55 protein-coding genes and 1 tRNA gene (2 of these 56 only partly in view) are annotated in these 57114 nt (G+C 62.2%); 30 read left to right on the top strand and 26 right to left on the bottom strand.

From position 1 onward, the window contains the following. On the bottom strand, positions 1-1117 hold the 5' portion of the coding sequence (locus RG2_RS26210; protein WP_230590330.1) for an MFS transporter. The gene continues 128 nt to the left of window position 1, outside the view; 1117 of the gene's 1245 nt are visible here — the first part of the coding sequence; the start codon lies at positions 1115-1117; its stop codon lies off the left edge, out of view. A 133-nt stretch (positions 1118-1250) separates the two neighbouring features. Then, the gene (locus RG2_RS26215) at positions 1251-1526 is read right to left on the bottom strand and encodes a GNAT family N-acetyltransferase (protein ID WP_033236036.1); all 276 of its coding nucleotides are present in this window, start codon (positions 1524-1526) and stop codon (positions 1251-1253) included. A 557-nt stretch (positions 1527-2083) separates the two neighbouring features. On the opposite strand from RG2_RS26215, the gene RG2_RS26220 reads away from it, so the two are divergent. Further along, a complete protein-coding gene (locus tag RG2_RS26220) occupies positions 2084-2413 on the top strand; it encodes a hypothetical protein (RefSeq protein ID WP_033236037.1) in 330 nt (109 codons plus the stop codon). A gap of 23 nt (positions 2414-2436) precedes the next feature. Here RG2_RS26220 and RG2_RS26225 read toward each other — a convergent pair whose 3' ends face one another. Then, positions 2437-3078 carry a Type 1 glutamine amidotransferase-like domain-containing protein gene (locus RG2_RS26225; protein WP_033236038.1) on the bottom strand — a complete coding sequence of 214 codons (642 nt, stop codon included), beginning with the start codon at positions 3076-3078 and terminating at the stop codon, positions 2437-2439. A 13-nt stretch (positions 3079-3091) separates the two neighbouring features. Then, positions 3092-3910: a maleylpyruvate isomerase family mycothiol-dependent enzyme gene (locus RG2_RS26230; protein ID WP_033236039.1), complete on the bottom strand. Its 819-nt coding sequence runs from the start codon at positions 3908-3910 to the stop codon at positions 3092-3094. 162 nt (positions 3911-4072) lie between these two features. Between RG2_RS26230 and RG2_RS26235 the strand changes: the two genes are divergently transcribed. Continuing rightward, positions 4073-5611 carry an AMP-binding protein gene (locus RG2_RS26235; protein ID WP_033236131.1) on the top strand — a complete coding sequence of 513 codons (1539 nt, stop codon included), beginning with the start codon at positions 4073-4075 and terminating at the stop codon, positions 5609-5611. A 7-nt stretch (positions 5612-5618) separates the two neighbouring features. On the opposite strand, the gene RG2_RS26240 is transcribed toward RG2_RS26235, so the two are convergent. After that, positions 5619-5984 (bottom strand): DUF488 domain-containing protein, encoded by a 366-nt coding sequence (locus tag RG2_RS26240; RefSeq protein WP_106939802.1) that lies wholly within the window; start codon positions 5982-5984, stop codon positions 5619-5621. Positions 5985-6260: 276 nt separating this feature from the next. Here RG2_RS26240 and RG2_RS26245 point away from each other — a divergent pair, with 276 nt between their 5' ends. Genes RG2_RS26245 through RG2_RS26255 form a run of 3 tightly spaced genes read left to right on the top strand, consistent with a single transcriptional unit; the run spans position 6261 to position 9123 of the window. Then, complete coding sequence (locus RG2_RS26245) at positions 6261-7370, top strand: Re/Si-specific NAD(P)(+) transhydrogenase subunit alpha (RefSeq protein ID WP_033236041.1); 1110 nt, start codon at positions 6261-6263, stop codon at positions 7368-7370. Continuing rightward, positions 7370-7693 (top strand): NAD(P) transhydrogenase subunit alpha part 2, encoded by a 324-nt coding sequence (locus RG2_RS26250; protein ID WP_033236042.1) that lies wholly within the window; start codon positions 7370-7372, stop codon positions 7691-7693. The genes RG2_RS26245 and RG2_RS26250 overlap by 1 nt, the downstream gene beginning before the upstream one ends. Then, positions 7693-9123, top strand: a complete 1431-nt coding sequence (locus RG2_RS26255; protein ID WP_033236043.1) for an NAD(P)(+) transhydrogenase (Re/Si-specific) subunit beta — start codon at positions 7693-7695, stop codon at positions 9121-9123. The genes RG2_RS26250 and RG2_RS26255 overlap by 1 nt, the downstream gene beginning before the upstream one ends. Before the next feature lie 58 nt (positions 9124-9181). Here RG2_RS26255 and RG2_RS26260 read toward each other — a convergent pair whose 3' ends face one another. The 5 genes from RG2_RS26260 to pdhA form a co-directional block, all read right to left on the bottom strand. After that, positions 9182-9820 carry a hypothetical protein gene (locus RG2_RS26260; RefSeq protein ID WP_033236044.1) on the bottom strand — a complete coding sequence of 213 codons (639 nt, stop codon included), beginning with the start codon at positions 9818-9820 and terminating at the stop codon, positions 9182-9184. Between the two features lie 40 nt (positions 9821-9860). Further along, positions 9861-10964, bottom strand: a complete 1104-nt coding sequence (locus RG2_RS26265) for an MFS transporter (RefSeq protein ID WP_230590334.1) — start codon at positions 10962-10964, stop codon at positions 9861-9863. A gap of 113 nt (positions 10965-11077) precedes the next feature. Then, positions 11078-12091 (bottom strand): dihydrolipoamide acetyltransferase family protein, encoded by a 1014-nt coding sequence (locus RG2_RS26270; RefSeq protein WP_033236045.1) that lies wholly within the window; start codon positions 12089-12091, stop codon positions 11078-11080. Next, complete coding sequence (locus tag RG2_RS26275) at positions 12088-13065, bottom strand: alpha-ketoacid dehydrogenase subunit beta (protein WP_033236046.1); 978 nt, start codon at positions 13063-13065, stop codon at positions 12088-12090. Before RG2_RS26275 ends, RG2_RS26270 begins: the two co-directional genes overlap by 4 nt. Further along, positions 13062-14156, bottom strand: a complete 1095-nt coding sequence (pdhA, locus tag RG2_RS26280) for a pyruvate dehydrogenase (acetyl-transferring) E1 component subunit alpha (protein WP_033236047.1) — start codon at positions 14154-14156, stop codon at positions 13062-13064. The genes RG2_RS26275 and pdhA overlap by 4 nt, the downstream gene beginning before the upstream one ends. Before the next feature lie 233 nt (positions 14157-14389). On the opposite strand from pdhA, the gene RG2_RS26290 reads away from it, so the two are divergent. Continuing rightward, a complete protein-coding gene (locus RG2_RS26290) occupies positions 14390-15418 on the top strand; it encodes a phosphotransferase family protein (protein WP_033236049.1) in 1029 nt (342 codons plus the stop codon). On the opposite strand, the gene RG2_RS26295 is transcribed toward RG2_RS26290, so the two are convergent. From RG2_RS26295 to RG2_RS26305, 3 genes are read right to left on the bottom strand one after another with little or no spacing between them, the layout of a single operon-like run. Continuing rightward, positions 15415-15879, bottom strand: coding sequence for an acyl-CoA thioesterase (locus RG2_RS26295; RefSeq protein ID WP_033236050.1), 465 nt, complete (start codon positions 15877-15879; stop codon positions 15415-15417). The two genes, RG2_RS26290 and RG2_RS26295, sit on opposite strands and share 4 nt — an antisense overlap. Continuing rightward, on the bottom strand, positions 15876-17099 hold the full coding sequence (locus tag RG2_RS26300; RefSeq protein ID WP_033236051.1) for a benzoate/H(+) symporter BenE family transporter: 1224 nt from the start codon (positions 17097-17099) through the stop codon (positions 15876-15878). Before RG2_RS26300 ends, RG2_RS26295 begins: the two co-directional genes overlap by 4 nt. 36 nt (positions 17100-17135) lie before the next feature. Then, the gene (locus tag RG2_RS26305; protein ID WP_033236052.1) at positions 17136-17609 is read right to left on the bottom strand and encodes an Lrp/AsnC family transcriptional regulator; all 474 of its coding nucleotides are present in this window, start codon (positions 17607-17609) and stop codon (positions 17136-17138) included. A 125-nt stretch (positions 17610-17734) separates the two neighbouring features. Between RG2_RS26305 and RG2_RS26310 the strand changes: the two genes are divergently transcribed. Then, positions 17735-18358 carry a LysE family translocator gene (locus RG2_RS26310; protein WP_033236053.1) on the top strand — a complete coding sequence of 208 codons (624 nt, stop codon included), beginning with the start codon at positions 17735-17737 and terminating at the stop codon, positions 18356-18358. Between the two features lie 24 nt (positions 18359-18382). After that, positions 18383-19219, top strand: a complete 837-nt coding sequence (locus tag RG2_RS26315; protein ID WP_033236133.1) for a sulfurtransferase — start codon at positions 18383-18385, stop codon at positions 19217-19219. A 3-nt stretch (positions 19220-19222) separates the two neighbouring features. Here the strand turns inward: RG2_RS26315 and RG2_RS26320 are convergent, their stop codons facing one another. Together RG2_RS26320 and RG2_RS26325 are read right to left on the bottom strand one after the other, a co-directional pair. Beyond that, positions 19223-19684, bottom strand: coding sequence for a DUF6328 family protein (locus tag RG2_RS26320; protein WP_033236054.1), 462 nt, complete (start codon positions 19682-19684; stop codon positions 19223-19225). Between the two features lie 13 nt (positions 19685-19697). Next, a complete protein-coding gene (locus RG2_RS26325) occupies positions 19698-20516 on the bottom strand; it encodes a shikimate 5-dehydrogenase (protein ID WP_033236134.1) in 819 nt (272 codons plus the stop codon). Positions 20517-20645: 129 nt separating this feature from the next. Between RG2_RS26325 and RG2_RS26330 the strand changes: the two genes are divergently transcribed. Beyond that, positions 20646-22217 (top strand): molybdopterin-dependent oxidoreductase, encoded by a 1572-nt coding sequence (locus RG2_RS26330; RefSeq protein ID WP_033236055.1) that lies wholly within the window; start codon positions 20646-20648, stop codon positions 22215-22217. A 1-nt stretch (position 22218) separates the two neighbouring features. Here the strand turns inward: RG2_RS26330 and RG2_RS26335 are convergent, their stop codons facing one another. Together RG2_RS26335 and RG2_RS26340 are read right to left on the bottom strand one after the other, a co-directional pair. Next, positions 22219-22917: an HNH endonuclease family protein gene (locus RG2_RS26335; protein WP_033236056.1), complete on the bottom strand. Its 699-nt coding sequence runs from the start codon at positions 22915-22917 to the stop codon at positions 22219-22221. A 38-nt stretch (positions 22918-22955) separates the two neighbouring features. Next, positions 22956-23912: an NADP-dependent oxidoreductase gene (locus RG2_RS26340; RefSeq protein ID WP_033236057.1), complete on the bottom strand. Its 957-nt coding sequence runs from the start codon at positions 23910-23912 to the stop codon at positions 22956-22958. Positions 23913-23952: 40 nt separating this feature from the next. On the opposite strand from RG2_RS26340, the gene RG2_RS26345 reads away from it, so the two are divergent. The 3 genes from RG2_RS26345 to RG2_RS26355 all read left to right on the top strand — a co-directional run bounded on the left by RG2_RS26345 (position 23953) and on the right by RG2_RS26355 (position 28390). Next, the gene (locus tag RG2_RS26345) at positions 23953-26769 is read left to right on the top strand and encodes a DEAD/DEAH box helicase (protein WP_033236058.1); all 2817 of its coding nucleotides are present in this window, start codon (positions 23953-23955) and stop codon (positions 26767-26769) included. After that, positions 26766-27536: an SWIM zinc finger family protein gene (locus RG2_RS26350; RefSeq protein WP_033236059.1), complete on the top strand. Its 771-nt coding sequence runs from the start codon at positions 26766-26768 to the stop codon at positions 27534-27536. Before RG2_RS26345 ends, RG2_RS26350 begins: the two co-directional genes overlap by 4 nt. A 107-nt stretch (positions 27537-27643) precedes the next feature. Continuing rightward, entirely contained in the window at positions 27644-28390 is a 747-nt protein-coding gene (locus RG2_RS26355) for a GntR family transcriptional regulator (RefSeq protein WP_033236060.1), read from the top strand. 61 nt (positions 28391-28451) lie between these two features. On the opposite strand, the gene RG2_RS26360 is transcribed toward RG2_RS26355, so the two are convergent. Next, positions 28452-28697, bottom strand: coding sequence for a PTS glucose transporter subunit IIA (locus tag RG2_RS26360; protein ID WP_243411119.1), 246 nt, complete (start codon positions 28695-28697; stop codon positions 28452-28454). A gap of 2 nt (positions 28698-28699) precedes the next feature. On the opposite strand from RG2_RS26360, the gene RG2_RS26365 reads away from it, so the two are divergent. From RG2_RS26365 to RG2_RS26410, 10 genes are read left to right on the top strand one after another with little or no spacing between them, the layout of a single operon-like run. Continuing rightward, a complete protein-coding gene (locus RG2_RS26365; protein ID WP_033236061.1) occupies positions 28700-30043 on the top strand; it encodes a PTS transporter subunit EIIC in 1344 nt (447 codons plus the stop codon). Positions 30044-30046: 3 nt separating this feature from the next. Next, entirely contained in the window at positions 30047-31729 is a 1683-nt protein-coding gene (gene ptsP / locus RG2_RS26370) for a phosphoenolpyruvate--protein phosphotransferase (RefSeq protein WP_033236062.1), read from the top strand. Beyond that, complete coding sequence (locus RG2_RS26375; protein ID WP_033236063.1) at positions 31726-32928, top strand: N-acetylglucosamine-6-phosphate deacetylase; 1203 nt, start codon at positions 31726-31728, stop codon at positions 32926-32928. Before ptsP ends, RG2_RS26375 begins: the two co-directional genes overlap by 4 nt. Continuing rightward, entirely contained in the window at positions 32928-33707 is a 780-nt protein-coding gene (nagB, locus tag RG2_RS26380) for a glucosamine-6-phosphate deaminase (RefSeq protein ID WP_033236064.1), read from the top strand. The genes RG2_RS26375 and nagB overlap by 1 nt, the downstream gene beginning before the upstream one ends. Position 33708: 1 nt before the next feature. Further along, positions 33709-34443 (top strand): copper homeostasis protein CutC, encoded by a 735-nt coding sequence (locus tag RG2_RS26385; protein WP_033236065.1) that lies wholly within the window; start codon positions 33709-33711, stop codon positions 34441-34443. A 57-nt stretch (positions 34444-34500) separates the two neighbouring features. Continuing rightward, positions 34501-36018 (top strand): CoA-acylating methylmalonate-semialdehyde dehydrogenase, encoded by a 1518-nt coding sequence (locus RG2_RS26390; RefSeq protein WP_033236066.1) that lies wholly within the window; start codon positions 34501-34503, stop codon positions 36016-36018. Positions 36019-36032: 14 nt separating this feature from the next. Next, positions 36033-37190, top strand: a complete 1158-nt coding sequence (locus tag RG2_RS26395) for an isobutyryl-CoA dehydrogenase (RefSeq protein ID WP_033236067.1) — start codon at positions 36033-36035, stop codon at positions 37188-37190. Beyond that, positions 37187-38245: an enoyl-CoA hydratase/isomerase family protein gene (locus tag RG2_RS26400; RefSeq protein WP_033236068.1), complete on the top strand. Its 1059-nt coding sequence runs from the start codon at positions 37187-37189 to the stop codon at positions 38243-38245. The genes RG2_RS26395 and RG2_RS26400 overlap by 4 nt, the downstream gene beginning before the upstream one ends. Positions 38246-38268: 23 nt before the next feature. Then, positions 38269-39165, top strand: a complete 897-nt coding sequence (gene mmsB / locus RG2_RS26405) for a 3-hydroxyisobutyrate dehydrogenase (protein WP_033236069.1) — start codon at positions 38269-38271, stop codon at positions 39163-39165. Beyond that, positions 39162-39938 (top strand): enoyl-CoA hydratase, encoded by a 777-nt coding sequence (locus tag RG2_RS26410; RefSeq protein ID WP_033236070.1) that lies wholly within the window; start codon positions 39162-39164, stop codon positions 39936-39938. Before mmsB ends, RG2_RS26410 begins: the two co-directional genes overlap by 4 nt. 67 nt (positions 39939-40005) lie before the next feature. Here the strand turns inward: RG2_RS26410 and RG2_RS26415 are convergent, their stop codons facing one another. Further along, entirely contained in the window at positions 40006-40518 is a 513-nt protein-coding gene (locus tag RG2_RS26415; protein ID WP_033236071.1) for a MarR family winged helix-turn-helix transcriptional regulator, read from the bottom strand. A gap of 85 nt (positions 40519-40603) precedes the next feature. Here RG2_RS26415 and mraY point away from each other — a divergent pair, with 85 nt between their 5' ends. Then, complete coding sequence (mraY, locus tag RG2_RS26420; protein ID WP_033236072.1) at positions 40604-41680, top strand: phospho-N-acetylmuramoyl-pentapeptide-transferase; 1077 nt, start codon at positions 40604-40606, stop codon at positions 41678-41680. Here mraY and RG2_RS26425 read toward each other — a convergent pair. Together RG2_RS26425 and RG2_RS26430 are read right to left on the bottom strand one after the other, a co-directional pair. Then, a complete protein-coding gene (locus RG2_RS26425) occupies positions 41677-42888 on the bottom strand; it encodes a multidrug effflux MFS transporter (protein ID WP_051730677.1) in 1212 nt (403 codons plus the stop codon). The two genes, mraY and RG2_RS26425, sit on opposite strands and share 4 nt — an antisense overlap. 75 nt (positions 42889-42963) lie before the next feature. Continuing rightward, a complete protein-coding gene (locus RG2_RS26430; RefSeq protein WP_033236074.1) occupies positions 42964-44238 on the bottom strand; it encodes an alpha/beta hydrolase family protein in 1275 nt (424 codons plus the stop codon). Positions 44239-44506: 268 nt separating this feature from the next. Between RG2_RS26430 and RG2_RS26435 the strand changes: the two genes are divergently transcribed. Together RG2_RS26435 and RG2_RS26440 are read left to right on the top strand one after the other, a co-directional pair. After that, positions 44507-44577, top strand: a tRNA-Cys gene (locus RG2_RS26435). Between the two features lie 575 nt (positions 44578-45152). Beyond that, positions 45153-45992 carry an alpha/beta fold hydrolase gene (locus RG2_RS26440; protein WP_033236075.1) on the top strand — a complete coding sequence of 280 codons (840 nt, stop codon included), beginning with the start codon at positions 45153-45155 and terminating at the stop codon, positions 45990-45992. A 3-nt stretch (positions 45993-45995) separates the two neighbouring features. Here the strand turns inward: RG2_RS26440 and RG2_RS26445 are convergent, their stop codons facing one another. From RG2_RS26445 to RG2_RS26460, 4 genes are all read right to left on the bottom strand, one after another. Further along, a complete protein-coding gene (locus RG2_RS26445) occupies positions 45996-47372 on the bottom strand; it encodes an alpha/beta hydrolase domain-containing protein (protein ID WP_051730673.1) in 1377 nt (458 codons plus the stop codon). A 108-nt stretch (positions 47373-47480) separates the two neighbouring features. Further along, a complete protein-coding gene (locus tag RG2_RS26450) occupies positions 47481-48620 on the bottom strand; it encodes a sulfotransferase family protein (RefSeq protein WP_033236076.1) in 1140 nt (379 codons plus the stop codon). Positions 48621-48627: 7 nt separating this feature from the next. Continuing rightward, complete coding sequence (locus RG2_RS26455) at positions 48628-49410, bottom strand: SDR family oxidoreductase (RefSeq protein WP_033236077.1); 783 nt, start codon at positions 49408-49410, stop codon at positions 48628-48630. A 3-nt stretch (positions 49411-49413) separates the two neighbouring features. Beyond that, positions 49414-50580, bottom strand: coding sequence for a hypothetical protein (locus RG2_RS26460; protein WP_033236078.1), 1167 nt, complete (start codon positions 50578-50580; stop codon positions 49414-49416). 115 nt (positions 50581-50695) lie between these two features. Here RG2_RS26460 and RG2_RS26465 point away from each other — a divergent pair, with 115 nt between their 5' ends. The 5 genes from RG2_RS26465 (at position 50696) to RG2_RS26485 (ending at position 55993) form a co-directional block, all read left to right on the top strand. Beyond that, the gene (locus RG2_RS26465; RefSeq protein WP_033236079.1) at positions 50696-51619 is read left to right on the top strand and encodes an IclR family transcriptional regulator; all 924 of its coding nucleotides are present in this window, start codon (positions 50696-50698) and stop codon (positions 51617-51619) included. A gap of 93 nt (positions 51620-51712) precedes the next feature. Continuing rightward, entirely contained in the window at positions 51713-52639 is a 927-nt protein-coding gene (gene cysD, locus RG2_RS26470) for a sulfate adenylyltransferase subunit CysD (RefSeq protein ID WP_033236080.1), read from the top strand. Further along, complete coding sequence (cysC, locus tag RG2_RS26475; protein ID WP_033236081.1) at positions 52639-54483, top strand: adenylyl-sulfate kinase; 1845 nt, start codon at positions 52639-52641, stop codon at positions 54481-54483. The genes cysD and cysC overlap by 1 nt, the downstream gene beginning before the upstream one ends. Next, positions 54480-55625, top strand: a complete 1146-nt coding sequence (locus RG2_RS26480; protein ID WP_033236082.1) for a 3'(2'),5'-bisphosphate nucleotidase CysQ — start codon at positions 54480-54482, stop codon at positions 55623-55625. The genes cysC and RG2_RS26480 overlap by 4 nt, the downstream gene beginning before the upstream one ends. Next, a complete protein-coding gene (locus RG2_RS26485; protein ID WP_033236083.1) occupies positions 55622-55993 on the top strand; it encodes a limonene-1,2-epoxide hydrolase family protein in 372 nt (123 codons plus the stop codon). The genes RG2_RS26480 and RG2_RS26485 overlap by 4 nt, the downstream gene beginning before the upstream one ends. Before the next feature lie 7 nt (positions 55994-56000). On the opposite strand, the gene RG2_RS26490 is transcribed toward RG2_RS26485, so the two are convergent. Then, positions 56001-57114 carry the 3' portion of a N(5)-(carboxyethyl)ornithine synthase gene (locus RG2_RS26490; RefSeq protein WP_033236084.1) on the bottom strand. 35 nt of this gene lie beyond the right edge of the window, so the window shows 1114 of its 1149 coding nt (coding positions 36-1149); the start codon falls outside the window, past its right edge; the stop codon is at positions 56001-56003.

Consider the following 57114-nt stretch of genomic DNA (forward strand, 5'->3'; position numbering starts at 1 on the left):
GGTATCCGAGTGGACCGGCGGCGTAGGCCGTCGACGTCATCACACCGACAACCCGGCCTCGCATGTGCTCGGGGCTGCGAGTCTGCATGGCGTAGTTGGCTATCGGCCCCACCGGGCCGTACACAAGACCTTGCAGGCCCGCCAGGACCAGAATCACCCACAACGGCGGGAGCAGGGCCATCGCGAGCATGGCAACGCCGAGCACGCCGACTGCACAGATCATGATCAGTCGCCGAGACATCAGGGGAGCTAGCGGCGCGTACGCCAAGGCGCCCACGATTCCACCGATCGCCAACGCCATCAACACGGACCCGAGCTGTGCGGGTTGATCGAGCTCGGTGAAATACACGGGGAAAACAACACTCTCCACCGGCATGTACAGAGCCACGACGGCCATGTCGACCAGTGCCAGAGTTCGGAGAAGCTTGTTGTTCCACACGAACTTCAAGCCCTCGAGTGTGCCGTGCCAGATGGACGCCGGACGTAGGCCGGGGTCTGGTGTTCCGGCGTCGGCCAGACGGATGAAGGCAACGACGATGATCGAAAGCACGAACCCCGCCGCAGTCACCCAGAGGGTGCTGACCGCGCCGATCGTGGCGATCAGGACGCCGCCGACTCCGGGACCGATCAGATACGCGACGTTGTAGTTCGCCTCGTACAGGCTGTTGGTCCGATCGAGCTTCCACCCCGCGGCGCGCGTCGCCGCCGGCAGCATCGATTCTCGCGCCGCCATGCCGGCCGGATCGAATGTTGCACCGAGCGCAGCGAGAGCGGCAATCACCGGAATGCTCAGACCTGAGGTGACCGCGAAGATGGGAATGGCCGAAGCCGACACAGCGGACAACGCGTCGGACACCAGCGAGGTGCGCCGACGACCGAATCGATCGACGAGAGTCCCGGAGAACAAACTTGCGATCAGCAGTGGCACGGCAGCGGCGCCGGCAACAATTGCCGCGTCGGTGGCGCGCCCGGTGCGCTCGAGAACGAGCCAGGGGATGACCACCATGGAGATGCCGTTTCCGATTGCGGAGAACAGCGTCGCGAGGTTGATCAGAACCAACGGAAGGTAGTGGATCTGTTCGGACGTGCCCGCGCCCAGTCGGGGTGTGACAGTCACGGACATTCCTTCCGGGCGGCGGGGCAGCAAAAGTGCTGTTTCCACCAACACTGCCCGACGCGCGTCATGTCCGCGACTGATTTTTGACGGCTCGCTCGGCCTCGGGGTCAGTTATCCCCGAGGCAACAAGCGGTTACACGAGGATCTGAAACTCCGGATTCTGCGCGACGAACTTTTCGACGTACGAGCAGGACGGGACAATCTTCTTACCGTCCGACTGCGTTTGTGTGAGGGCTTCGCGCACGACGACGGCAGCGAGCCCGCGGCCACGGAACTGCGGGTAGGTGACGGTGTGGTGGAAGTCGCGCACACCATCCGATTCGGAATACTCGGCAAAACCTGCGAGTTCGTTGTCCGCGTAGATATCGAAGCGGCTCTCGTCGACGTTGTGCACGACTGTGTCGGTCATTGTTGGTGGCTCCGTATCGGTGAGGGATGTCTCCTCGACGGTACCCGGGTCTGTGGGCGGTGCGGGAGGCGCTTCGAGTCAGCGCTCTTCGATTGCTGCTCGCTTAATTGGACAGCCGTTCAAAGTTGATCGTGTAGGGCGCTGTGGTGTCAGAAATAGGCTGTGTACTAGGGATTCTCGGTGTGAAGATGCGTGGGAAAACAGCGATACACATGATTTGCTACCGTAATGATCCCACCTGGTGAGATAGTTGAAAAAGATTTTTTCGCAACCGGGCGTGTTGCTCCCTTGGGGGCCGAAAAAACGGGCAAATCGCAGGTCAGGGCGACTGGCTCCAGATATGGACCAATGTCGTGAAGGCGATAGCCTTAGGTCTCGAATAGGCACTAACACGGCATCGTTTTCCAGAGCGCAACCCAAACGAAGCTTTGGGGGGTTAGCGTGTGCATCGTCGGGGATAAACGAAGCGTTACAGGGTCACCGGAAAAAGTCTCGGGTGCATCCAGGCAACGGGTAGTCGTCACATCGTCGTCGAACACTTCGAGGAAGGAACGCACATGATTTTCGGACAGCGTGAGTCGAACAGTTACCTGGCTGCAATATTCTCGTACGACTTCCTCGATGAGCACATCGGATACGAGACGATTGCGCGCATTCACCGTGGCGAGATCGATGATTGGATCCGCGACCTTGCCGCATCCGGACTCTTTTCCGCGGCCGAGGTTCGGGCGGCAGAACTCGCATGGCACAAGAACCCGCGACTCCTTCTCGACGCGCTCCTCGAAGACGCGGACGAAGTGTCGGTCAAGCGGTGGGAAATCGCGTGGGCGCGACTCGATCGCCAGTCACATAGCGTTCACCCCGCACCCGTCGCTGAGCACGGTTGAAGGGCAACTGACGACTGAGGTGGTCAGATGATGCTTGCCTCGCCGCCATCGACCACAACAACCTGCTGATCACTCAGCACCCGGAACGGAAGCTGCGCTGCCGTAAGTACGGCGATGGTCCGTGCCGTGGCAGCAGGGTCCTCGAGTACAGAACCGTCGCCGTGCGGAACAATCGAGAACTCGACAAATGCAAGCCCAGCCCATATCGGCTCGATTCCGCACGTAGGCAGTACATCCGACGGATCATCGGTGACGTCCAACCCGGTCAAGGTCGGTGTGGCCACTGCAGCGCCGGCGCTGTATCCCGCATAGGCAAGATCTCCGTCGCGGACAAGGCGTTCGAGGACTTCGTCCGCTCCCGTCCGCGCTAATTGCGCTCGCAGGACAAAGGTGTTTCCGCCGCGGACCCAGACACAGTCGAACGTCCGCAGTGCCTGCTCCAGCGCGTCAGGTGAGTGTGAGTAGTCGCGGATGTCGAGTTCCTCGGCGTCGTATCCCGCTCGGCGTAGTGGCATCAGTTCACTGGTGACCGCGGACGCTCGGGCGGTGACCGGCCACGCGTCGGCGGCCGCTGCGATGACGGCGATCCGAGCACCAGGGCCGACCAGTTCCGCGAACCGTGTGTGGTGGTCGCCGAACCGGTACGACGCCAGGAACAACTTCATCGGACGGCGTGGTTCAGATCGTGAACGCAAGGTTGTCGAGTATCCGTTTGCCGAGCGCGTGATCGCCTATGATCGCGATCTCGTCAAGATGATCGGCCGCGCGGACCCGTCCGCAGGCAAGTCTCGTGAAGAGGGGGGAATTCATCCGAACGGTCACGGTGGGCGGCCCATCGAGCGTGGGAACCAGAGCGGCGCGACCGTCGACGGCGATGTGTAGTTCGCGGGCCAGGGGGCCGCCGAGATCGAAGGTGATGCTGGAGCCGTCCGGTGCCTTGCCCCGTTTGCCGACAACAAATCCGAGCGAACTCGAGATTTCCTTGAACGCCAACTCGGCGCGCGGACCGCCCTCGTCTCCGGGAGCGCTGACAGCGTCGCGGATGTCGAGCTCGTGTAGCCAGCAGTCGAACAATCGAATTCGCATGAAGCGGCCGTACGGTGCCGGGCCGACGGGCGTGGAAGACTCGGCATTCCAGTCGGATTCGCTCAAAGCGCGAAGGGTGGCAGTACGAGCCGACGTGATCTCGCGATACTGCTCGAGGAGTTGCGGCGACGGGACCCGTCGAAGTCCCTCGACCCAGCGTTCGTTGAATGCGCCGATCTCGTTGTGCACGTGGGGGAGCGCGTGAACGTTGACGTCGGTGGTCGGCGGTTCGATTCCCGAGAGAAGCGATTCGGTTCCGATCAGGTGCGCGGTGATGTCGTGCACCGTCCACCCCGGCAAATTGGTGGGGGAGAACCAGCCGTCGCCGTCGAGGGCAGAGAGAAGCGAGTCGATGACCTGCCATTGCTCGATCAACAAGTCGGTGACGGATTCCTGGGGCCAGTCGCTCATATGACTTTTCTCCGTAGGTATCGAAGGTTCACTGACCTCTCACTGTAGGGCGAGGAAGTTCGGCCGCCGAGCCCATGGCGCCGTTCCGCCGAAACCGAATCGAACCGCGCCGCCTTGTGATAGACCGGGGTGGACGGACGAGAAGCTGATTGAGGAGTGCGCGTGTTTCCTGGAAATTTTGTTGCTTCCACACCGGACAAGCCGGCGATCATCCGGCCGTCGACTGGTGAGTCGATCACGTATCGGGAGCTCGACGAGCGATCGATCGCACTGGCCAGGTACTTGCGCGGACTGGGAATGAAGCCTGGCGACCACGTTGCACTTATATCGAACAACGACCTGCGCGCGTTCGAAGTGTATTGGGCTGCACTGCGGTCCGGCTTCTACATCACCGCGGTCAACTGTCATCTGACGGCGCAGGAGGCGGCGTACATCGTCGACGATTGCGAGGCGAAAGTACTGATCGCGTCCGCTGCAGCAGCACACGCTGTTCCGACAGATCCGGCGCTGACTCCGCGAGTTCTCCACAGATTGGTGTACGGGGGTGAGCTCGCGGGATTCGAAGACTACGACGCGGCTGTCTCGGCGCAATCGACGGAGCCTTTGGATTTGCAACCCCGCGGCACGGACATGCTGTACTCCTCGGGAACAACCGGTCGCCCCAAAGGGATCAAGGGAGATCTGCCGGAAGGTGAAGTCGACGTCACGATGGATCCGTTTACCGCCGTGTTCGCGCCGATGTACGGATTCGATTCCAGCACAGTCTATTTGTGCCCGGCGCCGATCTATCATGCTGCGCCGCTGCGGTTCTGCGGGGTCATCAACTCGGTGGGCGGCACAGTGATCTTGATGGACAGCTTCGATGCCGAGACGGCGCTGTCTCTGATCGGCGAGTACGGCGTCACGCACAGTCAGTGGGTGCCGACGATGTTTGTGCGGATGCTCAAACTTCCCGAGGAGACACGACTCGGATACGACGTGTCGAGCATGAAGGTGGCCATTCATGCCGCGGCACCGTGCCCGCCGGAGGTCAAAGCATCGATGATCGACTGGTGGGGTCCGGTGATCAACGAGTACTACGCGTCAACGGAGGGTGCGGGCGCGACATTCATCAACAGCGAGCAGTCGCTGTCGCATCCAGGTTCGGTCGGTCGTGACGGAGTAATGGGGATTGTCCATATCTGTGACGATTCCGGCGCGGACCTTCCCGTCGGTGAGGTCGGCACAGTCTTCTGGGAACGTGAGAAGTTGCCGTTCCGCTATCACAACGATCCGGAGAAAACTGCGTCCGCGCAGCATCCCGATCATCCGAACTGGACCACGAGCGGCGACATCGGGTACATCGACGACGAGAGGTTCCTCTATCTCACCGATCGGGCGGCATTCACCATTATTTCGGGCGGCGTCAATATCTATCCGCAGGAGTCGGAGAATGTTCTGACTCTCCACCCGAAGGTTTTCGACGTCGCGGTAATCGGAATTCCCGACGACGAGATGGGTGAACAAGTCAAGGCGGTCGTCCAGTTAGTGGACGGAATCGAGCCTTCGGCAGATGTCGCCGAAGAATTGCTGAAGTACGTGCGTGATCGCGTTTCGCATTTCAAGGCGCCGCGGTCCATCGATTTCGCCGACGAATTACCTCGAACTGCCACGGGAAAACTCGTCAAGCACAAGTTGCGATCCCAGTATGTGAATAGTTGATCAATCGTTACACCATTGTTCGGAGATAGTCGGCCAGCACCGACGCGTGGCTGTGGGTGAGGTCCTTGCTCGCGGTGAGCAGCACGATGGGGTGCGGGTCCGCTGCGGGTGTGACGCGCGCCAGGTACTCGCGGACGGGACGTGCGTCGAGTTCTGCGCGATATCTCGCGGAAAACGTGTCGAAGCGAGTCGTGTCGTGGCCGTACCACTTTCGTAGTTCGGAAGATGGGGCCAATTCCTTGGCCCAGTCGTCGAACGACAACTCGTCGCGTCGTATCCCGCGCGGCCAAAGCCGATCCACTAACAACCGCACCGCGTTTTCCGAACCGGACTGTTCGTAGATCCGTTCTACGACAATTTTTCGACGCTTCACGATCGACACCTCATGCATCGATTGTGGTTCACATCGTGGAATAGGTCGACACCCCGATGTGATGGGGCTCACATTATACTGACTTGTGCATAGGTAAAGATACTGTTCGGACTCGATTCAGATGAAGAAAGTAGTTCTCCGTGTTCACTTTGCACGGAGAAGTCTGGCTAGTATCAGTCACCATTCACCCAAAAGCGGGTCATCTTCCGCTCATCCCATGTTGGCCGCCGCTCATCGCAGCAGGCGAACCACCAACCGCAGAAGGTAATGGAACAAATGGAAACATCGAAGAGCGCACAAGTGCGTCCGTCGGTCGGCGTCCCTCGGGAGTCGAGTGACGGTGAGCGTCGGGTCGCGTTGGTGCCGAAGATCGTGGCGGCTCTGATCGGGAAGGGCGTCGACGTTGTGGTCGAGTCCGGTGCCGGTCTGGGTGCGTTGATCCCGGACGAGCTGTACACCGCTGCCGGCGCGAAGATCGGCGATCCGTGGACCGCTGATGTTGTTGTCAAGGTCGCGCCGCCGTCGTCGGACGAGATCGGCAAGATCAGTTCCGGAGCGAAGTTGATCGGGTTCCTGAACCCGCGCAACGCGGACAACCGCATCGCCGAGCTCAAGGCTGCCGGGATCGAGGGATATGCGGTCGAGGCTATTCCGCGTATTTCCCGCGCCCAGGTGATGGACGCTCTGTCGTCGCAGGCAAACGTGTCCGGTTACAAGGCTGTGTTGCTGGCGGCGTCTGAGTCGACGCGATTCTTCCCGATGCTCACCACGGCTGCCGGTACGGTCAAGCCCGCGACGGTGCTTGTTCTCGGTGTCGGTGTTGCCGGTCTGCAGGCGCTGGCTACGGCGAAGCGCCTCGGTGGCCGCGCCACCGGCTACGACGTGCGACCTGAGGTGGCCGATCAGGTGCGCTCGGTGGGCGCTCAGTGGCTTGATCTCGGTATCGACGCAGCCGGTGAGGGCGGATACGCCCGTGAGCTCACCGACGACGAGCGCGCGAAGCAGCAGCAGGCTCTCGAAGACGCCATCAAGGGATTCGACGTCGTGATCACCACGGCGTTGGTTCCGGGTCGTCCCGCTCCGCGTCTGGTGACCGCAGCTGCTGTGGAGGGTATGAAGCCCGGCAGTGTTGTCGTGGACCTTGCCGGTGAGACGGGCGGCAACTGCGAGTTGACCGAACCGGGTCAGACCGTCGTCAAGCACGGCGTCACCATTTGCTCCCCGCTGAATTTGCCGGCGTCGATGCCCGAGCATGCCTCGGAGCTGTACTCGAAGAACATTTCCGCGCTGATCGAACTGATGTTGGTAGATGGGGCTTTGGCTCCTGATTTCTCCGACGAGGTTCTGGCCGGCGCGTGCGTCACCCGTGAAGAGAAGAGCGCCTGATGTACACATCGTTGTTGTCGAATATCGCGATCCTGGTGTTGTCCGGGTTCGTCGGTTTCGCGGTGATCTCCAAGGTCCCGAACACTCTGCACACCCCGCTGATGTCGGGTACCAACGCCATCCACGGCATCGTCGTCCTCGGCGCGCTCGTGGTTTTGGGCAAGGTGCACGATCCGTCCATCGGATTGCAGATCATCTTGTTTGTCGCACTTGTCTTCGGAACGGTCAACGTTGTCGGTGGCTTTGTGGTCACGGACCGCATGCTGGCGATGTTCAAGGCCAAGCCCGCCGCCAAGACTGTTTCGAAGGATGGTGACCAGTAATGGAATACCTGGTCAATGGTTTGTACATTGTCGCGTTCTCGATGTTCATCTACGGTCTCATGGGTCTTACCGGCCCGAAGACCGCGGTGCGTGGCAACCAGATCGCCGCAGTCGGCATGCTCATCGCCGTCATCGCGACGCTGATTTCCATCCGTGACACGGAGATGGGGAACTGGATCCTCATCGCGGCCGGTCTGATCATCGGTGTTGTGCTCGGTGTTCCGCCGGCGCTGCGCACGAAGATGACGGCCATGCCGCAGTTGGTGGCACTGTTCAACGGTGTCGGCGGCGGTACCGTCGCGTTGATCGCGTACGCAGAATTCCTCGACTCGGACGGTTTCACCGCGTTCCAGCATGGTGAGTCCCCGACGGTGCACATCGTCATCGCATCTCTCTTCGCTGCGGTGATCGGTTCGATCTCCTTCTGGGGCAGCGTGATCGCGTTCCTGAAGTTGCAGGAAACCCTGCCGGGTCGCCCGATCGGCATCGGCAAGTTGCAGCAACCCCTCAATGCTCTGCTGCTCATCGCCGCTGTTGCATTTTCGGTGATCATCGGTATCAAGGCGATCTCCCCGGAAGGCCCGACCAGTTCCCTCTGGATCGTCGGTGTCCTCGTACTCTCGGGCATCCTCGGCTTGATGGTGGTGCTGCCGATCGGCGGCGCCGATATGCCCGTCGTGATCTCGCTGCTCAACGCACTTACCGGTTTGTCCGCTGCCGCAGCAGGTTTGGCGCTCGACAACCAGGCCATGATCGTGGCCGGCATGATCGTCGGCGCGTCGGGCACCATCTTGACCAACCTCATGGCGAAGGCCATGAACCGCTCCATTCCGGCGATCGTTGCCGGCGGCTTCGGTGGCGGCGGCGGAGAAGCTGCATCATCCGACGGTGTCGTGCGCACGGCGAAGGCCACCTCCGCGGCCGATGCCGCTATTCAGATGGCGTACGCCAATCAGGTGATCGTGGTTCCCGGTTACGGTTTGGCTGTGGCGCAGGCTCAGCATGCCGTCAAGGACATGGCGAAGTTGCTCGAGTCGAAGGGCGTCGAGGTCAAGTACGCCATTCACCCCGTTGCCGGTCGTATGCCCGGCCACATGAATGTTCTTCTCGCCGAGGCAGATGTCTCGTACGACGCGATGAAGGAAATGGACGACATCAACGACGAGTTCTCCCGCACCGACGTCACCTTGGTGATCGGCGCGAACGATGTCACCAACCCGTCGGCGCGTAATGATCCGAACTCGCCGATTCACGGGATGCCGATCCTGAACGTGGATCAGTCGAAGTCCGTCATCGTGCTCAAGCGTTCGATGAACTCGGGCTTCGCCGGTATCGACAACCCGCTGTTCTTCGCCGAGGGCACGTCGATGCTCTTCGGTGACGCGAAGAAGTCCGTCGCCGAGGTCACGGAAGAACTCAAGGCTCTGTAAGTTTTTCTGCTGCAGTAAAGGGCGCCTACTCACGAGGGTGAGTAGGCGCCCTTTCGGTTTACAGGTGAATGCGCCGATCGCGGGAGAATGCGATGGCTGCCGTATCAGGTCGGGCTGCTTCACGTTTCGCGGCGACCGGCGAGTGCTCCATCAGAATGGCTGCCACACAACCCCAGGCCGCTGCGATCAGGAGCCCGGCAACCACACCAAAGATTCCGCTCATCTCGGTGGCGACCACACTGACCGCGACCGCGGCAACTCCGGAGATGCCCAGTCCGACAATGACGGGTCGCCACCGCGGCGCAGAGATCAGAACCGCCGAACCGTACAACGCGGCTGCGGCAACAACATGCCCGCTGGGAAGCAAGGCCGTCGGCGCATCCGTGAGCCATGAACCCAGCGCAGCACTGGTCAGATTTGCGCCCACCCCGAGCATGAGTATGGCGCCGATACCGTATGGCAATGTGCGGATCATCGATACTGCGGCGAGGGCGGCGGTCGCCGTCAACACCGCAGTGACGTCCACGACGCGAACGATCTGATCGGCAACGGATCTCAACGATTCCGGAACAGTGACCGTCGGTGAATCAGGTCGGAGAAAGTACAAAATACCGAGCGCTGCGGCACAGAATGCGGCAAGGGCGAGGAAGCGGGTTGTGGCGGACAGCGAGTGGGGGGCGGAGGTCGAGACGGTCACATGTCCAGCATCCCTGCTTTGTCTGTGACAAGCGTGAGGATCAGCTGTGATCTCGGTGGGTGGTCGAAGAATCGCGACGAACGACACCGGCGGACAGTGCTGCGACCAGCACACAGAGAAGTGGGATGAGCATCGCTGTGGTGAGTGGCACAATCTGCGTCGCCCAGCCGATCGTCGCGGGGCCGGCGAGAAACCCGATGTAGCCCAAACCCACAACCCGAGACATGTTGGTACCAGCTGATCCTGAGCCCAGGTTGCCGGCGGTCGTGAAGATCTGTGGGATGCAGCCGGACAGTCCCGCGCCGAAGAGCGCCCAGCCGAAGAGCGTGAGCGGAAGCCACCCGGAAAGTACGACTGTCAACATTCCCACCGAGGCGATCATGGCGCCGTAGCGAACAACCGCGACGGGGCCGAGGGCGGCGCTGATGCGATCCGCGGTGAATCGGCCGACTGTCATCATCGCGGAGAAAGCTCCGAAGGACAGGGCCGCAACGGCATTCGAGACGCCAAGATCTTCCTTGACTTGCAGTGCACTCCAATCGTTTGCCACACCTTCGGCGAGCATGAGTACAAACGCCAGCGCGCCCAGCGCAAGCACCTTGGCCGAGAAGTGGCCGTGTGCTTGTTCCGCAGCGGCGTCGTCGTCGGAGTGGCGCTCGATGCGCGGAAGCAAGGGCCGGTAGCAGATCGCGACGGCACCGAAGCCGACCAGTGATGCGGCGGTCAGCGTAACGGAAGGTGCAAGGCCGAGTGCCAGAGTGCCCGCTCCGACAACCGAACCCACCACTCCGCCAACGGAGAACATGCCGTGGAACGCGGACATGATCGGCCGTCGGTACAACTGTTCGGCCTCGACGGCTTGGGAATTCATCGAGACATCCAAGGCGCCGTTGGCAAAACCGAAAGCCACCAGTGCAGCGCCCAATTGCCACGCGTTGGTGGCAAATCCCGGACCGAGCACGGCGGCGGACAGACCGGTTCCCGCCAGGATTACCATCCGTCGGCTCCCGTAGCGGTCGGCGAGCGGGCCACTGAGCTGCATGCCGGCAATGGCGCCGACGGCAAGCAGGAGAAGCAGAGACCCCAGTGTGGAGTGGCTGATGCCGACGCGGTGCTCGATCGACGGGATATGCACCACCCACATCGCGAGCAGGAAGCCGTTGATACCGAATATGCCGAAAATACCGGCACGTGCGCGAATCAGAGTGGGAGTGGGGGCGATGCTCACCGTGACAGTCTGCCAGGACTGAGGTTGCGTCACAGATGGGCGAGAAGGACCGCCGGGTCGGCGAGCATCGACGCCACGAGCGTGAGGAACTGCGACGCCTGTCGTCCGTCCAGGACGCGATGGTCGAATGTCAGCGAGAGCGTCGCAACGTGCCGAATGGCGATCTGTCCGTCACGGACCCAGGGCCGCTCGTTCACGCTGCCCAGACAAAGGATGGCAGCCTCGCCCGGATTGAGGAGTGCAACACCACCGTCGACACCGAACACCCCGACATTGGTGATCGTGACCGTACCGCCGGTGAGATGCTCGACGTCGGTTCGGCCGGCGCGGGCCGTCGACGTCAGTTCGGTGATGCGACGCGCAATTTCTCGTAGTGTCAGGTTGCCTGCGCCTTTGATGTTGGGAACGAGGAGTCCGCGGTCCGACGCCACCGCGATCCCGAGATTGACCTGTGGATGCACAACACTGCGTTCGGCCGCCCCATCCCACGTCGCATTGATACTCGGGTGCGACGCGATGGCGGTCACCAGAGATTTGGCGGCAAGCGTTAGCGGTGTTACCGAGCAGTTCTCGAAGTCTGCGGATGCGCGGAGTGTGTCGAGTAGTTCCATCGACGCGGTGACGTCGATCGTGACGAACACCGTGGCCTGGGGTGCGCGGGCGCTGCCGGTCATCGCCCGCGCCATCTCTCTGTGTTGCGCGGGTGCGGGCGGGACTCGCTTGCGCCGGCGGCTTGCCTGCGCCGTCTGCGGACCGTAGCCGACCAGGACCGGCGGAGCCGACACACTCGCACCAGCAGGGTCCGCACTCTCGATGCGAATGATCGGTGCCCCCACCGGCACCGCCTCGCCGGGTTCGGCAAGAAGTTCGGTGACAACTCCGGCGTACGGCGACGGAAGTTCGACCTGTGCCTTGGCGGTTTCGACGTCGGCAATCACCTGATCGATGCTCACGTGTTCGCCGACATCAACGTGCCACGACACCAATTCGGCGCTTGTGAGACCCTCACCGAGATCGGGAAGTCGGAACTCCGCGGTAGTCATGCGGCCAGCACTTCATCGAGTGCGTCGAGGATTCGATCCGCGTCCGGTAGGTGGAACTGTTCGAGTTTGGCTGGGGGATAGGGGATGTCGAAACCCGTCACGCGTCGCACAGGAGCCCTGAGGTCGTAGAAGCACTCGTATGCGGCATGCGCGGCGATTTCGGCGCCCATCCCGAGAAACATCGGTGCCTCGTGGACGATGACAAGCCGCCCGGTCCGTCGTACCGACTTGTCGAGCGTGTCGAAGTCGATCGGGGAGAGTGACCGAAGGTCGATCACTTCGAGGTGATGGCCTTCGTCCTCGGCGATGTCCGCTGCTTCCAAGGCTGTAGCCACCATAGATCCGTAGGCAACAACAGTGGCATCGCTGCCGGGGCGGATTACCCGCGCACTGTGCAGTGGCAGCGGCGGTTCCGCGCTCAGATCCACCTCAGCCGAGTCCCAGTAGCGCCGCTTCGGTTCGAGGAATACCACCGGATCGTCGGACTCGACGGCTTGCCGGATCATGTGGAACCCGTCGGCCGGATTGCTCGGGTACACCACCCTCAGCCCCGCAGTGTGGGCGAAGTAGGCCTCCGGTGATTCCGAATGATGTTCTACGGCACCGATTCCGCCGCCGCTGGGGATGCGAATCGTGATGGGTGCGCGCACCCGACCCTGGGTGCGGTAGTGGATCTTCGCGACTTGCGAGACGATCTGGTCGAAGGCCGGGTAGACAAATCCGTCGAACTGTATTTCGCACACCGGCCGGTAGCCGCGCAGCGCCAGGCCGAAAGCGGTTCCCACGATGCCGGATTCGGCGAGTGGCATGTCGATGACTCGGTTCTCGCCAAAATCCTTCTGCAGTGCATCGGTGACCCGGAAAACGCCGCCGAGGCGGCCGACGTCCTCGCCGAGGATCACGACATGGTGGTCACTCTCGAGTGCGCGTCGTAGCCCGGTGTTGAGGGCGGTCACCAGATTGACGAGCGTCATGACACGACCTCCTGATTGTCGAAACTTGCCAGATACTCCTGGTGCTGCGCACGTTCGTGATCGATCAACGGATGGGGTCCGGTGTAGACGTGATCGAACAGTGCCGAGGGCGGTGGATCAGGAAAGCCGATTGTGTTGCGTCGTAGAACGGAAGCGACTTCGTCGGCAGCCGAGGCAATCTCGGTGGCTACCTTGTCATCGAGAAGTCCGCGCGAGGTGAGAAACAGCCGCATCCGCTCGATCGGATCGCGGGCCCGCCACTGCGCCATGTCCGTGTCGGAGCGGTACCTCGATGGATCGTCGGAGGTGGTGTGTGGACCCATGCGGCAGGTGATCGCTTCGATGAACGTCGGCCCGCTTCCCTCACGGGCGTGGGCCAGCGCCTTCCGAGTGACTGCCAAGACGGCGAGTACGTCATTTCCGTCAACGCGATACGACGGAATGCCGTAGCCTTCGGCGCGGTGCGAGATCGGTGTGCGGGACTGCAGTGAGACCGGTTCGCTGATGGCCCACTGATTGTTCTGGCAGAAGAAGACAACGCCGGCGCGGAAGCTGGCGGCAAATCCCAGTGCTTCGGCGATATCGCCCTGGCTGGTGGCGCCGTCACCAAAATAGGCGATGGTGGCGATTTCTGCGCCGTCGAGGTGAGCGCCCAGTGCATAGCCTGTTGCGTGAAGTCCCTGGGACCCGACAACGATTGCCGGGTTTGTCACATTGAATTGTTCTGGGTCCCAGGCAGAATGGGCGCAACCGCGCCACAAGACCGTCAGCGCGTGGGGCGGAACTCCGCGGCAGTAGGCGACGGCGTGCTCACGATAGGAGGTGAATGCAAAATCGTCAGGCTCCAGAGCGCGTGCTGATCCGACCTGCGCGGCTTCCTGACCCAAGAGCGGTGCCCATAAACCGATTTCGCCTTGGCGTTGAAGTGTTACCGCGGTGGTGTCGATTCGGCGACTGATCACGAGGTCGCGGTACAACGACAGGTAATCGTCTCGATCCAGGTTTGCGATCAGACGGTCGTATTCCGGTCGGCACACCCGCGCGCCGTCCGGTTGAATGAGTTGGACTGGATAATCGAGGTTGTCGATCATCGTGAGTTCACCTCGGTTTCTGCTCCTGCCCGACGCGCCTTGTGGGCGATTCGAGCAATCCCGATGCGATATTCAGTTTTTCAGTGCTGTACTTCCAGCATCCCCCTCGACGCAGAATCCGCAAGTACTTGCGGGTTTCGAAGAGGGACAGACCGTCACAGTTTCCGAACCGGTGGGTAACAAAGGTGTCGGAACCACCCGCCGCAACGATTTCTCCGGCTAGCATCGGTGCGGTGAACGCAGTCGGACTGAACGAAGATGCTGTTTCAGGGTGGATCGCCGAGCTGGGCGTCGGCGCCACCACGCCACTGACTTTCGAGAGGATCGGCAACGGTCAATCCAACCTCACGTATGCCGTCACTGATGCCGGCGGTGCACGGTGGGTGCTGCGCAGACCTCCGCTCGGCACCTTGTTGGCCTCGGCGCATGACATAGTGCGTGAGCACCGAATCCTGTCGTCGCTGCAAGGTACGGCCGTCCCGGTGCCCAAGATCATCGGAATCACCGAGGATCCGGCTGTGACGGATGCGCCGCTGGTTCTCATGAGTTACGTCGACGGGGTTGTCATCGACGGTGTACCGGTTGCGCAGAAATTGACGGTAGAGCAGCGGCGGAATGTCGGGTTGGCGTTGCCCAAGGCTCTCGCCACTATCCACGGCGTAGATCTCGAAGAGACTGGACTGGAAGATCTGGCCAGTCGTAAGCCGTTTGCGGAGCGGCAGCTCAAGAGATGGTCAGCGCAGTGGGAAAAGTCGAAAACCCGAGATATCCCCGACGTGGAGCGGCTCGCGGACATTCTGCACCGAAACATTCCAGAGCAGACCGAAGTCACCCTGGTTCACGGCGATTTCCACCTCAACAACATCATCACCGATCCGGCTCAAGGCCGGGTGCTGGCAGTGGTGGACTGGGAACTGTGCACGCTGGGTGATCCACTGGCGGATCTTGGTGCGCTACTGGCGTATTGGCCCGAAGCGGGCGACAAAGTTGCCGGTCCGTTCATGGCGTCGACGCTCGAAGGTTTCCCCACTCGCGACGAATTGGTCGACGCCTATGTTGCCGCCACCGGCCGCGACGTGTCGGCCGTGGGCTACTGGCACGTGCTGGCGCTGTGGAAGCTGTCGATCATCGCCGAGGGAGTACTGCGCCGCATTCTCGACGACCCACGCAACCGCGCCGAGCACGGCGGTCCGACCTCGACTCTGATCGACGGAGTTGTTGCGCGCGCAGTCGAGACCGCCGAAAAGCTGGGATTGCACTAAGCGGGGCTGACCTCATTGGCAACAAGCGAACCGGCCGCCTCTTTGATCGCGGCCGGTATCGCGACCGGTGTGCGAGTGACTGCGTCGACGTAGACGTGGACGAACCGTCCCGTGGCAGCGGCGACCCATCTCCCCGCGGCGTCTTCGTGGAAGATCGCGAGCGCGTACACGATGCTCTTGGTGCCCAACTTTTCGATCGAGATGCCGACCTGCAACTGCTCCGGAAACGTGAGTTCACTCAGGTACCGGCACGATGTCTCGGCAACAACCCCGATGGCCGGCAGCGTGCGGATGTCGACGCCGGTGGCGGACATGAGCCACGCATTCACGGCTGTGTCGAAGTACGAGTAGTAGGTCACGTTGTTGACGTGGCCGTAGTGGTCGTTGTCGTCCCAGCGGGTCGGTACCGGCCAGCGGACGGGAAACTGCTCGATCGAGATGACGGTATCTGCTGCGCTCACGATCTCGACCTTAGCGAGGTCAGTGGACCACTCGTCAGCACGGCTCGGACGATCAACCCGACGAGCAGTGCCCAGAATGCCGAACCGATCCCGAGAACACTGACGCCGGACGCGGCGATGAGGAACGTGACCACCGCACCTTCACGTTCGGTGGCGTCGCTGAGCGCAGCGGTCAACGACGCTGCCAAGGTTGCCATGAGTGCAAGCCCGGCAACGGTTTCCACCACTCCGGCTGGTGCCGCAGCAACAAGAGCTGCGACTGCGGCAGAACCTGCGGCCAGCACCAGGTAGGCCCAACCGGCTGTGCTCGCCGCGATCCACCGCCGCTTCAGATCAGGGTGCGCCGTCGGCGCTGCCGCGAGGGCGGCGCTGATCGCGGCGAGGTTGATGGCGTGCCCGCCGGCGGGGGCTCCGAGAACGGTGCCCAGGCCGGTCACGATCATGGACGGTCGCCACGGAACCGTGTATCCGAACGATTTCATCACCGCCACACCGGGGATGTTCTGCGACGCCATCGTGACGATGTACAGCGGAATCGCGATTCCGATCAGCGCCTGCCAGGACCACGACGGCATGGTGAGATCGACGCGGGGAATCATCGCACCGACGTCGAGCGTGTTGTTGTCGGTGGTCGTCAGGCTGATGCAGATCACGACGGCTGCGGTCAGAAATGCCAGTGGAACCGCCCACCGTTTGGAGAACCGTTGTGCCGCAAGCCAGACCACGATGACCGGCACTACAGCCAGCGGTGCGTCCCGGACCGCGAATATCGGAGCCAGGCATAGGGGGAGGAGAACCCCGGCGAGCATTGCCTGTGCCAGCGGTGTCGGGATCGCCGCGATGATCTTGCCCAGTGTCGGCCACAGTCCCGTGAGAACAATGGCAATTCCGACAACGACAAATGCGCCGACCGCAGCAGGCCATCCGCCGTGCACCGCGCCAGCGCCGGCCAGCAGCGCCGCACCAGGCGTCGACCAGGCCAGGGTGATCGGGATCTTGTACCGGCGGGAAAGCCACAGCATGCCCAGTGCCTGAGTCACACACAGAACCAACAGACCTGATGCAGCCTCGGTGGCGTTGGCGCCCACGGCGCTGAGGCCGGTGAGGAGTACTGCGAACGAACTGGTGAATCCCACGAGCGCTGTCACGATCCCCGCGCTGATGGGCTGTGCGTTGCTTACCGTCGCTTCCGGTTCGGTCGTAGATGGGGAGTCCGACATGGTCAGTGATTCTGCCCGACGCCGGAGCAACGGTTCTCAGCGATCCGGCCGGATGGGCGCTGTGACCGCTTTGCCGTAGATGAGGTGAGTCTGCGCGTGCCACACTTCCGGATGGGCGGCCAGGTGATCGATCAGCACCCTCTGCAGATGGGCACTGTCGCGCACGGCGACGTGGAGAAAGAAGTCTTCCGGTCCCGAGACATTGAACAGCGCAAGCGTTTCCGGAAGCGCCAGCGCATCGGCAGTGAACCGGTCGACAAGATCGCGGCGGTGGGGACGCAATTGCACGGCGATGATCGCCTGCATCGACCGGCCAACGGCTGCCGGGTCGACAACGGCATGGATTCCGCTGATCGTTCCGTTTGTCCGTAAGCGCCGCACACGTTCGTGGCACGAGGACGTCGCCAGTCCCACTCGGTCGGCCAGAACCTTGTTGGTGATCGACGCATCTTTCTGCAATTCGGCCAATATCTTCCAGTCCACCGAATCCAGAGGCTCATTCTTCGTCATTCTCCGGATTCTATCCGGATCTGTTTTGAACTATCCGGATCCAGTTGCACACTCCATCTATGAACGCATGTGTCGAATCCGCTCGGGTGTGAGGCAATTCGGATGAGTACCAGACGGAGACACCGATGAGTACCACTCAGTGGCTTGCTTTTGGCTCCCTGCTTTCCATCGTCTTGTTCACACCTGGCCCGGATTTTGTCCTGATCCTGCGGCATTCCCTGGCAGATCGTCGGACCGGTGCCGTGGTCGCGGCGGGAGTTATCACGGGATTGGTTGTCCATACGGCGGCCGCGTCGCTCGGCTTGTCGGCTCTGGTCGCGACTCGTCCGCAACTGCTCTCGGCCCTCACCTATGCCGGCGCGGCGTATCTGACCTGGTTGGGGATCTCCGCAATTCGTAGTGCATTCAAAGCTCGAAGTGGTGGCGACACGTTAGTGGCCGCGTCGGAGCCGACCCCGCCGCTGCGGGCATACCGTTACGGGTTCCTGTCCAACCTTCTCAACCCGAAGGCGCTGTTGTTCTTTCTCGGCCTGCTTCCACAGTTTGTCGAACCAGGCGTGGGCGCGGGCCTGCGTACCCTGACGTTGGCCGGCGCCACAGTGGTTGCCGCCGCGCTGTGGTGGGCAGTCGTGGTGGTGCTCGCGGCAGGTGCCGGACGTAAGCTGCGGCGACCTGGCGTCGGAAAGCGCATCGACGTGGTGAGTGGAGTCCTACTTGTCGCGCTTGGTGCTTTCTTCGGTGTTGCCTGAGACGATCGTGCAAGTATGAAGGACATGACTGCACCCGTTCTTGTCGATGTCACCGAACTGGCCTCACTGATCGAGGCCGGCGCGGCGCCGGTCCTGCTCGACGTTCGCTGGGCGCTGGGTGATCCCCACGGAGCCGAGCACTTCCAGTCAGGGCATATTGCCGGAGCGGTCTTCGTGGACCTCGACACCGAACTGGCCGCTCCGGCGTCGAGGGAATCGGGGCGTCATCCCTTGCCTGCCATCGAGGACCTGCAGGCCGCGGCACGTCGATGGGGGATCAACGACGGAGATTCGGTGGTCCTGTACGACGCGACGGGAAACACCGCAGCGGCGCGCGGGTGGTGGCTGTTGCGATGGGCCGGACTCGCTGATGTCCGTCTGCTCGACGGTGGGTTGCAAGCCTGGGAAGCGGCCGATTTCCCGGTTGCGGTCGGTGCCGGTTCAGCAATCACCGAGGGCAACGTGACGCTCGACGCCGGACATATGCCGGTTGTCGATATCGACGAGGCGGCCGGGTGGTCGGCGAGCGGTGGTGTGCTTCTCGACGCGCGAGCCGTTGAGCGGTACCGCGGCGAGGTCGAGCCGATCGACCCAGTGGCCGGGCACATTCCCGGTGCGGTCAGTGCACCGACCGGTGAGAACATCGACGGCAATGGAAAGTTTGCCGGCACCGTAGCCTTGCGTGAGCGGTTCTCCGCAGCGGGTGACGGGGACCGCTTTGCCGTGTACTGCGGATCGGGAGTGACTGCGGCGCATCAGATTGCGGCCCTGGCGATAGCGGGCTACGACGCAGCCTTGTTCCCCGGTTCGTGGTCGCAATGGTCCAACGACAGCTCGCGCCCGATAGCCACTGGAGCGTAGTTCTCAGCTGTCGTCTCGTCTGATCAGTGCGGGGACGAAGAACCAGAGCGTGGTGAACATGACGGCGGCGCAGGCGGCCAGAATCTTTGCGCCGACGCCACCCACAGCGATCTCGGCGATCAGGAGCACGGTGCCGGTCATGGACGCCGCGAGAAAACCGGTGCCGCACAAGGCGAATCGGTTGGATATGGTCAGGATGCGCTGACGGTATCCGCCCCGAAAGAGGACTCGATGCCACACTGCCGGTGCCATCAGTAGGCCGAAGGAAATGGCAACCAGCATGACCGTGACCAAGTGAATGGTTTTGATGTACGTCGATTCGTCCTCGTAGCGCTCGGTGAAGGCCACGGCCAGCAGAAACGCGAACAAGATCTGAACACCGGAGAGAGCGACTCGTAGTTCTTGCAGCAGCTCGTTGAAGTTCCGAGCGAGTTGCACGGGAGGGCTCTCCCCGGTGTCGTTCATAGTGTCGAGTTTGTCACGCCCGCGAGTATTCAGAGGCGCGTTGGATCTGTTCGGCACTGGGGCGGACCCCCGTGTACAGCGCAAACTGCTCGGCAGCCTGGAGTGCGATCACCGAGGCGCCCGTGATCACCGTCTTGCCGAGTTCTTCTGCCAGGAGGATCAGGGGAGTGTTCTCTGGCATTGCCACCACGTCGAAAACGACCTGCGCGCCGCGCACCACGACATCCGGGAACGACAGCGCGTCTGCTTCGGGGCCGCCCGCCATCCCGATCGGAGTGGCGTTGATCAGAACGCCGGGACGCAGATCGTCGAGGTCTTCCCGCCACTGGAATCCGTACTGCGAGGCGAGCGCGTCACCGGCAGACTTGTTGCGCGCCACCACGGTGACGTCGGTGAAACCGGTGTCGCGAACCGCCGCGACGACGGCTTTGGCCATGCCGCCGCTGCCGGAGACCGCGACGGAGAGTGATGTGTCGACCTTGTTCTCGCGCAACAGGTTTGCCACAGCCTGGTAGTCGGTGTTGTAGGCGTGCAGGATGCCGTCCTCGTTGACGATGGTGTTGACGGAGTCGATTGCGGACGCGCTGTCGTGCATGACGTCGACATGAGCGATCACCTGCTCCTTGAACGGCATCGACACTCCGCAACCGCGGATGCCCAGTGCGCGGATACCGGCAACCGCTGCGGGAACGTCAGTGGTGGTGAATGCCTTGTAGACGAAGTTGAGGCCCAATTCCTCGTACAGATAGTTGTGGAATCTGGTGCCGATGTTGCTCGGTCGTCCGGATAGCGACATGCACAGAAGTGTGTCCTTGTTGAGGTCGACAGTCATGGCGTCAACTCTAATCCGGGCTACCGTGAACTTCAGGGCCGTGATGAGACCCATCCACGCCGGGATCTGCTCCGAATACGAGGTAACCGATCCCACGCATCACTCGTACCGAGCAGAACCGAGACGCATATGGTCACTGACAGCATCGAGGAACACCCGGCCGCGCAGTCACGGCCGCGTCGCAGGTTTGCAGCCCGTGCCATCTCCGGTGTACTTGCCGTAGCCGTGGTTCTGGGGGTAGGCCAACTGGTCGCCCTGCTGATCAATCCGGACTCCTCGCCGTTCTATGCAGTCGGTTCGACCACGGTGGATCGAACGCCGGCATGGGCACGCGAGTTTGCGATCGAGACCTTCGGGACCAACGACAAACCCGCGCTCTTCATCGGAATGTCGATCCTGATCGCGCTGCTCGGCGCACTAGCGGGCGTACTCGAGCGTCCCCGACGCCCGGTGGGTAGTGCGATCCTGATTGCTCTCGGATTGGTGGGCGTCTATGCGGCCTTGAACCGTCCGACGGCTGACGCGATGTACGCGTTCCCCACGATCGTGGGTGTTGTTGCCGGCGTCGTCACGCTGAGGTTGCTGATCGGGCAACTCGACGTAGCGCCCTCGCCTGGTGTTCCCGAGACGTGGCTGCCGCGTCGACAGTTTCTGATGCTGGCCGGGGTTGCCGTTGCCGTCGCTGCGGCGGCCGGTGCTGCCGGAAAGTTCGTGGGGCAGCGCATCGCCGGGGCTTCCGCGAACCGTGCGGACTTCGTCGTTCCGACTGCTGCCTCGGCAGCGCCACCGATACCGGCCGCCGCGAACATCGGTGTTGCCGGTGCGTCGACGTACATCACCCCCAACGACGATTTCTATCGGATCGACACGGCACTTCTTGTCCCGCAGCTCACGACGGACTCGTGGGAACTGCGCATCCACGGCATGGTGGACCGCGAGCTGACTTTGTCGTTCGACGATTTGGTCGCCCGGACACCGATCGAACGGGTCATCACCTTGACATGCGTGTCCAACGAGGTGGGCGGCAACCTCGCGGGCAACGCCACCTGGATCGGCTACCCGATGAAGGACATCCTCGAGGAAGTGGGCGTGCACCCGGACGCGGACATGCTGCTCTCGACCAGCGTCGACGGATTCACTGTCGGCACCCCGGTTGAAGTGGTGACCGACGGACGCGACGCCATGCTTGCCGTGGCGATGAACGGGGAGCCGCTGCCGTTCGAGCACGGATATCCGGTCCGTCAGGTCGTGCCCGGTTTGTACGGTTTTGTCTCCGCGACAAAGTGGGTCACGGAGTGGGAACTCACCAGGTTCGACCAGGTGGACGCCTATTGGACGCAACGAGGATGGGGTGCGCAGGCGCCGATCAAAACGGCGTCTCGGATCGAAGTGCCGGCGTCCTTGGCGCCCGTGAATGCCGGGCAGATTCAGATGGCGGGAACAGCGTGGGCCCAGCATCGCGGTATCAAGGCGGTGGAGGTTCGTGTCGACAACGGGCCGTGGCAACCCGCAACCCTCGCGCAGGAGTATTCGATCGACACATGGCGTCAGTGGTCGTGGATGTGGGACGCGGCGCCGGGGTTGCACACCGTGCAGGTCCGAGCGATCGATCTGGATGGAAACGTTCAGGTCGAGGAACGGACTCCGCCCATCCCTGGCGGTGCAACGGGCTGGCACACAAGGTCTTTCACGGTGAAGTAGGTCAGCAGCGCGCTTCTTCGAGTTCGCGCAGCGTTGTGTGGTCGGCTCGGCTGATCGGTAGTCCGTAACTCACGGCTACGGCGAGGTACTTCCAGGCGTAATAGCAGTGGTACGCAGGATTAGGTGGGAGCCACTGCGCGGGAGTGCTGTCACCTTTCGACTGATTGTCACTTCCCTTGACTGCCAGCAGGTTCAATTCCGTGTCGTTGGCGAACCGCAGGCGCAGGTCCATCGGCCACGTACTTGCCCCGAAATCCCAAGCCGCGGCCAGGGGATAGACGTGGTCGATCTGGACTGCACTTGCCTGGCTGCGATCGAACACGATTCGATCACCGGAGTACGGATCGGTCATCACACCGGACAGTACGACGCAATCGCGGGTTCCGGGCTTGAACGTTTTTTCCGAAAGGTCCTGAGCCAGAACGTTGTTACGGGTATCGCAGCCGTCGTGACCCATCGGGGCTTCCTGGTCGTCGGACCACGCGGGGCCGAAGACACACGCCTGTCCACTCTTGCAGCCGCGCTGATATCCGCCGGGGTGCGGGCGCTGATCGACGACGGATACCCGGTTGAGCAAATCCTCGAGCTGAGTGGTGGTGGGGCTGCCCGGTGCAGAACTCTCGTTGCCGATCCAGCCGCAGGACGTAAGCACACAGGCGAGGATCGTGACCACTATCGCCCACGAACCCCTGCGTCCCACCGTGCCCCTCTCGCTTGACCCTCTCACTTGATCGAGATTCAATCACCAGGTTCCGACAGATCGGCTTCGGATGCGTGGTCGAACTCGATTACCACTTTGCCCGCGCTGTGCCCACTCTCCACAGCAGCAAGGGCTGAGCCGGCCTGCTCGAAGGGAAAGCGCTGCCTCACGGCGGGGTCGAGGGAACCATCGGCCACCAACTCCGCGACCGCCGTGAACACCGCGGTGGTGCGCCGACGTTCTACTCCGCTGCCGCCGAGTTCGGTAGCAGCGACGGAATCGGCGATGCTGATAAGCGGGGCGCCCGGACGCCGCAATGAAGCGGCCCTCTGGAGGGGCTCCCCGCCGACCAGATCGAAGACACCGTCGACCCCGCTGGGCGCGAGGGCGGCAACGGCATCTGCCCACAGATCACCTGAGTCCACCCACAGCGATCCGGTTTCCTCGACGGCGTCCTGCTTGGCTGCGCTGGCCACACCGAGCACAGTGATGCCGCGCGCTCGGGCCAAGCTGAGCGTGCTGGTCCCGACTCCACCGCCCGCGCCGAGCACCAGCAGCGTGGCGCCGGCCGCGAGGTCTAGATCATGAAGGGCGTCGAACGCGGTTCCGCAGGCAACGGGTATTACGGCGGCGTCGGCCCAGGACGCCGCGGTCGGTTTGCGTGCGGCCTGGGAGGCATTGAGCACGGTTGCCTCGGTATATCCGCCGAATCCTGTTGCGGTGGAGCCGAACACCTCGTCGCCGACGTCGAACTCCGTGACCCGTGGTCCCACGCTGGTGACGACACCTGACACCTCGCGGCCGAGCACTGCCGGCAGTGTCACCGGCACGGTGTCCTTGCGGGTTCCCGCCCGGACCTTCCAGTCCGCCGGATTGACGCCGGCAGCGCGGACGGACACCACAATCTGCCCGGCGCCAGGTGGCGGCAGGGAAACGTCGAAGAACGATTGAGTCTGCGGACCGCCGTACTCGGTGAAACCATATGCCAGGACCATGACAACAGCCTATGTCGGTAGCACCTGATTGGATGGTCGGATGCTGCATGGACTCTGGTCACCGGGATCGGGGCTCAAACTGTGGGTAGACGGGCACGAGGGCGCCGGGGTCGATGATCCCCGCGACCCGGTCAGTGCTGTCCTGCACCGAAAATTCCGTCATCGAGTAAGTATCGCGATGCCTTCCGTGCCGGGTGGGCCGCTGCAGAGTGAGTACGCGGCGGTGGCGCTGGCACCGGGTGATGCCGTTGACCTGCTGCTTCGGATCAAACCTGCGGACGGCCGGGTTGCCGGCGACCTGCATTACCTTGTCCACGTTGTTCGGGGGATCGAGCGTTGGGTGCGGGCAGGGCGGGTTGTTCCCGAACTGGGCCGTGCCGAGGGCAGTTGGTGGCCGCGCTGGCGGCTGCTGATCGACGAGCGTCAGCGCGCGTGGCTGGGTGAGTTGGTTGTTGCGATGCCCCCGGTGCAGCGCGCAGTGGGATCACCTCGAGCTGTTTTGGACGACGTTGTTCTCGAACTGACCGATTCGGTTGTTCGCCGAGTGCTGGGCGAGTCGGTCGACACTCCCACGACCGGGCTGTGGGCGGCATTGGTCCGCGGCGACGCATTCGACAACGCGGAATTGCGAGTTGCGTCGTCTCTGACGCAATGGCGCGGCACTCTCACCGCACATGAGCCCGACTTGGTCCTGCGGTTGATCGAACCGGAACTGAGCGAGGACGCCGATATCGATGCGGAAGCACTCTGGCGACTGCAAGTGTGCCTTCGGCCGGAAGGTGAAGCCCCCGAACGGATCAGGCTGCACCGTGCCGATGCCGCGCGCCTGCAAGTAGGTAGCCGAAAACTCGAGGAAGCCATCGCCGCCTACCCTCGCTTTCGGGATGTGCCGCGCGACGACGACAGCTTGGACCTTCTACTGCCGACAGCTGTGGTGATGGATCTGGTCGGCCACGGCGCTATCGCCTTGCAGGAGAAGGGAATCACGCTCCTGCTGCCTCGGGCGTGGAGCGTCGTGTCGCCGTCGTTGCGCGTGAAAGTCACCTCGGCATCCTCACCGATCGTCGCCGAGAATCGTACGGTCGGCCTGGATCAGTTGGTGGAATACGACTGGGAGTTGGCGCTCGGAGACAAAGTGCTCACGCCGGAAGAAATGGCGCGCCTGGTCGACGCGAAGTCGGATCTTGTTCGCTTGCGCGGTGAGTGGGTCCAAGCTGACCGGGAGGTGCTTGCCCGGGCCGCTCGTTTTGTCGGCGAGCGCCATGCGAGTGGCGACCGGGCCATCATCGAATTGATCAAAGACCTGATCGCCGACGACCTCAAAGATCTTCCCGTCGAAGAAGTGACGGCAACGGGGTGGGCGTCGGCGCTGCTGAACAATTCGGTCGAACCGGCAGAGGTTCCGGTTCCGGCAGAAGTCAAAGCGGTACTGCGGCCTTATCAGCGGCGAGGACTCAACTGGTTGGCGTACATGAGCGCTCTCGGGTTGGGTGCGGTATTGGCGGACGACATGGGGTTGGGAAAGACGCTCCAACTGTTGGCGCTGCTTGCGCACGAGAAGTCCACGACGCCAACGCTGTTGGTGTGTCCGATGTCGGTGGTCGGTAACTGGCAGCGCGAGACGGCGCGGTTTGTTCCGAGCCTGCGGGTGTACGTCCATCACGGTTCCGATCGCGCAACGGGCGCGGCGCTCGAGGCCGCAGTACGCAGCCACGATCTGGTGATCACGACGTACGCGTTGATGACGCGTGACGTCGCTGCCCTGAAGGATCTCGATTGGCGTCGCGTTGTGCTCGACGAGGCCCAGCACATCAAGAATGCCAAGACATCGCAGGCGCGCGCCGCTCGCAGCATCCCGGCGGCACATCGGGTCGCATTGACCGGAACTCCGGTGGAAAACCGGTTGGACGAGCTGCGATCCATCCTCGACTTCGCCAACCGTGGTGTGCTCGGTTCGGAACAGATGTTCCGCAAACGCTTTGTCGTGCCGATCGAACGGGAGAAGGACGAACTTGCCGTTTCGCGGCTGCGCGCCGTCACGTCGCCGTTTGTCCTGCGGCGAGTCAAGACCGATCCCGCTGTCATCTCCGATCTTCCGGAAAAACTCGAGATGACGGTCCGCGCAAATCTCAGCGAAGAGCAAGCTGCTCTCTATCGCGCGGTAGTCGACGACATGATGGCCCAGATCAAGGGCACGGAAGGTATGAAGCGCAAAGGCGCAGTGCTCTCCGCTCTCACCAAACTCAAGCAGGTCTGTAACCATCCGGCGCATTTTCTTCGCGACGGATCTGCGGTGATGCGCCGCGGTCAGCATCGTTCCGGCAAACTCGGATTGATCGAAGACATCGTCGAATCGGTGACTGCGGAAGACGAGAAGGTGTTGCTGTTCACGCAGTTCCGCGAGTTCGGGGAACTGGTGGTGCCCTACCTGTCCGAGCGGTTCAGCACGGGGGTCCCGTTCCTGCACGGCGGTGTGTCGAAGGCCGGCCGTGACACCATGGTCGAGGAGTTCCAGAGTGTCGGCGGTCCGCCGATCATGGTGCTCTCGCTCAAAGCCGGCGGAACGGGACTCAATCTGACCGCCGCGAATCACGTTGTCCATATGGATCGGTGGTGGAATCCCGCGGTCGAGAATCAGGCCACCGACCGTGTGTTCCGCATCGGTCAAAATCGAAATGTCCAGGTCCGCAAGATGGTCTGTGTCGGGACATTGGAAGAACGGATCGACACGATGATCGACACGAAGAGCGAATTGGCCGAGCTGGCCGTCGGAACAGGGGAGAACTGGGTGACGGAGATGAGCGTCGAACAGCTCGGTGAATTGCTCCGACTCGGTGACGACGCGGTAGGCGAATGAGTCCGCGTCGTGGAGGTCCCGATTTCAGTGAATACACGGGCGCGCGTAAGCGAGCGGCGCCGATCAAGTCTCGCCCCGCTTTCGGTCGGACGTTCTGGGGCAAGGCATTTGTCCGGGTCATCGAGCAGATCGGTGACAAGGGCCGGGTCTCGCGGGGTCGAACTTTTGCTCGCACAGGCAAGGTCTTGCCGCTCGATATTCGGCCGGGACGCGTAACCGGCGAGGCCTGGGGGACACAGCTCGAACCGTTCACCGCCACTCTCGCAGTCAGCACTCTCGACAACACGGATATCGACGACATCATCACCAAACTCCGCCGGGTCCCAGGCTCATTGGCCTCGCTGGTCTCCGGGGTGGTTCCGGACATGCTCGCCGCGCAACTCCTGCCGGACGGGCCGGGTGCTTTCCAATTCGACTGCACCTGTCCCGACGAGGGATGGCCGTGTAAACATGCTGCGGCCGTGGCCTTCCTGACTGCCGAGCGGATCGATACCGATCCGCTGCAACTTCTGATCCTGCGCGGGGTCGATCTCAGCGATCTGATCGGGGGAGTGGAAGACGAGACCACGATCGCGGTCGACGTAGAAAGCTGGTTCGGGGACTCGTCCCTTCTGCCAGGATTGCCGCGAGTCGAATTCCGGGCTGCGATAGACGATCTGGACGTGAACGCGTTGCGGGCCTCGGTGGCTGCGCTGGGATTGGATGTGGCACAGCAAAACGTCGCGCTCGCCGAACTGCGGGCAATTTACCGGCAATTGGACTCCTGAGCTCAACCACTAGGATCCCGGTGCCTGTTCCAGTATCGTGAGGTGGATAGGTCCGGTAGGGACCTGTCGACGATAGATTCTTTCACTTCACGAAAGGGGCAGCCGCCGTGATGCCCGTACATCTGCGCGACAGCGCTATACCCAAACACGAGCAGTTACGAAACATTTTGCTGCACAAGTGCACCCGCGAGTTGCAGCCGGGCGACTTGATGACCAGTGAGCGTAACTTGATGCAGGATTACGGCGTCAGCCGAATCACGGTTCCTGAGGCGATCGGTCAACTCGTCAACGACGGCTATCTTGTGCGCGTGCGTGGCAAGGGAACCTTTGTCGCTCACCGCCAGGTTCAATCCAAGCTGCACCTCGCGTCGTTCACCGAGGAAATGCGAGCCCAGGGACACGTTCCCACCACTGTGGTCCTCGTCAACGAGGAAGACACCGTGCCCGATGCCACGGCGTCGGCGCTCGGAATGGAGCCGGGATCGTTGGGCTACCACGTCAAACGCCTGCGCTTGGCAGACGGTGAACCGGTGAGTGTCGACGACGGTTGGTACAACCCACAGCAATTGCCCGGGCTCACCGACCTCGACCTGACCGGGTCGATCTACCGTGCGACGGCCGACAAGTACGACAAGCCGATCGACCGCGCGGAACAGACCGTCAGCGCCGACGGTGCAACCATCGAGATCGCCACTCTGCTCGGGACGAAGAAGGGGGCACCCGTTCTGTACTTCGATCGAGTGTCCTTCAGCGAGGGCGCGCCGATCGAGCACACGTGCAGTTGGTACCGCTCCGATCGTTATCAACTGCAGATGGAAGTACAGGGAAACGAACGAGCGGGCACACGCGCCTGATCGCAACCCGAACAGCAGGCGGGCGCATCCTCTTTCGAGGGTGCGCCCGCCTCGCTCGTATTCAGGCAGACCAGTCGAACAAGATGTCGCCGGTCTTCACTTCTTCTCCCACAGAAGGGGATTCGACGGTATCGGGTTTGGAGTCCATGACTACAACCGGGCAGATTGCCGAGTAGCCGGTGGTATCGATGAACGCCGGATCGAAGCTGACGACAGGATCGCCGGCCGCGACGGTGTCACCCTCGGATGCGATGAGCGTGAAGCCCTTGCCTTCGAGTTTGACGGTGTCGATTCCGATGTGATTCAACGATGACGCTCGACGACACTCCCAAGAAGGAATCAACGTTCTTCGCCGGCGTCCAACGCCTCGGCCGAAGTTTGATGTTGCCCATTGCCGTTCTCCCGGCAGCCGGCATCCTTCTGCGACTCGGCCAGGACGACCTGCTCGGGCGGTTCAGTCCGCTCGAGAGCGCGGCCACGGTGATTTCCGCTGCCGGTCAAGCCGTGTTCACGTGGCTGCCGCTGATCTTTGCCGTCGGCATTGCGATCGGGTGGGCCAAGAAGGCAGACGGATCCACCGCCCTTGCCGCGGTGGTCGGGTACATAGTGATCGACGGTGTCTTCAAGGCCATGTCGCCGATCGTTCTCGAAGGAAAAACCGATCCCAACGGGGATCAGTCGTTGATCAATTACGGCGTACTCGCCGGCATCGTGATGGGTCTACTCTCCGCAATTCTGTGGCAGCGCTTCTATCGAACAAAACTGCCCGACTACCTCGGATTCTTCAACGGCCGACGTTTGGTTCCGATCCTGACCGCCGTTACCGGCCTGCTCGTCGGCGTCCTCATGGCGTTCTTGTACCCGCTGTTCAACTCCGGACTGAACTGGGTCGGTGAAGCAGTTGCCTCGAATACCGTTGTCGGCGGCGGCATCTACGGCGCAGCCAACCGTCTGCTCATCCCGACCGGCCTGCACCACATCCTCAACTCGGCAGTGTGGTTCCTGATCGGCGACTACCAGAACGCCAGCGGTCAGATCATCCGCGGCGACCTCAACCGGTTCTTTGCCGGTGACCCCACTGCCGGGACGTTCATGACCGGATTCTTCCCGATCATGATGTTTGCCCTGCCGGCTGCGGCGTTTGCCATCTGGCGCAATGCCAAGCCCTCTCAGAAGAAGCTTGTCGGCGGCATCATGCTCTCCACCGGCCTCACCGCCTTCCTCACCGGCATCACCGAGCCCCTCGAATACTCGTTCATGTTTGTTGCGTGGCCGCTGTACGTCATCCACGCGCTTCTGACCGGTACGTCGATGGCGTTGGTCAACGCACTGGGAATCCACGACGGATTCACCTTCTCAGCCGGCTTCTTCGACTACGTCCTGAACTTCGGCAAGGCCACCAACGCCTGGATGCTCATCCCGATCGGACTTGCGTACGCGCTCATCTACTACTTCCTCTTCAGCTTTGTCATCAAGAAGTGGAACCTGCGCACGCCAGGCCGCGAAGAAGAGGCCGAAGTTGCGGCAGGCGAGCCTGATGCTGCGCTCCTCGAAGCCGAAATGGCGCTCGCTGCCGAAGGCGACACCCGGACCGACGCACCACTCGTCGCGGAAGTGGAGAAGAAACTCGACAAGGAACTGGAAGGGCGCTGACGCATGACAACGGCAACAATCACCGAGCGGAACCAGATCAGTGCACTCGGAGTCAGTGCCGGAGTCGTCTGCGCACCCTGGTTGAGTTTCGCAGTGCCCGAACGTACTTCGGCGCAGGATCCGATCACCGGCGAGCCGGAGTCCGAACTGGCCAGAATTCGATCGGCGCTCGACACCGTCAGTGCGGAACTCCTGCGCCGCGCGGAATCCGTCGACGGTGTCTCCGCGGACATCCTGACCACGTCGGCGGCGATGGCACGGGATCGGGCCATCGTCGGCGCGGCGCAGAAGAACCTCGAATCAGGTCTGCCGACAGCACATTCGGTGACGGTTGCCTTCGACGGATTCTGCGCCAAGCTCGACGCGGTTGGCGGGTACATGGCCGAGCGGGCAACAGATCTGCGTGACCTCGCTCAGCGGGTGGTCGCAGTGCTGCGCGGCGAACCGATGCCAGGAATCCCCAACCCCGGTTACCCGTACATTCTGGTGGCCCGGGACCTGGCGCCCGCCGACACGGCAACGCTCGGCGACACCGACGTGGTCGGATTGCTCACCGCAGAGGGCGGGCCAACCAGTCACACCGCCATCCTCGCCAAGTCGCTCGGCATTCCGGCGGTGGTGAACTGCGCGGATACCGATCGGCTGGTCCCGGGTGCTGTTCTGATCCTCGACGGTTCGAGCGGGACGGTGACGATCGATCCGAGCCCCGAGCAGTGCAGTGAGGTCGCCAGGGAAGCATCGGCCCGTGCTGCTCGCGCCGCGACTGCCAGCGGTCCCGGACGTACCCGCGACGGTTTTGCCGTGCGCTTGGCGGCAAACATCGGGACCGTGGCCGATGCCGAACGTGCGGGCGCCGCCGACTGTGAGGGTGTTGGCCTGTTCCGTACCGAATTCTCGTATCTCGGTCGCCACGATGCACCCTCCGTGGCGGAGCAGACCGCAACGTACAGAGCTGTTTTCGAGCACTTTGCCGGACGCGCCGTTGTGGTGCGGACCCTCGATTCCGGTTCCGACAAACCGTTGCCCTTCCTGGATCTCGGGGTCGAGGAGAATCCGGCGCTCGGAATTCGGGGGCTCCGCGTGGCAAATCTGTATCCGGACACTCTGGTAACCCAGCTCGACGCACTGGTTGCGGCTGCCGATGCAACCGGCGCGGATCTGCGCGTCATGGCACCGATGGTCGCGACGGCCGATGAAGCTGCGGGCTTCGCGGAACTCGCCCGATCCCGTGGGGTCGGCAAGGTGGGCGCGATGATCGAGGTTCCGGCTGCGGCCCTGCGCGCAGGAGATCTCCTCGAACATCTGGATTTCCTGAGTATCGGAACCAATGACCTGAGCCAGTACACCTGTGCGGTCGACCGGATGACGGGCAGCCTCGCACACCTGCTCGACCCGTGGCAGCCGGCAGTCCTCGACCTGATCGCGATGGTCGGTCAGGCCGGAGCCGTCGCAGGCAAACCTGTTGGTGTGTGCGGGGAATCGGCGTCGGATCCGCTGTTGGCGCCGGTGTTGGTCGGTCTCGGGGTGTCGAGTCTGTCGATGTCCGTCGCAGCGATCGGGGCCGTTCGCGCGGAACTGTCGGCGCTCGATCTCGAGGTATGCCTGCAGATGGCGTCGGCGGCTCGTAATGCCCGAACGCCGGTCGACGGCAGGGCGGCGGTCGCGAGCATCAGGAATTCCTCGTGACCGAGTCACTCGTGCTGCGCGGCACCGTTGTCGGCGGTTCCTCCGGGAGCATCGACGACGGCATCGTTGTGGTCGACGGTGAGCTGATCAGCTGGGTGGGGGCGGCGAAGGACTATGCCTTAGCTGATGGCCCGGATCCCGCTGATGTTCCGGACGCAACCGACTGCGTGATACTTCCCGGGCTGATCGACGTCCACAGTCACGGCGCCGCGGGAGCGGGTTTCCCCAACACCGACGCGGCGGGCGCCCGAGTGGCCGCGTCGCATCACCGTGAGCACGGGACGACGGGTCTGCTGGCAAGTTTGGTGTCGGCGCCCCGTGCGGATCTGATGCGCCAAGCCGCGATGTTGGCCGACCTGGTTGAGGACGGCGAGATTCTGGGTATCCACCTCGAAGGGCCGTTTATCAATTGTGTTCGATGTGGTGCCCAGGATCCCGCAGCGATAGTTTCCGGGGACCCTGACCTGCTCGAAGAGGTGTGCAACGCGGCCCGCGGGCACGTGCGTTCGATGACTCTGGCACCGGAGACGGAGAATTTCGGGAAACTGCTCGACGTCATGCGTCGACGCGAAATTCTGCCCAGCTTCGGACACACCGACGCCGATGCGGCGACTACGTCGACCCGGATCGGACAGGCGGCTCGCAGCGGTCGGGTGAGCGCAACACACCTGTTCAACGGGATGCCGCCGTTGCATCACCGTTCGCCGGGTCCGGTGGCGGCGTGCCTCGCGGCCGCCGGGAGAGGAGAGATGGTGGTGGAACTGATCGCCGATGGAGTGCATCTGGCTCCGGAAACGGTGTCCATGGTGTTCGATGCCGTCGGCGCAGACCAGATCACGCTGGTCAGTGATTCCATGGCTGCCGCCGGAATGGCCGACGGAAACTATCAACTCGGCGCTCTGGATGTGGTGGTGAGCGGTGGCGTCGCCAGACTTGCCACATCCGACGGTTCGGACGGGGCCATAGCCGGCGGAACGGCACGACTGCTGGATGTGCTGCGTAGCACCGTGTTCGACAGCGGAGTTGAACTCGCCGATGCCGTCACCGCTGCCACTCGTACCCCGGCAACACTGCTGGGACTGCACGATTCACATGGATCGCTGACTGCCGGCTACCGCGCCGACATCCTGGTCACCGATCGTCACCTGCGCCCGGTGCGCGTACTACACGGCGGTCGGGCCGCCGGAAAGGAAATCTGATGGAAATTGTCATCATGCCTACCCCGCTGGAGGTCGACTCGACGGCAGCAGACATCGTCGAAGGCTATGTCCGACGCGGTGCTACGACGCTTGGGCTCGCAACAGGTTCGTCGCCGATCGGGACGTACCGCGAGCTGGCGCGTCGTCACCGGGTGTCGGGACTGGACTTCTCGCAGGCTCAGGCATTCTTGCTCGACGAGTATCTTGGACTGCCGAAAAGCCATTCGCAGTCGTACTATTCGGTGATTCGCGCCGAATTCGTCGACCACGTCAATCTGGATCCGGAGCGGGTGTTCAGCCCAGACGGTGAAGCAGTAATTCCCGATGCCGCAGTGGAACGCTACGACCGTAGTATCGCCGAAGCCGGGGGAGTGGACGTCCAGTTGCTCGGAATCGGCACCGACGGACACATAGGTTTCAACGAACCCGGTTCCGCTCTGTCGTCGCGAACCCGGGTCAAGACGTTGACGGAGCAGACGCGAATCGACAACGCTCGTTTCTTCGAGCGTCCTGACGATGTTCCTCATCACGTTCTCACCCAGGGCCTCGGAACTATCAGTGATGCACGGCATTTGGTGATGATCGCGACCGGCGAAGGCAAGGCCGACGCGATTGCTGCAGCCGTCGAAGGCCCGTTGACGGCATTTTGCCCCGCATCGATCCTGCAGTGGCATCGCCACGTCACGGTGGTCATCGACGAAGCTGCTGCCGGGCGGTTGAAGTTGGCCGACTACTACCGGTACGCGCTCGAGAACAAGCCACCCTGGCAGTCGTACTGACATGAGCGCTCTCGAACTTGCCGTTCAGGATGTTCGTGGGGCGCAGATCGCACTCGCCGTGGGGGCGGCGCGTGTTGAACTCTGTGCGGCACTGGGGGCAACCGGTGGTCTCACCCCCAGCTACGGATTGATCGAAGCAGTTGTGGCAGTGGGTGTTCCGGTGCATGTCCTGATCCGGCCACGGGCTGGTGGATTTGTATACTCTGCCGACGAGATGGTGGTGATATGCCGTGACACACGCGCCGCAGTGGCAGCAGGTGCGTCCGGGATAGTGATCGGCGCTCTGACCGAAACCTCCGCGGTCGATGTCGACGCGATGCGTTCGATCATCGACTGCATCGACCCGTCAACTGTCGAAGTCACCGCACACCGCGCCGTCGACGTGGTGCCGGACAGAAATGTGGCACTCGACATCTTGGTGGATCTCGAAGTAACCCGGGTCTTGACGTCGGGCGGTGCCCCGACCTGCGCCGAAGGGCTGGCGGAGTTGGGGACCCTGGTCGATCACGCCGCGGGGCGGATCCAGATCATGGCCGGTGGCGGCGTCCGGATTCCCGATATTGCCGCAATTGCGGCGACCGGAGTCGACGCGATCCACTTGTCCGCTCGCGCGATCGTCGAAGGTTCCGGTGGGCCGGGCGGTGGTAGCGGTGGATATGAGGTCACTGACCGGGAAATTGCGCTGTCCGCGGCTTCGGCCCTAGACATACATGGACATCCAACTATAGGATGGTAGACATACTCGGCGCTGCTTCTCGGGCAGTCCACAACGAGCAAGGAACGGGTTAGCACAATGGTTGACAATGCGGCAGTTCAAGAGTTGACGCACTTCGTCGGTGGCAAGCGGGTTCCCGGAGCTTCCGATCGATTTGCAGACGTCTTCGATCCCAACACCGGTAAGGTTCAGGCGCGCGTCCCGCTCGCAAGCAAGGCCGAAACCGAAGCCATCATCGCCAATGCAGAAGAGGCGCAGAAGGTCTGGGCTGCTTTCAACCCGCAGAAGCGCGCCCGCGTGCTCATGAAATTCCTCCAGCTCGCTCAGGCTGAGATGGACTCCCTCGCTCGTCTCCTCTCGTCCGAGCACGGCAAGACCGTCGCTGACGCCAAGGGTGACATCCAGCGTGGCCTCGAGGTCATCGAATTTGCCGTCGGTGCTCCGCACCTGCTCAAGGGCGAATTCACCGAGAGCGCAGGCACGGGTATCGACGTGTACTCGATGCGTCAGCCGCTGGGCGTCGTTGCCGGCATCACGCCCTTCAACTTCCCCGCGATGATCCCGCTGTGGAAGGCCGGCCCGGCCCTCGCCGCAGGTAACGCCTTCATTCTCAAGCCGTCCGAGCGTGACCCCTCCGTGCCGCTGCGCCTGGCCGAGCTGTTCCTAGAAGCCGGACTGCCCGCTGGCGTGTTCAACGTGGTCAACGGTGACAAGGAAGTTGTCGACGTCCTGCTCACCGACGACCGCATCAAGGCTGTCGGTTTTGTCGGCTCCACGCCGATCGCCCAGTACATCTACGAGACCGCCGCAGCTCACGGCAAGCGTGCACAGTGCTTCGGTGGTGCCAAGAACCACGCGATCGTCATGCCGGACGCCGACCTCGACGAGGTTGCCGACGCCCTGATCGGTGCCGGCTACGGCAGCGCCGGTGAGCGTTGCATGGCCATCTCCGTTGCCGTTCCCGTCGGCGAAGAAACGGCAGATGCGCTGGTTGCCAAGCTGAAGGAACGCGTCGCGAAGCTGAAGATCGGTCGCAGTGACGACGAAGGTGTCGACTTCGGGCCCCTCGTCTGCCAGGATGCCCTCGACCGCGTCAACAACTACGTGCAGATCGGCATCGACGAGGGCGCAACGGCAGTCGTCGACGGCCGCGGCTTCACCCTCGAAGGCCATGAAGGCGGATTCTTCGCCGGCGCAACCCTGTTCGACAACGTTACGTCGGATATGCGCATCTACAAGGAAGAAATCTTCGGACCCGTACTTCAGGTTGTGCGCGCTGCCGATTACGAAGAGGCACTGCGTCTTCCGACGGAACACGAGTACGGAAACGGCGTCTCCATCTTCACCCGTGACGGCGATACCGCTCGTGACTTCACGGCCCGCGTCAACGTCGGCATGGTCGGCGTCAACGTGCCGATCCCGGTCCCGATCGCGTACCACACCTTCGGTGGCTGGAAGCGCTCCGGCTTCGGTGACCTGAATCAGCACGGTCCCGACTCCTTCCGTTTCTACACCAAGACCAAGACGGTGACGCAGCGCTGGCCTTCCGGCAAGAAGGAAGAGACCAACCACTTCGTCATCCCCACGATGAACTGATCGGAACACTTTCCATGTTTACTCTGACCGATGACGAGCGGGCGATTCGTGACACTGCCCGCGACTTCGCGGCCGAGCATCTGGCACCGAATGCGGTGGAGTGGGATCAGACCAAGCATTTCCCGGTGGACGTTCTCCGCAAGGCGGCGTCCCTGGGGATGGGCGGGATCTACATTCGCGAGGATGTCGGTGGCAGTGAACTGACCCGCGTCGACGCCGCTCGGATCTTCGAGGAGCTCGCCAAGGGAGATCCGTCGATCGCCGCGTACATCTCCATCCACAACATGGTCACGTGGATGATCGACCAGTTCGGCAACGACGAACAGCGCCACAAGTGGGTACCCGGACTCTGCTCGATGGATCAGTTGGGCAGTTACTGCCTGACCGAGCCCGGTGCAGGTTCCGACGCGGCCGGCTTGAGCACCAAGGCTGTTCGCGACGGCGACGACTACATCCTCAACGGTGTCAAGCAGTTCATCTCCGGCGCAGGGACTTCCGATGTGTACGTCGTGATGGCCCGAACCGGATCTGCTGGTGCCAAGGGAATCACGGCGTTCATCGTGCCGAAGGATTCGCCTGGCCTGTCCTTCGGTGCCAACGAGATCAAGATGGGCTGGAACGCACAGCCCACTCGTCAGGTGATCATGGAGGACGTGCGCGTTCCCGCCGCCAACATGCTCGGCGAAGAAGGCAGCGGATTCCGCATCGCGATGAAGGGCCTCAACGGCGGTCGCCTCAACATCGCGGCGTGCTCGGTGGGCGGCGCACAGGCGGCGTTCGACAAAGCCGTCGGATATCTGGTGGACCGCAAGGCTTTCGGTTCGGCGTTGATCGAATCGCAGGCTCTGCAGTTCCAGCTCGCCGATATGCGGACCGACCTGGAAGCTGCGCGAACCCTGCTGTGGCGCGCTGCCGCAGCTCTCGACGAGGGCGCACCCGATGTCGTGGAACTGTGCGCGATGGCGAAGCGCTTCGCGACCGACAACGGTTTCGACGTGGCCAACCGGGCGCTACAGCTTCACGGCGGGTACGGCTATCTTGCTGAGTACGGGATCGAGAAGATCGTTCGCGATCTTCGCGTTCACCAGATCCTCGAAGGCAGCAACGAGATCATGCGTGTGGTCATCGCTCGCAGTGTGATCGCAGGGCAGGGAAAGCAGGGAGCAGCATGACCGAAGAGAACGAAGTTCTGATCGAGAAGCGCGACGGGCTGGGACTCATCACCCTCAACCGTCCCAAGGCGATCAACGCGCTCAATCACTCGATGGTGACGGCGATGGCCGCGGCACTCGAGGCCTGGAAGTCCGACGACGAGGTCAAGGCCGTTGTCCTGACCGGTGCAGGCGAACGTGGCTTGTGCGCGGGCGGCGACATCGTCTCGATCTACCACGACGCCAAGGACGGCAAGACCGGTTCGCTCGACTTCTGGCGCGACGAGTACATCCTCAACGCCGAGATCTCGAACTACCCGAAGCCGTACATTGCAATCATGGACGGCATCGTCATGGGCGGAGGTGTCGGAGTGTCCGCACACGGCGACGTCCGCATCGTGACCGAGCGTTCCATGATCGGAATGCCCGAGACCGGAATCGGATTCATCCCCGACGTCGGCGGAACGTACCTGCTCTCGCGCGCTCCCGGAGAGCTGGGAACACACATCGCGCTCACCACGGCACGCTTGAGTGCCGGCGACGCCATCGCGACAGGATTCGCGGATCACTTCATCCCGTCCGAGAACATCGAGACGTTCATCGAGGCGATCGCATCGTCGACGGTAGAGCAGGCCGTTGCTCAATTTGCCGAGCCCGCACCGGTTTCGGAACTACTGGCACAGCAGAGTTGGATCGACGCCGCGTACTCGGCAGACAATGTCGTCGCGATTGTCGAGCGACTGCGCGCCAGTGGAATTCCCGAAGCGGAGAAGGCCGCCGAGCAGATTCTCGGTAAGTCGCCGATCGCGCTGGCCGTCACGTTGCGTTCACTTCGTCACGCCAAGGGTGCCGACAGTCTCGAAGACGTTCTGAACGAGGAGTTCCGGGTGTCGACGGCGTCACTGAGTTCGCACGATCTCGTCGAGGGCATCCGCGCACAGGTGGTCGAGAAGGACCGCAACCCGCAGTGGCTGCCCGCGACCCTCGCGGACGTCACCGAAGCCGCCGTGGACGCGTATTTTGCACCCCTCGGCGAGCAGGAACTCGGCCTCACCCCTCAACCGCAAGGCAACTGATCACCGCCGAAGGAGCATCACTAATGAGCACCATTGGATTTATCGGACTCGGACACATGGGTGGACCGATGGCGGCCAACCTCGTCAAGGCCGGACACACGGTAGTCGGGTTCGACCTGGCACCGGCTGCCCTCGAGCAGGCGGTCAAAGACGGTGCATCGGTAGCGGATTCGGCTGTCGATGCGGTGCGCGACGCCGACGTCGTCATCACGATGCTGCCGAGCGGCAAGCACGTTCTGGGGCTGTACGACGATCTGCTGCCCGTCGCTAAGCCGGGCACACTGTTCATCGACTGTTCGACGATCGACGTCGCCGATGCCCGCGAAGCACACGAGCGGGCAGAGGCCGCCGGACACCGTAGCGTCGACGCCCCGGTCTCCGGTGGTGTTGTCGGCGCAACCGCCGGAACCCTCGCATTCATGGTCGGCGGATCCGAAGAGGACTTCCAGGCCGCGTCTCCATTGCTGGACGTGATGGGCCGCAAGGTCGTTCACTGCGGCGACGCCGGTGTCGGTCAGGCCGCGAAGATCTGCAACAACATGATCCTCGGTGTCTCGATGATCGCGATCAGCGAAGCATTCGTTCTGGGCGAGAAGCTCGGACTGAGCAACCAGGCACTCTTCGACGTCGCATCCAACGCATCGGGACAGTGCTGGGCGCTCACGTCCAACTGCCCGGTACCAGGACCGGTGCCTACCAGCCCGGCCAACAACGACTACCAGCCGGGTTTTGCGGTCGCGTTGATGGACAAGGATCTCGGTCTGGCAGCAAATGCCCTGCGTACCAATGGTGTTGACGCCGAACTCGGTCTCAAGGCTGCTGAGCTCTACAGCCAGTACCATGCCGCGGGTGCCGGTGGTCAGGACTTCTCTGCCATCATCAACGACATCCGAGACCGTTCGACCGAAGGACAGCAGTGACCGACTTCAACACCATCATTCTCGAGCGTAAGGGCCGCGTCGGCGTCATCACGCTCAACCGTCCCAAGGCGCTCAACGCACTCAACTCCGAGCTGATGAACGAGGTTGTTGCCGCGGTAACCGACCTCGAAGCGGACAACAACATCGGTGCCATTCTGATCACCGGTTCCGAGCGCGCATTTGCCGCCGGCGCCGACATCAAGGAAATGCAGTCCAAGACGTACATGGACGCGTACGTCGAGGATTTCTTCACCCCGTGGGATCGAGTTGCCGCAGCTCGCAAGCCGCTGATCGCCGCTGTCGCCGGATACGCACTCGGCGGCGGTTGCGAACTCGCGATGCTTTGCGACTTCATCATCGCCGCGGATAACGCCAAGTTCGGCCAGCCCGAGATCAAGCTCGGAGTTATCCCCGGAATCGGTGGCTCACAGCGTCTTACCCGCGCGGTGGGCAAGGCAAAGGCCATGGAAATGTGCCTCACCGGACGCAATATGGACGCCGAAGAAGCCGAGCGCGCCGGCCTGGTGTCTCGCATCGTCCCGGCGGCAGATCTGCTCGACGACGCACTGAAGACGGCAACCACGATTGCCGAGATGTCCCTGCCGATCGCGATGATGGCCAAGGAAGCGGTCAACCGCTCCTTCGAGTCTTCCCTCGCCGAGGGCGTCCGCTTCGAGCGTCGGGTCTTCCACTCGACCTTCGCTACCGAAGATCAGAAGGAAGGCATGGCCGCATTCGTCGAGAAGCGGTCAGCTGAGTTCAAGCACCGCTGACAAGTCCCCACGATCCTGAAGGATTCTGCTCGCTCAGCGAGTGAAATCCTTCAGGATCGTTGTGGTTTCACCCCTCGAAATCGCCAGCGGTCTTCCGCAATTCAGTGAGGATTGTCACTAATTGCGTGAGCTTGTCCGGTTCCAAGCCTGGGTTCGCAAAGACCTTGGCATTCAGCAGTTCCGTAGCCTCGAGCGCCAGTGCTCGGCCGGAATCCGAAATCTCGATGAGTGTTGTACGACGATCGCTGGGGTGGGGGACACGTCGTACCAATTGCGCTTTCTCGAGGCGATCCACCGCATTCGTGACGCTGGTGGGGTGAACCTGCAAGCGTGCGCTGGCCTTCGTCATGGGCAGTGCGCCCGACCTCGTAAAGGTGAGCAGTGTCAACAACTCGTAGCGAGCGAACGTCAACCCCAGCGGTTTGAGCACTTCCTCGACTCGCGCCATCATGATCTGCTGCGCCCGCATCACCGACGTGACAGCGGCCATCCCGTCGGCAACGTCACTCCAACCGTGCTCGGTCCATTGCCGATGCGCCTCTTCGATGGGGTCGATGGGGAGGGGCGAAAGGGGAGGCATACGTTCGATCATCCCATGCCTGCCAGAGCCTGAGCGCCTTGTCTGATTATGTGTCGCGGGCCGTCACATCTGTAGAGTCCTCCGAGTGATTTCAATCCTCGTCGCGGGTGGCGTCTCGTTGTTCGTCGCTCTGTTCTTGACGCCCTTCCTCATCCGGGTGTTGTCCAAACAGGGGCTCGGGCATGAGATCCGCATCGACGGTCCGCAGAGCCATCAGGGTAAGCGCGGTACGCCGTCCATGGGCGGCATCGCGATCATCGCGGGCATGTGGGCCGGGTACCTGGCTGCCCATGCCATCGGTTTCGGTTCGCGCCTGCCCAGATTGTCCGCGTCGGGATGGTTGGTGCTGGCGCTGGCAACTTCCTTGGGTGTGGTCGGCTTCCTCGACGACTTCATCAAGATCCGCAAGAAACGCAACCTCGGATTGAACAAGACGGCGAAGACCGTCGGACAGTTGGCGAGCGCCATCATTTTCGGTGTGCTGTTTCTGCAGTTCTCCAACAGCAAGGGCGTAACGCCAGGCAGTCAATATCTCTCCCACGTTCGAGATATCTCGGTGTTCTCGATGGGAACCATCGGGTTCCTGATCTTCTTCTGCGTGCTTGTTTTCGCCTGGTCCAACGCCGTCAACTTCACCGACGGTCTGGACGGCCTCGCAGCCGGGTCGATGGGCATGATCTTGGGCACTTACGTTGTCATCGCGGGATGGCAGTACCGGAACTCCTGCGTCCTCGATCCTGTTGCCGGGTGCTACGACGTTCGCGACCCACTCGACCTTGCGATAGTTGCCGCAGCGGCGGGTGGGGCGTGCCTCGGGTTCCTGTGGTGGAACGCGGCGCCGGCTCAGATCTTCATGGGCGACACCGGTTCATTGGCACTCGGCGGTTTGGTTGTCGGTCTTTCGGTCACCACACACACCGAACTACTGATGGTCATCATCGGCGCCCTGTTCGTGGCCGAGATCCTGTCGGTGATCATCCAGGTGCTTGTGTTCCGATCGTCCGGCCGACGCGTATTCAAGATGGCCCCGATACATCATCACTTCGAGTTACTCGGTTGGCCGGAGACAGTGGTGATCGCTCGCTTCTGGATTTTCGTGGCCATTTCCTGCGTGATCGGACTGGCGACCTTCTACAGCGAATGGTTTGCGGCTGCCGGCTAGACCTGAGCCGTGCGGCTTGTCGCCACTAGAGCGATCAATCCCACGGAAACACAGGCCGTCATCGTGACGGCGAGCGCAGTACTGGTATTTCCGAGCAGTCCGACAGCCGGGGCGATGGCAGCGCCCACACCGAACTGGAACGCGCCCAGCATCGCGGCAGCCGTTCCGGCTGCTTCTCCGTGACGGGAGAGTGCCAGTGCCGGGGCGTTCGGTAGAACAAATCCCACCGCGCCGAGCATGACCCACAGCGCGATCACAAATCCGATCAGGCCGCCAAGGTCGAGCGCCGCGACCACGATGACCAAGACTCCAGAGGCAACTGCAGTGACAAGCGCCGACCGGGTGATCTGCTGCGGCGTCCAGCGATCCAGCAGACGGACGTTGACCTGTGACGCGCCGATCAGTGCAATGGCGCCGGCGCTGAACAGCAGTGCAAACTCCTGCTGATTGAGGCCGTACTGGTCCTGATAGACAAACGAGGCACCGGAAACGTACGCGAACAGAGACGCCATACCGACGCTGGAGACCAGCGTCAGGACCATGAAGGTGCGGTCACGGAGAAGCGATCCGTACATCTGGAGAACTGATCGCACGCCGCTGGCGCGCCGCTTCTCGCGGGGCAGAGTCTCCGGAATCCCGAAGGCGCCGATCATGGCCGTGCCGACACCGATCAATGCAAGGACAACAAAGATCCCGCGCCAATCGAGCGCGACCAACAGTGCGCCGCCGATGCTGGGGGCCAGAATCGGTGCGACGCCGAGAACAAGCATCAGCCGACTCATGACGACGGCGACAGTATTGCCGCTGTACAGATCGCGCACGATCGCCATCGTGACCACAGCGGCAGCAGCGGCGCCCATTCCCTGGAACACCCTTAGGATGCCGAGAACAGCAATCGTGGGCGCAAATACGGCCAGCAACGACGCGACGATGTGCACGCCGATGCCGGCGAGCAATGGTTTCTTGCGGCCGAGAGTGTCCGAGAGCGGGCCGACGAGCAATTGCCCGAGGGCCAGGCCGATCAACGTTCCCGTGATCGTCAGCTGGACCGTCGACGACGAGGTGCCGAGGTCGTCGGCGATATCCGGCAACGCCGGTAGATACATGTCGATGGTGAAGGGGCCGAGCGCCGTCATGGATCCGAGAGCAAGGATCTTTCCGATGCTCGGCTTGCGTTCGACCGTTGTCGGCGAAGCAGCGGGATCCACGGGTGGTGCGGTGGCGGTCTTCTCGGCAGTCACGAAGCAAGTCAGCAACAGGACGGTCCGATTTGTTCCCGTCGGTCAGGGAAGCGTTTGAAACGACCCCGACCCGACGATTTCGTCATCGGCTTCCACGGTGTAGTTGTACGTCGTATTCGGGGCGAGACTGGAGACGATGCTCAGCGTCCGCAGCCCGGTTCGCGTTGTGTAGTTGTACACGTAGAACGGGCCTTGGGTGGCTGTGACCCGGAACGTCGTCCGACTGGTTCCGGCAGGAATAGTGACGACTAGATTTGCGCCGATCCTCGTCGGAGTCAGTGTGTAGTTCCACACCGCCGGTGGTGGCGTAGTCGTTGTCGTAGTCGTAGCGACCGGCGTTGTTGTAGTCGTGACCGGCGCCGTTGTCGTGGTGATCGGGGGAGGGCTGGTTGTTGTTGCTGGGGTGGTTGTTGTCGTCGGCTGGGTCGCAGTCGGCTCGGGGGTAGCGGCGACGGTGGTTGTGGGAACCTGATTGTTCGGGGCGTGATCGTCCAGGTGACGCGCGAGAACCGTGCCGAATGTGCCGGAGAGGTTGTGGCCGAGGCCGGCGGGAGACTCGAGATCCGTCGTAAAGCCCTGTGCCGAATACCAAGCCGACCCCTTCTGGGCGTCGAGCACGGCGTTGTAACCGTCGCTGACGTTAGTGCCGTTGTCGGCGGCCCCGGTGTACCAATGCATGGGAAGGTCGGCGATCAGGCCGCCGGCAAAGGGCTGCGCCGAGACGCGTGGCACGCCGCCGCCGCCGAAGACCACAGTGCCGCCGCCGTCGATCTTGCTCGAGTACTTCGGTAGGAAGAACTGAGTGATGAACTGGGAGCCCCCGCTGTAGCCGACGAGCCAGATGTCCTCGGTGTCGATGTTGTAGCCCGTTTCGAGAGTGTCGAGCAGGTTTGCGACAAAGTCTGCGTTTGCGCTCCCGTTTTCCCACCACGTAATTTCGCCGGCAGAGTCCGGGGTGCGCACGGGGACGGTGATGTAACCCCGTGAGCGGGCTTGTGCAACGATGCCCGACGGGCCGCCGAGGCTGTACGACGAGGTGGGGTTCGCGAATTCGTACGCCCCGTCTCCGTGGAACTGCAGCACCAAGCCGGCGGCATGGTCCTGGGGAATGCCCGCGGCGTACACGTGGTATTTCGACGAAAGACCGTTCGACGCGGTGAACGGCTGGAAGGTCCGGTCCGAATAGGCCATGCCAGTGCCGTTGGTGCTCTCGGCCGAGGCGATAGGTGGCGCAACGACGATCGCAACGAGACCTGTCAATGTGGCCAGCGCAGCTGCGGCCAGGGCAGTCGCGGCCGTAAGTCGTGCTCGGGGCATCGGTGCTGCCTTTCGTCTCGGGGGCATGGCGTAACTTGCGTCACTCCAGCCCCGAGTGAACCATGCCTGTTCTGGTACGGCACAGTCGGTATTTCCCAAGCGAGTACCCCTCCTTTGGCGGTCAGTAACCCAGCAAAGAGGGGGCTAAGCCCCCGTGCGCCTTTCTGGTAGTGCCCGCTACCGGAAAGGCACACAGGGGCGTAGCACGAATCACGCTGATCAAAACTGTGGTTCGGCGGCGGCATCGAGGGCATAGTTACTTCATGACGCGGGTGTGGCCGAGTGGCTAGGCACCGGCCTGCAAAGCCGTTCACGTGGGTTCGAATCCCGCCATCCGCTCGAATGACAAGCGGGGCCGACAAAAGTCGGCCCCGCTTGTTTCTCGCCGACCATCTGGCGAGTGTTCTGTAACGATCAGCTGTTCACCGGAATAAGCTTCAAGGCCTTCTGGATCGCTGCAAGGACGTCGATGACTGTGCTGAGCGTGCTGATGGAACCCACGAATGTCCTCCGAGTGTTGAAGTGCTCGGCGTTGTGCCGTGCAGGAGAAAGTTAGCAAGCCTGACGGCTTTTTGGGCGGTTTGCCGCTTTCGGAAGAATGAAATCTGGGTCAACATACAAAAACTGGCCGGACTCCCCGAAGGCCGGCCAGTTTTTTGTGAAGCGTGGTGATCAGCTGAAGGCGGACACCGCGGTGAAGAAGGCGATGGCAGCGGCACCGAGCTTGAAAACCTTGGTGATGTCATCGAGGGTGACGCCTTCGGGCAATACGTCTTCAACAGACTGCATGTCGTAAGTCCTTACGTTTGTGGGAACTGTGGTCCAGTACCGCTGCAAGCAAGATACCTAACGTCACGCTTCTGTGGACGGTGGACTGGGTCACAAATGCAACGAATTGCACTTAAAGTCGTGTTATGACGCGCCCGGTGCCGAGATTACGAAGGTACACACGCTCTGGATTGTCGTTTGACGTCCGCGACGAAGGCCCACTCGACGGGCCGGTAGTTGTCCTACTTCACGGATTTCCGCAGGACTCGACGTCCTGGGATGGGCTGGTGCCGTTGCTCCATGCCCGGGGCTATCGGACGCTCGCGCCGGATCAACGTGGATATTCGCCGGAGGCCCGGCCGAGCGCTCGGAGTGCGTATCGCCGCAGCGAGCTTGCCGCCGACACTGTTGCCCTGATCGACGCAGCCGGCGGCGCCCCGGTGCACCTGGTCGGCCACGACTGGGGAGCCGCCGTGGCTTGGCAGGTCGCGGCCGAGCGCCCGGACTTGATCCGCACCTTGACGGCGTTATCTGTTCCGCATCCTGCGGCGTTTGTCCGAGCATTGCTGACCAGCAGTCAAGCCCTGCGATCCTGGTACATGCTTGCCTTCCAGCTGCCGATACTTCCGGAATGGATACTGCGCCGAACCGCTGACACAATCCTGGTCAGGAGCGGGCAGAGCCTCGAGTGCGCCCGCCGCGATCGGGACGCGATGGCCATGCCGGGACGTCTACGCGGTGGCCTGAATTGGTACCGTGCATTGGCGTTCAGCAGTCCGAGCGCGGGTTCCGGACGCGTCAGCGTGCCGACCCTGCACATCTGGAGCGACGGCGACATCGTGCTCGGGAGAAAGGGAGCCGAGCTCACGACGCGATTCGTGGACGGCCCGTACCGATTCGAAGTTCTTCGCGGCGTGAGCCACTGGATACCCGACGAGGCACCGCAGCAACTGGACCGGTTGCTCGCAGAGCACCTGCAGAAGTGACCGCTAGCGGCTGACGTCGGATCCCTGAGCGTCGGCGATCAGAATCGCAGCGTCCTCGGGGAGCAGGTAACCGCTGTCGACGGCACGCTGAGCGGCGTCGGAGAAGGCAGTGACGTACGCGTCGTGGCTGGGGTAGAGCTCAGTGAGTGTTGCCGCGCCGAAGGCGACGGTTGCGCCGTTATGCGGCACGTGGGTGAGTTCGCCCGTCAACGTGGCAATCGGGACGTCGAGTTGAGGAGTGCGCACGCCGCCGGTCGCGTTGCCGTGCCGGTCTCGCAGCACCGCATTGTCGGCAGTGTCGATGACGGGTGCTGAGGTGGGTGCCGCGCCGCCCGCAGCCCACTGACGCAGCCCGCGCAAAGCGGCGTTGGCGACGTAGCGCTGCGGTCCGTCGTTGACGATCGGGAACAGGGCTGCCAGATCCCTGATGTCGGAGAACTGCCGAACATACTGTGGATGAAGGATTTTCAGAGAATAGGCGTCGGAGTGCGCTGTGCCGGCGATTTCCCAGGTTCGGATCATGTCGGTGTCGGGCTGACGGGCCGCGACAAAACTGGTGGGTCCTGGTCCACCGCACAGTTCGAAAAGCTCGGTCTCGGTGATCAACTGGAAAACCGGAACGTCTACATCCGTGCGCACGCGGGCAGGCGCCGGATCCATGAGCATCATGCCGTCGCCGAGAGGAGCTCCGATACCTCCACGCGCGTGAATGATCATGCCGTCGAAGACTCGTGCATGAGAATGAACGGCGTTGGCGTAGGTCAGCATGCGGAAACCTGACTGTGACTGCCCGGCTGCGAGCAGTTGTGTCGGAATCAGGCCGCCAAGCGGATCGACATCGCCGGGCGCACGTAGGGCAGCGCCGACCTGAGAAAAGATGTCGTAGGAGTAATGGTCACCGGGGTGATCAAGTGCGCCGTATCGCTCGGGATCCCAGGTGGTTAGGCCCACGACCCCGTCGCCGAGGCCACTGCCTCCGGTGCTGGTGATTCCGGCAGCCTGCGCGGAAACACCCACCCACGCATACCCTCTCGTGATCTCCTCGTTCATGTGTCCGAAGTCGACATCGATATCGGTGTTGCCACTGACGTTGAGCCACTCGACAACCACGGTTCCGTTGAACCGGTTGGGGTCGGTAGGTGTGCGTACAAGGATCCGGGTGGTAAACCGTGCGGTGGGTCCTTCCGTTACCGACCACTGACCGTCGGACGCCCAGTCTTCTGCGGCGACGTACGACGCGGCGTCGCCGCTGACAAAAAACTCTCGTTCGACGTACCCAGTCGCCGCGATATCCAACGATGTCGACGTACCGGGGAACCCGTGGGATCCGCCGCCGATCGGTCCGGAAACAAGTGCAGATCGGTTGAGATGCAGAGTCATCGCGAGCGGGCCCTCCGGTTTTCGGCTACAACCGACGAGTTCGGTTCTCGCGGATGATCACACAGTGGAGGGCCCGTCGCCGAGACTTTTCCCGATGAGCGGGACGCGTCAGCGCGCCCCGAATCGCTCCTCGACTTGCTCGGCATTCAGGCCGAACTCCTCCAGGGTGTACTTGTGTGCAGGTTTGCGTGCACCGGAACGACTTTCGTCATGCATTGCCTCCATCGACTGTTGTGCGGTGGAGGTCAACGGAAGGTCGAAGTGGGTGTAGATGTTCTCGACGGTGGCGAGTGGATCGGCAACAAAATCCTGGTAGTCGACGTCGATGAATTGGGCGGGATTGTGGTGGGCCCGTGCCGCGTCGAATTGTTCGAGCCCTCGGGCCCATAATTCGAGCTGGCTCTCGCCGATCACCTTGTCGGTGAACGTGTTCGACCACCCCTCGGTGGCTTGCGCAGCGAGGCTGCAGACCGACGGAATGATTGTCGTGGGGGAGCGGTGGGTCTGGACGATCAAGGCGTCCGGGTACACAGCCATCAGTTCGTCGAGTGCAAACAGGTGACTGGGGTTCTTGAGCACCCATCGACGATCCTGATCCGGGAGTCCGATCAGCTGCAAGTTCTTCTTGTGGCGCGCATAGGCATTGGACCATTCCTGGCCCTTCAGCCAATTCGAGTACGTGGGTAGGTTGGCCAGGCACTCGTACGAGACGGACTTGAAGGTCTGCCGGAGCAGTTGCCAGCATTCTTCGACTTCGCTGGCGGACATGTAGTGCACACCCATGAACTCGGGGTGTTCGACGTGGTGTTGGCCGAACGTCTCCTCGATCTTGGCGAAGACCGGGTTCGATGCCCACGTATCGCGTGGTGGACGCGGCTGCGGGAACTCCGTCAGCCACATTTCGAGACCCTGATGCGCGGGGTCGACCGTCAAGAGTCGGTGCAGCGCGGTGGTTCCGGTGCGGGGCAACCCGGTGACAAAAATCGGGCGTTCGATCTTGACCTCGGCGTGCTCCGGATGCTGCTTCCACGCAGATTCACTGAGGAGGCGGGCAACAAGTGCACCGCGGAGGAAAACGCGAGAGATTTTGCTGCCGAACGGAGTCAGGTCCTCGTCGCGGTCGTACGACTCGAGGAGAACCGACAGAGCTTCGGTGTAATCGTCGACGCCGAAATCGGTGAGCCCCGTCATCTTGGTTGCGGATGCATGAAGATCTTCGACGGTTCCGACGTGTGTGCGCTCAGCCATGATGCTCCTAGTGATGGAATTCGCCGCAGTTGACGTCGATACATTGACCGGTGATGGCGCTGGCCATCGGCGACGCGAGGAAAATTGCCGCGTCGGCAACCTCGTCGGTGGTGGGTAGGCGCTTCAAATCGGTGTTGGCCGCAGTGTGCTCGTAGATCTGCTCGACGGTCATACCGAACTTCTCGGCTTGATGGGCGAAGTAACCTTTGAGGGTGTCACCCCAGATGTATCCGGGTGCAATCGAATTGACGCGGATACCCTGTGGGCCGAGTTCGGTAGCCAACGACTGAGACATCGCGAGCAGTGCCGACTTTGCCATCTTGTAGCTGCCGTACCGCTCTTGAGAGTGTCGCAGAACCATCGAGTTGATGTTCACTACCGAGCCCGTCGACTCCGCCAGCGGTGCTGTGAAGAGTTGCGTCAGTCGAAGTGCGCCGAGAACGGTGAGTTCGATGCTGTCGCGGATGTGCTGATAGTCGGTGCGCGCCAACGGCTTCATCGACGGCACGGAAAAGGCGTTGTTGATCAGCGTGTCGACTTTGCCGTAGGCGGAGAGGGATTCGGCCACCAGGTTTTCGGCGGACGCCTGATCGGTGATGTCGGTGGCGACGGTGACAGCGCGTCCACCCGCGTCGACTATCTCCTTGGCAACGTCGTCCAATCGTGACTGTGTGCGCGCTGCGAGAACAAGATTCGCGCCCGCCGAGGCGCAGCGTAGTGCCAGAGCACGGCCCAGTGCCGGGCCGACTCCGGAAATGACAACTACTCGGTCCTTCAGTAATTCGGTCATCTGTTACCCCAGCATTCGGTTGTCGATGGCGGCCTGGCGCTGAGCGATTCGCTCTGCCCATTCATCGGTAGTGATGGCGTTGGTGTCGAAATGTGGTAGGTGTTTCGGAATATCTTCAACGGCAACGATTTCGACGGTGGGACCGTCCTCGGGTGTCAGTTCACGCGAGACTCGCTGCCAGCGGAACTGCAGGATCCCGCGCGGGTGGCCGACAGTTTCGACCCAGTTGGTGACGCCGGGATTCTTCTCGCTCACCACCATTCGGATCTTGCCGTCCGGGTCTACCTGAGCCTGGCCGTTGTTGAGTGACGTTTGGTGATTGATGTAGTCGAGCGAGATGTACCACAGGCTGCCGAGTTGGAAGCCCTGATACGGCGCATCCGAGGCCGGAACGGTGATGATCATAGCCTGATCGTCGGTGAGTTCGTAGTGCCCCACCGAGGAGTACTGCGTGGCAAGACCACCCGGGGTCAGGCGAGGTTCGGTCATGGTGTTGACCGGGAGCTTCAGGTAGAACCACTCCGGGAACTGAAGCCACGTCTTGACCCGCGTGACCAGTGCTTTCCCGGCCCGCGCAAAACGCTTTTCGGTTTCCTCGGCGGTGAGCGGCGCGGGCGCCGTGCCGATCGAATCCGTCCGCTCGATCCGGATTACTCCGCGTTCCTGGCTCCAGTCGCTGTACACCTCTCGCGCGACGAGCTGTGACGATCCCGGTGCAAGTGTGTAGTAATTGGCGCGGCCATCGGCCGGTCCGGGGCCGAACCATACGACAAAACTGCCGTCGTCGGCGATCTCGAGTTCGCGGTCGTCGAACGCAATTTCGCTACCGGGCACGTTCGAGTTGGTGTAGTTGCCGCTCAGGACCTGGAAGCTGAGATCGGCTGTGGTGCCGCGCTTTCCCGTGACCTTGTATTCCTGATCGTCGTTGATGCGGGCGCCGAAGTACATGGTGTCGGGGTTGTCGAGCCCCATTTTCGTGAAGGGTCCGGTTCCCTGGATGAAACTGGGGTGGGTTTTCTCGGCGGCCCAAGCTGCGTGCATCGTGGCGATAATTCCACCCGCCAGGTACTGGTAGCCCTCGAGCAGGTCTTGTTCGGATCTGATGTGCGGGGCCGTCTCGATGAGTTTTTCGGCCTCGGCGATGGCCTGGGCAAACGGGTCCGTCAGCACGCTGGCTCCTCACAGTTCCGGCAGTCTTGCCGGCCCAGAGCGTCGTGGTACAAATATGTACCTATGGGGTAGATCTTGGTATTCTGACAATAGAACGCGTTCTAGGGAGTGGTCAATGGCTGAATTCGAGAAGCCGCATTCGGCGGGCCGTCAGTCTCCACCCACTGAACGCGTCGTGCAGGTGCTCGACTACCTGGTGGCGCGTCCCGACCAGCGTTTCGGGTTGTCCGAACTTGCCAGGTCGCTCGAGATCAGTAAGCCGACCGCGCTGGGAATCCTGACGGTGTTGGCGGATCGTGGATATCTGACGCGCGACGACGCCGTGAAGACCTACGGGCTGGGTCCGGCGCTGATCGCGGCGGGCCGGGCGGCGCAACGTGGATTTGCCGTCGGCCCGATTGCCCGGGCTCAGCTGGAGAAACTGAGCGCTGAATTCGATACGACCTGCACTGCGTCGGCGGTGGTCGGCGACCGGATCAGCGTTCTCGAAGTCACGGGGCCGGAAGGTATACGGAAAGCGGCAAAGGTCGGTCAGGTGTATCCGTTCGCTCCGCCGGTCGGATTGATGTACGTGCTGTGGGGAAGCGACCATGATCTCGAGAGTTGGCTGGCGCGGGAGCCGAGCCTTCCGGTGCGCCTCGATCGGGATCGGTTGTTGACTGTGGTGCGCGACTGTCGTGACGCGGGATATCTCGTGGAGAGTCTCGATCCGATCGGTCAACGCCTGCATACGTTGATGGCAGGTGTTGTGACACATGATCTTCCGTCCGAGGTGCGGGAATTGCTCGGCGAAATGGTGTCGAGTCTGGGGGAGCGGGTCTATCTCGGGCGAGACATCAGCTCGGACGACGAGCATCCTGTTTCGTTGATCGCGGCTCCCACTTACGACGCCGAGGGTCATCAGGCGTTGGTGTTGACGCTCTATGTTGGCGGCTCGATTACGCGTTCCGAGATCGAACGACGCGCAACGGTGTTGGTGGCGGCTGCCGATGCCGTGACTGCGGAGGTGGGTGGGCGGGCTCCGGTTCGCAGTCATTGACCGCTAGGTAGAACGAGTTCTATTCTGTGAATGCGTTCATTCTCGAACCAGTCCGGTACAAAAATGTACCGGCACCGAGTAGGAGCTGAAGCGATGCCAGCACTCCAGACCCCGCCCGCTTACGAGCTGTCCCACCTACGGGCGCTCGAGGCCGAGGCAGTCCACGTATTCCGGGAAGTTGCCGCGACTTTCGAAAAGCCGGTGCTTCTGTTCTCCGGTGGCAAGGATTCCGTGGTGATGCTGCATGTCGCGGCCAAGGCCTTCTGGCCGGCGCCGTTGCCGTTTGCCGTCATGCATGTCGACACCGGGCACAACTTCGACGAAGTAATCGAGTTTCGTGATCGAACCGTGGACCGGTTCGGATTGCGCATGGTGATCGCCAGCGTGCAGGACGACATCGACGCAGGCCGGGTCAGCGAGGAAACCGGCGTCGGGGCGAGTCGCAATCGTCTGCAAACTCACGCACTGCTCCGCGGTATTCGGGACGGGAAGTTCGACGCCGTATTCGGTGGGGCTCGCCGGGACGAAGAGAAGGCGCGAGCAAAAGAACGAGTGTTCAGTTTCCGGGACGAATTCGGCCAATGGGATCCCAAGATGCAGCGACCGGAACTGTGGAACCTGTACAACGGCAAACATCGTAAGGGCGAACATATTCGGATCTTCCCGCTCTCCAACTGGACCGAACTCGACATCTGGCAGTACATCGAGAGCGAGATGATCAATCTTCCGGAGATCTACTACGCCCACCGAAGGCAGGTAGTGCCGCGGGACGGAATGCTGTTGGCGCGCACACGATTCCTCGAACTGCAGCCGGGGGAGGAATCGTACGAAGCGTTGGTGCGTTTCCGGACTGTTGGCGACGCCACCTGTACAGGGTGTGTGGAGTCGTCCGCCGAAACGGCCGCCGCCGTCGTCGAAGAAGTGGCCGCGAGCCGGATCACCGAACGCGGAGCAACCCGGGCGGACGACCGGATCTCCGAGGCCGGCATGGAAGATCGAAAGAAAGAGGGGTACTTCTGATGCCGCAACTCCTCCGAGTCGCGACCGCGGGCAGCGTCGACGACGGTAAGTCGACGCTCATCGGCCGATTGCTCTACGACTCCAAATCGATCTTCGAAGATCAACTCGAAGCGGTCGAACGCAGCAGTCGTGAACGTGGTGACGAGTACGCCAACCTCGCACTGCTCACTGACGGATTGCGTGCCGAGCGTGAGCAGGGCATCACTATCGATGTGGCACACCGATATTTTGCCACTCCGCATCGCAAGTTCATCATCGCGGATACGCCCGGGCATGAGCAGTACACCCGGAACATGGTCACCGGTGCGTCGACAGCCGACCTCGCCCTGATCCTGGTCGACGCGCGCAAAGGTGTGCTCGAACAAACACGCCGGCATGCGTTTCTGTCGACTCTCTTGGGAATTCCGCACCTCGTGCTGTGTGTGAACAAGATGGACCTCGTTGGGTGGTCGCAGGACCGGTTCGAGGAGATCAAGGAAGAGTTCCGGCAGTTTGCGATCAAGCTCGACGTCCACGATCTGTCCTTCATCCCCGTATCGGCGCTGTTGGGGGACAACATCGTTGCGCGTACCGAGAACATGTCCTGGTACGACGGTCCGTCGCTGCTACACCATCTCGAGCAGGTGCACATCGCGTCGGATCGCAATCTCATCGATGCGCGATTCCCGGTGCAGTACGTCATCCGTCCGCAGCAGCAGACCGATGCAGATCTTCACGACTTCCGTGGATACGCCGGGACCGTGGCCAGTGGAGTCTTCAAGCCAGGCGACGAAGTAGTAGTTCTCCCTTCGGGTTTCACGTCGACGGTCAAGGCCGTTCACGGACCGGGCGGAACGGCGATTGCCGAAGCTTTCGCGCCGTCCGCCGTCTGCATCGAACTGAGCGACAATCTCGACGTCAGTCGCGGAGACCAACTGTGTCGGATCAACAACCGGCCACAGGTAGGCCAGGAGATCGACGCAATGATCTGTTGGCTCACCGACCAAACCACACTGTCGGAGAACAACCGGTACTCGTTGCTGCACACCACTCGTTCGACGAAGGCACAGATTGTGCGCCTCGACTACCGCCTCGATGTCAATACACTGCACCGCGACGAGAACGCGGAGGCGCTGTCGCTCAACGAGATCGGGCGCATCTCCATCAAAACGCAGCAGCCGCTGATGTTCGATCCCTACCGTCGGAATCGCGTCACCGGCAGCTTCATCCTCGTGGACGAGATCACCGGAAATACCGTCGCAGCGGGAATGATCAACGGCCCGACGCTCAAGGATTCACACGTCGTCTGGCACAGCTCCGAAGTCTCCCGAGAGGAGCGCGCGGCAGCAGGCGCCACCGTGTGGCTCACCGGCCTCTCGGCTTCCGGGAAATCCACGATCGCAGTGGAACTCGAACGCAGGCTGGTTGCGGCAGGTACCCCCGCCTACCGACTCGACGGGGACAACCTTCGACATGGACTCAATGCCGATTTGGGATTCAGTGCACAGGACCGCGCCGAGAACGTGAGGCGGGTGGGATCGGTGGCGCAGCTGTTCGCCGATTCCGGCGCAGTCGCCGTGGCTTGCCTGATCAGTCCGTACCGCGAGGATCGGGACCGCGTCCGCGCTGCTCACGAAGCTGCGGGACTGCGTTTTGTCGAGGTGTATGTCGATACTCCGATCGAGCAGTGCGAGGCGCGGGATCCCAAAGGCATGTACGCAAAGGCGCGGGCGGGGGAGATTACGGGCTTCACCGGCGTCGACGATCCCTACGAGGTCCCTGAACACGCCGAACTGGTAATTCGACCCGAAGACGGAACGCCTGCCGAACTGGCACAGCGAATTATGGAAGTGTTGGCGCTGTGAGTGAACCAACGCACAGCCGAACTGCCGACGCCGAGTTGGCGAAGCACTTGGCAGAAGCCGCCGGAGCCATCCTTCTCGGTATTCGAGCGGAGGGTCTTGGCGCCGGCGACGGCCGGGAATTGGGCCGGCGCGGGGACAAAGCAGCCGACGTCTTCATCCTCGACCAGTTGGCCGAGGCCCGTCCAGATGACGCAGTCCTTTCCGAAGAATCCGCCGACGATCGCACCAGGCTCGAAGCGTCGCGCGTATGGATCATCGACCCTCTGGACGGATCCAAGGAATACGGGATGCCCGCTCGCTCCGATTGGGCGGTGCACGTCGCGCTCTGGGAACGAGGACACGGCATAACTGCGGCGGCGGTGTCGCAACCAGCCCTTGGGCAGGTGTACTCGAGTATCGACGCAGTGTCGGACGCACCGGCCAACCAGCCACTTCGTATTGTTGTCAGCGGCTCGCGCCCGCCCGCGTTCACCGATGCGGTGGCGGCCGAGCTTGGCGCAGAGGTTGTGCACATGGGCTCGGCTGGTGCCAAGGCGATGGCCGTCGTGCGCGGCGACGTCGACGCCTACCTGCATGCCGGTGGGCAGTGGGAATGGGATTCGGCTGCGCCGGTCGGCGTCGCGCAGGCGGCGGGGCTGCACTGCAGCCGCATCGACGGTTCGCCGTTGTTGTACAACGAATCTCATCCGTATCTGCCGGACCTGGTGATCTGCCGACCAGAGCTGGCCGAGTCGATTCTGCGTGCAATTGCCAAGCACTCCACGGAGTCTGCCGTCAGCGGACGCGTTGCGATGGCGCGGGAGTACGTGAACGCGTTGCTCACTCACGACGCAACCAAGGTCCGTTTTGCCGCCGACGCGTGGCGCGTGGAGAACGGTCAACGAACCGGTGACACCGGCGCTTTCATCAGCAATGAACTCGAACAGGGGCAGCAGTACCGCGGAATTGTCGCCATACGTGAACTCGCGCTGCGTGAGTGGGGCGAAAGCGTCGTAGCGCGGTATCTGATGGACCTCGGAACCCCGGGCCAAGCGCCTGCTGTCACGGTGTTCATCACCGAGTACTTCGGAATACCGGCAGGGGAGATCGAAAGCATCATGGCAATTATCGAACCGCACCCGAAAAAGGATGACGCACAATGACACCCGACACTTTGGTCACCGAATTCTGCAAGGAATGGGCCGACGCGGACATCGCGAAGATCGTCGACTACTTCACCGATGACATCGTCTACCACAATATTCCGATGGAACCCGTGGTCGGGCGCGAGGCCGTCCGGACATTCATCGAGCAGTTTGTGGGTGCCTTCGGCAACATCGACTTTCAGACCAAGCGTCAGGTCTCAGGCGGTGACGTAGTCATGAACGAGCGCATCGACGTCTTCAGCATCAACGGCGCGGAGGTAGCGCTACCGGTGATGGGCGTGTTCGAAGTCCGTGACGGGAAAATCAGCGCCTGGCGCGACTACTTCGACATGGCGCCGATCACGGCGGCAGCCGGCCAGGGCTGATTGTTCACTACGCCAGAATCGGGTGTGGGTAGTCCGGTGAGCGGTGCTGGAATCGGGTGATGGCCGGATTCACGATGACGCCGTCACGGATTTCGATGGCCCGATCCAAGGTCTCGTCTGCTTTCCACGCCGTCTCGCCCGCCATGACGGCAGGTAGGTAGGGGAGAAGTGATTCGCTGATCTCCCACGATGCGGAGTTCCACAGGTACGACGGGCTGTGATCGACGCCGTAGTAGGTGATGTTGTCACCGACGATGAAGGTCGGCTCCGCGAACGAGGTGGGGCGAGCCCAGCTGAATCCCATTCCTTCGTCGCACGAGACGTCGACGATGAGGCTGCCGGGTTGAAAGTTCACGAGGTCTTCCTCGGTGAGGAACGTCAGCGGTGTATCCGTGTTCTGCAGTACACAATTGACGACGATGTCGTGCTCGGCGAGGAAACCGGGAACCGGCACGCTGTGATTGTCGATCATCACGTGACTGCCGCGAACATCACCGTTGTTGTTGTCGAAAGAGACCATCCGAGCCGAGTGGATGGGGGAGCTGACGGCGGTGACGCCGCGTTGGGTCAGCACGTCGACTTCATGGATACCATGCGCCTTGAGTGCCGTGACGGCGCCGCGGGCGGTGGCACCGAAACCGATGACGGCAGCGGTGAGGCGTCGCCCGTAGTCGCCGGTGGAACCGATCAACTGCAAGGCATGGAGAACCGAGCTGTAGCCCGCCAACTCGTTATTCTTGTGGAAGACATGCAAATTGAAGGATCCGTCGCTGTGCCAGTGGTTCATGGCCTCGAAAGCGATGAGAGTCAGCTTCTTGTCGATCGCGATCTGGGTCAGTTCGGTGTCCTGCACGCAGTGCGGCCAGCCCCAGAGCACCTGGCCGGTGCGGAGTTCGGCGAGGTCGGCCGCCAACGGTTTCGGTAGGAGAACCACATCGGTTTCCGCCAAAATTTCCTTGCGCGTGCGGATTCCGGCCACCAGGCCTGAGAGGGTGTCGTCTGAGTACCCGAAGGCATGGCCGTAGCCCTCTTCGAGGTAGATGCGCGAGCGAAGTTCAGCGTCGATCCGATCGAAATGGGCAGGGTGGATCGGCAACCGGCGTTCTGCCGGTTTGCTCGAC

Source organism: Rhodococcus globerulus NBRC 14531 (assembly GCF_001894805.1).
GTDB lineage: Bacteria > Actinomycetota > Actinomycetes > Mycobacteriales > Mycobacteriaceae > Rhodococcus_F > Rhodococcus_F globerula.

Bases quoted from the DNA above. Each gene is read 5' to 3' on its own strand.
- RG2_RS26325 (WP_033236134.1), bottom strand. From the start codon at position 20,516: ATGACTGTCGACCTCAACAAGGACACACTTCTGTGCATGTCGCTATCC.
- mmsB (WP_033236069.1), top strand. From the start codon at position 38,269: ATGAGCACCATTGGATTTATCGGACTCGGACACATGGGTGGACCGATG.
- RG2_RS26225 (WP_033236038.1), bottom strand. From the start codon at position 3,078: ATGAAGTTGTTCCTGGCGTCGTACCGGTTCGGCGACCACCACACACGG.
- RG2_RS26390 (WP_033236066.1), top strand. From the start codon at position 34,501: ATGGTTGACAATGCGGCAGTTCAAGAGTTGACGCACTTCGTCGGTGGC.
- cysD (WP_033236080.1), top strand. From the start codon at position 51,713: ATGCCAGCACTCCAGACCCCGCCCGCTTACGAGCTGTCCCACCTACGG.
- RG2_RS26275 (WP_033236046.1), bottom strand. From the start codon at position 13,065: ATGACGCTCGTCAATCTGGTGACCGCCCTCAACACCGGGCTACGACGC.
- RG2_RS26330 (WP_033236055.1), top strand. From the start codon at position 20,646: ATGGTCACTGACAGCATCGAGGAACACCCGGCCGCGCAGTCACGGCCG.
- RG2_RS26445 (WP_051730673.1), bottom strand. From the start codon at position 47,372: ATGACTCTGCATCTCAACCGATCTGCACTTGTTTCCGGACCGATCGGC.
- cysC (WP_033236081.1), top strand. From the start codon at position 52,639: ATGCCGCAACTCCTCCGAGTCGCGACCGCGGGCAGCGTCGACGACGGT.
- RG2_RS26265 (WP_230590334.1), bottom strand. From the start codon at position 10,964: ATGTGGGTGGTGCATATCCCGTCGATCGAGCACCGCGTCGGCATCAGC.
- RG2_RS26400 (WP_033236068.1), top strand. From the start codon at position 37,187: ATGACCGAAGAGAACGAAGTTCTGATCGAGAAGCGCGACGGGCTGGGA.
- RG2_RS26440 (WP_033236075.1), top strand. From the start codon at position 45,153: ATGACGCGCCCGGTGCCGAGATTACGAAGGTACACACGCTCTGGATTG.
- RG2_RS26300 (WP_033236051.1), bottom strand. From the start codon at position 17,099: ATGTCGGACTCCCCATCTACGACCGAACCGGAAGCGACGGTAAGCAAC.
- RG2_RS26320 (WP_033236054.1), bottom strand. From the start codon at position 19,684: ATGAACGACACCGGGGAGAGCCCTCCCGTGCAACTCGCTCGGAACTTC.
- RG2_RS26430 (WP_033236074.1), bottom strand. From the start codon at position 44,238: ATGCCCCGAGCACGACTTACGGCCGCGACTGCCCTGGCCGCAGCTGCG.
- RG2_RS26250 (WP_033236042.1), top strand. From the start codon at position 7,370: ATGTACACATCGTTGTTGTCGAATATCGCGATCCTGGTGTTGTCCGGG.
- RG2_RS26340 (WP_033236057.1), bottom strand. From the start codon at position 23,912: ATGGTCCTGGCATATGGTTTCACCGAGTACGGCGGTCCGCAGACTCAA.
- RG2_RS26450 (WP_033236076.1), bottom strand. From the start codon at position 48,620: ATGGCTGAGCGCACACACGTCGGAACCGTCGAAGATCTTCATGCATCC.
- RG2_RS26245 (WP_033236041.1), top strand. From the start codon at position 6,261: ATGGAAACATCGAAGAGCGCACAAGTGCGTCCGTCGGTCGGCGTCCCT.
- RG2_RS26310 (WP_033236053.1), top strand. From the start codon at position 17,735: ATGAGTACCACTCAGTGGCTTGCTTTTGGCTCCCTGCTTTCCATCGTC.
- RG2_RS26305 (WP_033236052.1), bottom strand. From the start codon at position 17,609: ATGACGAAGAATGAGCCTCTGGATTCGGTGGACTGGAAGATATTGGCC.
- pdhA (WP_033236047.1), bottom strand. From the start codon at position 14,156: ATGATCGACAACCTCGATTATCCAGTCCAACTCATTCAACCGGACGGC.
- RG2_RS26415 (WP_033236071.1), bottom strand. From the start codon at position 40,518: ATGCCTCCCCTTTCGCCCCTCCCCATCGACCCCATCGAAGAGGCGCAT.
- RG2_RS26385 (WP_033236065.1), top strand. From the start codon at position 33,709: ATGAGCGCTCTCGAACTTGCCGTTCAGGATGTTCGTGGGGCGCAGATC.
- RG2_RS26270 (WP_033236045.1), bottom strand. From the start codon at position 12,091: ATGACTACCGCGGAGTTCCGACTTCCCGATCTCGGTGAGGGTCTCACA.
- RG2_RS26395 (WP_033236067.1), top strand. From the start codon at position 36,033: ATGTTTACTCTGACCGATGACGAGCGGGCGATTCGTGACACTGCCCGC.
- RG2_RS26230 (WP_033236039.1), bottom strand. From the start codon at position 3,910: ATGAGCGACTGGCCCCAGGAATCCGTCACCGACTTGTTGATCGAGCAA.
- RG2_RS26350 (WP_033236059.1), top strand. From the start codon at position 26,766: ATGAGTCCGCGTCGTGGAGGTCCCGATTTCAGTGAATACACGGGCGCG.
- ptsP (WP_033236062.1), top strand. From the start codon at position 30,047: ATGACAACGGCAACAATCACCGAGCGGAACCAGATCAGTGCACTCGGA.
- RG2_RS26215 (WP_033236036.1), bottom strand. From the start codon at position 1,526: ATGACCGACACAGTCGTGCACAACGTCGACGAGAGCCGCTTCGATATC.
- RG2_RS26220 (WP_033236037.1), top strand. From the start codon at position 2,084: ATGATTTTCGGACAGCGTGAGTCGAACAGTTACCTGGCTGCAATATTC.
- RG2_RS26485 (WP_033236083.1), top strand. From the start codon at position 55,622: ATGACACCCGACACTTTGGTCACCGAATTCTGCAAGGAATGGGCCGAC.
- RG2_RS26365 (WP_033236061.1), top strand. From the start codon at position 28,700: ATGACGCTCGACGACACTCCCAAGAAGGAATCAACGTTCTTCGCCGGC.
- RG2_RS26345 (WP_033236058.1), top strand. From the start codon at position 23,953: ATGCTGCATGGACTCTGGTCACCGGGATCGGGGCTCAAACTGTGGGTA.
- RG2_RS26255 (WP_033236043.1), top strand. From the start codon at position 7,693: ATGGAATACCTGGTCAATGGTTTGTACATTGTCGCGTTCTCGATGTTC.
- RG2_RS26465 (WP_033236079.1), top strand. From the start codon at position 50,696: ATGGCTGAATTCGAGAAGCCGCATTCGGCGGGCCGTCAGTCTCCACCC.
- RG2_RS26455 (WP_033236077.1), bottom strand. From the start codon at position 49,410: ATGACCGAATTACTGAAGGACCGAGTAGTTGTCATTTCCGGAGTCGGC.
- nagB (WP_033236064.1), top strand. From the start codon at position 32,928: ATGGAAATTGTCATCATGCCTACCCCGCTGGAGGTCGACTCGACGGCA.
- RG2_RS26315 (WP_033236133.1), top strand. From the start codon at position 18,383: ATGACTGCACCCGTTCTTGTCGATGTCACCGAACTGGCCTCACTGATC.